Raw genomic sequence first — 57,671 nt, forward strand, 5'->3', positions numbered from 1 at the left:
GCCGGTCGTCGCCCGCTGGACGTCTACGGCTCCGAAGGCGGGGGCGGTCGAGGTGGGACGGCCGGAACCGCCCGCCGCCCTGCGGGAGCCGGTGGTGGCGGTCGTGCCGGAGGGGGAGGTACGGGCTGTGCTCGGCGTGGCGCCGCCCGTGCCGGATGCCTCGGCCGGGGTGTGGCCGCGTCCTGCCACGGGCTGTCGGGCATGGCCGGGAGCAGGGGCAGTGCTCGTGCTCGCGTGCGGGGCGGCCGGTGGGGTGGCGGTCACGCCGGGGTGGGCGGGCGTACCGCTGGACGCCGTCGCCGCGCGCTGGACGGTGTCGGCGGTGGTGGGTCCGGGGGCGGCAGAGGCGCCGTGCGGGCTGGTGCCCGTACCGGCTGAGCGGGTTGTCGGCGTGGCAGGGGCCGTGCTGCGGGTGTCCGCCGCCGTACGGCCCGGGTGGGCCGCCGCCCGCTGGACGGTGCCTTCGGTGCCTTCGGTGCGTCCAGGTGCGGCGGGGGTGCCCGCGCCGATCGCTGGCGCCGGGGTTGCGCTACTGCCGGAGTGCGCTGCCGTACGGCCGGGGTGGGTCGCCGTCGGCCGGACGGTGGCCTCGGCGTGTCCGGGGGTGGGCGGGGGGCCCTGGGGGTTGGTTGGCGTGGGGCTGGGGTTTGCCGGCGTGCGCCCCGGGTGGGCTGTCGCCCGCTGGACGGCGCCTTGGGTGTGTCCGGGGGCGGAGTGGGGGCGTTGCGGGCTCGTGCTCGCGCTGCCCGAGTCGGTCGTCGTCTGCCGGACGGTGGCCTCGGACTGTCCAGGGGTGGCGGGGAGGCCCTGGGGGTTGGTCGGCGTGGGGCTGGGGTTCGCTGCTGTGCGGCCCGGGTGGGCCGTCGCCCGCTGAACGGTGTCTTCGATGCGTCCCGGGGAGATGGGGGTGTGTGGCGGGTTCGTGCCAGCGCTGCCCGAGTCGGTCGCCCTCGGCTGGGCGGTGACCTCGGAACGTCCCGTGACCCGGGGCGATCCGGAGGACGCGGGGGAACCCTGGGGGGAGCCCACCGCCGTACGGCCCGCAGGGGACGCAGGGGTCACAGGCGATGCAGGCGATGCGGGGGTCGCGGGGGTCGCAGAGGACGCATGGGTCGCCGCACGCTGGATGTCGAGCCCCGCGCGACCGACGTCGGGCGCCGTGTCGGCGGAGCCGCTGGACGTGTCGTCGATGCTGCCCACGGGGGTGTCGCTGCCGACTGCCGCCGCCGGCCGGACCGTTGCCGCCAGAGGGGCACCGGAGGCGTCGCCCTGACCCACACCCGAGGCCCCCGGCCCCGAGGCCCCCGGCCCCGAGGCCCCCGGCCCCGAGGCCCCCGGCCCCGAGGGCGCCGACCCCGACGCGCCGGGCCCCGACGCCGCACGCCTCGACGTCGTACCCCTCGGTGCGGCGTCGCCCGGCACCGACCGTTGCAACGAGACATCGCCGGAGGCGGCCCTGGGCCCGGACGAGGCAGCACCAGGGCTCTTGTGGCCGGACGGGGCCGCCGCATGGACGGCGGGGCGGCCGGACGGCTCGGCACCGACGACCGGGCGGCCGGACGGCGCCCCAGCGACCACCGCGTGCCCGGACGAGGCGGCACTACCGACCGTGGGCCCGGACGTCGCGCCGTCGGTGATGGCCGCGTGGCCGCCCGTGGTGCCGCCCGTTGCCGTCGGCCCACCGGTGGATCGGCCCGGGGCACTGCTCGGCGCCGCGGGCCCACTCGGAGCGTCGCCCGGCGTCCCGCTCGGTACCACCGGCCCGGACGACACAAGGCCCGCTGCCGTAGGCGCTGTTGAGCCACCCCCCGTGGCCCCGCCCCCCATGTCCCCGGCAGCCTGCGGCCGTACCGTCGGCAGCACGCGGCGCTGGACGGCCGGTGAGGCGGTGGGAACCTTGGTCAAGGGGGCCCGGCGGGTGGTGTGGGGCGGTACGGGAGTCACCCGGGGGCCGGCCGGCCGGGACGGCGTGACCTGGTACGGCGCGCGCTGCACCGGCCGTACGTCGCCGGGCGCGTCGGGCTGGGGCGCGGGCTCGTCGAGCGCCACCGGGAGGGTGCGTACGGGCAGTTCGAGGCCGGCCACCGGTGCGGCCGAAGTGGTGAGGACGTCCTTGACCAGCCCGCCCGGCGCTCCGGGCAGGACGGCGTGGGACAGGGTCCCGGTGAAGGAAGGGTTCTGCCAGGTGCTCAACCGCCCGCTGAACCCGGCGTCCGCGACAGCGGCCCGCCCTCCGAGGGCACGCTGGATCGGAGCGAGCCCCTCCCAGCCCCGCCCCGCGGCCGAGCCACCGCCCGCACCGGCGGCCGGAGCCGGACTCCCCTCCGAACTCGTGCCCGCGCCCGAACCCGCGCGCGAATCCGAACCCGAAGGCGACGGCGAACCCGACTCCGAGCCCGCACCCCCGGCCGCGGACGTCACCGAACCGACGGCACCGACCGCACCGACCCCACGTCCTGCCGCCCCCGCCGCGCCCGCGACACCCCGTAGCCGATCCAAGAACCCCACGTGTCAGCCCTCCGACCCGCCCCGTGTCACGAGGGACGCGATCTGTTCGGTGTAGCGGCGGCGGTCGTGGTGTTCGAGGTCGAGGATCTCCTCGAAGCCCCAGTGGAAGTGGTAGGCGACGTACGCGATCTCCTCGTGCAGCCGGTCGGTCGCGTACGTCACGATTCCCCCAGGCGGCTCCCGCCGAGTTCGACCTCGAACGGCTCGGAGCAGTGGGGGCACTCCACGGCCGCGCGGGTGTGGCCCTCCGCGTTGACCTGCCGGTAGAAGTCCTGGAGGAACGCGAGGTCGGACGCGAACATGTTCTCCACGATCCCGTCGTGGACCATCGGGAGGTTGCCCAGCCGGGTGATGACCCGGCCGAGCAGCACGACCGACAGATACGCCGGGTTCTCCTGGACGCGTACATCCCGCAGCGGGATCAGCTCGTCCCGGGCGGTGGCGAGACGCATCACGCCCTCCCGGTGGACGTTGCCCGCCTCGTCGACGTACCCGCGCGGCAGCTCGAACGGGAACTCCGTCCGCAGCCGCTGCGCCACCGGCGCGACCGCCGGGGCGGCGGCGGGAGGCACGGCGGTGGTGGGAAAGGGGGACGCGACCGAAGCCGCCTCGTCCCCGGCCCCCGCCACCGCACCCACCGCACCCGGACCCGCACCGGGGACGTCCACGATCGAGCCCGCGCCCGCGCCGGCCCTGCCAGCCGTGCGCCGCATTACTCGATGACCAGTTCTTCGAAGACGATGGTCACCGTCTCGGTGAGCGCGGACGCCTCGCCGGCCTTCAGGGTGCTGGCGTCGATCTTGCTGCACCAGGCGTTGCGCATGTTGTAGCGCTTCACCGGATTGTTCTGGTAATCCATCATGATGATCGACGCGTTCTTGCGCGCCGAGCTCATCTGGCCGTTGATGGAGTCGTTGATCCACGTGTTGAACGCGGCCGACTGGGTCATACCGCGGACCACGGTGCACTGACCGTTCTTCTGCACACCCGGCAGCAGGTTGACCTCGGGCCGGCCCTGCGCGGAGTTCTGCTGGTACGTGATGACGTCCTGTTCGAGGGTGAGGCCGCTGACCTCCGCGAGGTACTCGACCATCACCCCGTCGATCTGCAGGCCGAAATTGTGTGAGGTAAGGGCGTCACCCGGCGCGAGACTCATCTGTTCTGTGTCCTTCTAGGGGGTCGGGCAGGGGGGTGGGGCTGGAGAACTGGCTCGGTACGCGAACGCTGGTGGGCGCGGGCCGGCGAGGGCCTACTCCTCCAGCTCCCCGCTGCCGCTGGAGAACTGTGCCAGCCGGAAGATCACGAACTCGGCGGGCTTGACCGGCGCGATGCCGATCTCGCAGATGACCCGGCCGAGGTCGACCGACTCCGGCGGATTGGTCTCCTCGTCGCACTTGACGTAGTACGCGTCCTCGGGCCGCTGGCCGAAGAGGGCGCCGCTGCGCCACTCGTTGACCAGGAACGCGGAGACGTTGCGCCGGATCCGGGCCCACAGGGCGTGGTCGTTCGGCTCGAACACCACCCACTGGGTGCCGATCAGGATCGACTCCTCCAGGTAGTTGAAGTACCGGCGGATGTTGAGGTAGCGCCAGGCCGGGTCGGACGACATGGTGCGGGCGCCCCAGACGCGGATGCCGCGGCCGGGGAAGGCACGGATGCAGTTGACGCCGATGGGGTTGAGCAGGTCCTGCTCGCCGCGGGTGATCTGGAGTTCGAGATCCACCGCACCGCGTACGACCTCGTTGGCGGGCGCCTTGTGGACACCGCGCTCGAAGTCGTTGCGGGCCCAGACGCCGGCGACGTGACCGCTCGGCGGGATGACGCGGGACTGGCCGCTGGCCGGGTCGAAGACCTTGATCCAGGGGTAGTAGAGCGCCGCGTACTTGGAGTCGTACCCGGCGGTCTCCTGGCGCCAGACCCGGATCTGCCGGGCGTTGAGGCCGGGCGGCGGGTCGATGACGGCGACCCGGTCGCCCATCAGCTCACAGTGGGCGATCAGACCGAGCTGGACCGCCTTGACGGCCTCCAGGTCGATCGCGCCGCGCTGGTAGGCGGCCATCAGGTCGGGCACGGCGACCATGGAGATCTCGTCCACGGCCTCCAGCCCGCCGAAGCCGGTGCGGTCGGCGGAGTCGCCGAGGTACTGGGCCGGGCCGGGGTGGCCGTCGTCCGCCGCGACCGGCGTGACGGGCGCGGGCGCGGCGGGGGCCGCCAGTGCCACGGTCTGGTTGTCGGGGCGCGCGAGCTGCGCGGCCGGTGCCGTCTCCTGGACCGTGATGAGCTTGGAGCGCTCCTTGACCTGCGTGACGACGTAGTTGCGGCCGCCCTTCTTGGCGGTCACGTCGAAGGTCTCGACCGGCTTGTCACCGTCCTTGACGATCAGCCGGAACCGCTCGGCCGGGCCCTCGCCCTCGGGGTCGGCGACCTCGACGCTCAGCGAACCGCCCGCGATGGCGGTCACACTGAAGGTGCCCAGCTGCTTCGGCTCGCCCGGCGGCAGCGCGGCCGGCGCGGCGGTACCCGTCACCGCGGCCGGACCGCCCGCGGACGCGCCGCCCTGGTCGGTGCCGCCGACCCGGACGACGTACGCGGCGCTGCCGCCGTTGTTGAAGAACCCGTACACCGAGTGCGCGAGGTAGTAGCCGTCGGTGAACTCGCCGAAGGCCGCGACGTACTGGGACCAGTTGGTCACCAGGGTCGGCTCGTTCAGCGGTCCGGTCGGGGCCAGGCCGACGAAGGCGGCCACCGAGGTGCCCACACCCTCGATGGGACGCGAGCCGCTGGCCACCTCCTCGACGTAGACGCCCGGCGACAGGTAGGACGGCATGCTCTGCTCTCCTTGGGGTACGAGACAGGTCGCCTCTCACCCTCACGCGCGAAGCGCGTCCGTCGAAACGTCCTCGGGGACCTGATCGGGGGCATGTCCGTTGCCCCGAGGGGCAGTCGGGCCGATCGGCGCGGACACACCCGGGCCACCCCCCGGCGCCGGCCCGGCGGCAGCGCCCCCGTGAGCGCCCCCGAGCCCGCGCGCGCTGCCCTTTCGGGCACCGCGACCGTGCACCTTCTCCTCCTGACCCGGCTCCCGCGCTCCCGGTAGCGTCCTGACGTGAGCCTGTGGACTTCCCTCGAACCCGCCTCCGCGACTGTGGACCCCGGGAGCAGTACGACGGTGCGGTTGCGTCTGCGCAACACCGGTGACGTCGTGGACGAATACCGTTTCGAGCCGGTGGGTGACATCGCGCCGTGGACGACCGTGGAGCCGCAGACGCTGCGGCTGTACCCGGGGACGACGGGGTCGGTGGATCTGACGTTCGCCCCGCCCCGCACCCCGGACGCGGTGGCCGGCCCGAACGCCTACGCGGTGCGGATCACGCCGACCGAGCATCCGGAGGCGACGACGGTTCCCGAGGGGAACCTGACGATCACCCCGTTCACGGAGGTGCGGACGGAACTCGTCCCGCCCACCGTGAAGGGACGTTTTCGGGGGCGGCCGAAGCTGGCCATCGACAATGTGGGCAACACCAAGGTCACCGCGTCGGTCAGCGGCAGTGACAACGGCGACCAGCTGTCGTACGACATCCATCCGAGCAACGTGCAGATCGAGCCCGGCCGCGCCGCGTTCGTGAAGGCCACGCTGAAGCCGCGCCAGATCACCTGGTTCGGGTCGAAGGAGGAGCGGCCGTACACCCTCGCGGTGAAGCGGTCGGGGGTCACGCCGCTCGACGTCGAGGGCACCTATGTACAGCGGAGTTTCCTGCCCGGCTGGCTCGCCACCTGTCTCGCGATCTGCCTGGCCCTCGCGATCACCTTCGTGACCCTCTGGCTCGCCTACCGGCCGAGGGTCGTCAGCGCCGCCACCGAGCTGCAGAAGACCGGGGTCAGCACGCTGGCGCCCAGCCCCTCGGCATCCGCGCCGGCCCCTCCGCCGCCCACGCCCTCCGCCCCGCCCGCCTCCTCGCCACCCCCGCAGGTGACGGAGACGGAGGCGGCCGGTGACACGACGGGCGGGAGCGGCGACGGCAGCGGCGGCGGGTCCGGCGGTGGCGGCGAGGAGAAGAAGAAGAAGCGCGCGCCCACGGCGGCGACCGCCGTACGGCGGCTGGCCGCGGCGGACCCGGGCGGCCGGCACATCTGCTACCGCGCCTTCGTGACCGGCAAGGGCTGGACGGCCCCGGAGTGCGACGGTGACACGGCCGGCACGGTGGGCCAGGGCCGGTCGCTCAAGGCCCTCAACATCGCGGTGTCCGGTGTCAACGGCACGGCCAGCGCCGCGTTCGTCCACAACCCCGACTCCACCAACGGTCAGGGCCACTACAACGGGAAGCCCTGGTCGAACGCGAAGGACGGCTTCGACAACTACTTCGGCAGCTCCAAGGCGGGCGCCCCGGACATGCTGGGCTTCACCATCAACGTCGACAACGGCGGCCGGGGGGTCTGTCAGTCGGTCCACCAGAAGGACCGCGGCTGGCAGAACCTGGCCTGCGACAAACCCGGCGAGGGTGAGCACTACATCTTCGGCGGCACCCTCGACAACGGCATCTGGCTCGAAGCGGTCAAGTTCACCGTGTGACAAGGCCGCCCGGGCGGGATCCGGTGGCCGTCGGGGCAGCCGGGCCTGCCCCGACGGCTCCTGACCGGACGCCGTCCGCCGCGTAGCGTCCTGACGTGAGCCTGTGGACTTCCCTCGAACCCGCCTCCGCGACAGTGGACCCCGGGAGCAGTACGACGGTGCGGCTGCGTCTGCGCAACACCGGTGACGTCGTCGACGAGTACCGCTTCGAGCCGGTGGGTGACATCGCGCCCTGGACCAGGGTGGAGCCCCAGACGCTGCGGCTCTATCCGGGGACGACGGGCACGGTGGAGCTGACGTTCGCCCCGCCCCGCACCCCCGACGCGACGGCCGGCCCGAACCCGTACGCGGTACGGATCACCCCGACCCAGCACCCCGAGGCGACGACCGTCCCCGAGGGGAACCTGACGATCACGCCGTTCACCGAGATGCGGGCGGAACTCGTCCCGCCGACCGTGAAGGGACGCTTCCGGGGGCGGCCGAGGCTGGCCATCGACAACCTCGGCAACACCAAGGTCACCGCCGCCGTCAGCGGCAGTGACAACGGCGACCAGCTGTCGTACGACATCCATCCGAGCAACGTCCAGATCGAGCCCGGCCGCGCCGCGTTCGTGAAGGCCACGCTGAAGCCGCGCCAGATCATCTGGTTCGGGTCCAGGGAGGAGAGACCGTACGCGCTCGCCGTCCAGCGGGCGGGCGTCGCCCCGCACGCCGTCGACGGCACCTACGTCCAGCGGGGGTTCCTGCCGGGCTGGCTCGCCACCTGCCTCGGGGTGGCCGTGGCCCTGGCGATCACTTTCGCGACGCTGTGGTTCGCGTACCAGCCCAAGGTCACCAGCGCCGCGACCGATCTCCGGCAGGCCGGTACGACGGCCCTGCCGAGCGGCAGCCCGTCCGCGATGGCGCCGGCGCCTAGCATCTCGGCGGCGCCGCTCCCGTCGGAGACGCCCGAGGCTCCCCCGGAGGAGAAGCAGGAGCAGCAGGAGGAGCAGCCGGAGAACCCGGGTTCGGGGGCGGGCTCGGGCTCAGGGGGTTCCGGGTCGGGGTCGGAGAAGGAACCGGACACGAAGCCCACGGCGAAGAAGCCCGCCGCCAAGGGGTTCGCCATCATCGGCCGGGGCTCGAACCGCTGCGTCGACGTCATGGACGCCAAGAACGGCAAGGGCAAGGACGGCACCCCCCTCCGGATCTGGGAGTGCGCCGGCACCGCCAACCAGAAGTGGGACTTCCGGGGCGACGGCACCGTCCGCTCCGTCGGGATGTGCATGGACGTCGCGTGGGGCTCGCGGGACGACGGCGCCGTCATCCAGCTGGCCAGGTGCAGCGGCAACCCCGCCCAGCAGTTCGTGCTGAGCACCGAGGGCGACCTGGTCAACCCGCAGGCCGACAAGTGCGTCGACGTGAAGGACAACGCCACCGGCGACGGCGCCAGGCTCCAGCTGTGGACGTGCGCGGGCACGCCCAACCAGAAGTGGCGCGTGAAGTAGCCCCGCCCCGGCGGGGGCCGCGCCCCCGCCGGAGTGCACTGCCCGGCGGCGGCAACCACCGTACGTCCGCTACCAGTTGCCCTCGCCCGGCACCAGCCGCCCGGCCTTGCGGTACTCGCGCTCGGCGCCCTCCCGCAGGTCGGCCGAGGTGACCGCCCCGCCCCGCCCGGCGGCGGCGTAGGCGGCGGTGACGACCGCGCTGCGGATGGAACCGCCGGCCAGCTCGAAGTCGCGGGCGACCGCCGCCGGATCGGTGTCGTCCGCGCGGGGCACCGCGGCGAGGCTGTGCCGCCACAGGGCCAGCCGCTGGGCGGTGTCCGGGAACGGGAAGTCGACCACCAGATCCAGCCGCCGCGTGAACGCCTCGTCGATGTTGGCCCGCAGATTGGTGGTCAGCAGGGCGATGCCGTCGAAGGACTCCAGGCGCTGGAGGAGATAGGCGCTCTCCATGTTGGCGTACTTGTCGTGGGAGTCCTTGACCTCGGAGCGCTTGCCGAACACGGCGTCCGCCTCGTCGAACAGCAGCACGGCGTCCGTGCGGTCCGCCTCGGTGAAGATCCGTTCGAGGTTCTTCTCGGTCTCGCCCACGAACTTGTCGACGATCGAGGAGAGTTGCACGACGTAGAGGTCCAGGCCCAGTTCGGCGGCCACGACCTCCGCCGACAGTGTCTTGCCGGTGCCCGACTCGCCCGCGAAGAGCCCGAGGACCCCGCGGCCCCGGCCGCCCCCGGCGCTCAGCCGCCAGTCGCCGAGGACCCGGTCGCGATGGCGGGCGCGCAACGCCAGTTCCCGCAGCTCGGCGAGGGGTTTGTCCGGCAGGACGAGGTCGTCCCAGCCGACGTCCGGGCGGATCCGGCGGGCGTGCCGTTCCAGACCGGAGGCCGACTGCAGCCGCGCGGCCAGCCGCAGATGGGCGGCGGTCACCTCGCTGCCGTCGAACGCCGCGAGGTCCACGGCCGCGCGGGCCGCCCGCTCGATCCGGTCACCGCCGAGCCGGTACGGGGCGACCGTGGCCGCCAGGTCGAACCCCGGCCCGTCCGCACCGGCACCGAGCGCCGCCGCCCAGACCTCCACGGCACCCGAGGACTGCCGGGGCACGTCGAGGACCAGCGGATCACGGTCGCACCACTGCGGGTCGTACGGCTGCGGGCCGGTGAACAGCACGGACACGTCGGCCGTCGTCAGCGCCCGGAACAGCGGCCCCGGGTGCTCCGGCAGCGGCGCCACCACGACCGCGCACCCGCGCAGCCGGGCCTCACGCAGCAGCGGGGGAAGCAGCTTGGCCGCCTCGTCCTCGGCCGCCGGGGGCGTGAAGTGCAGGGCCTCCACCCCCGCCGCGCGCAGGGCGGCCGAGGCCCGCGCCAGCCCGTCACCCTCCCGCCGCTCCCGCAGATGCACGGTGACCGGTGCGGCGGCCAGCCGGCCGGCCAGCCGGTCGGTGAACCCACCGTCCTCCGCGGACGCGGACGCTGACGCGGACATGGAGGCCGACGTGGACATGGAGGCCGACGTGGACGCGGACGGCGCCGGGAGCGACGGCGACGACGCGAGCGGACGCACGTGACCGGCCAGCGCCGCGTCCATCGTGTCGTCGCCGAGCAGATGCGCGACCAGCCGGTCGGGCACCCTCAACTCCCGTCCGAGGAAGGGTCGTTCGGGTTCCTCGACGGTCAGCAGGCCGAGCGCGCTCAGCGGCGCCGAGGGCAGGAACCGGGCCCGCGCCCGAGCCAGCTGCACGGGCAGCCCGCACAGATCGAGCGCGAGTCCGACGGTGGCCCGGCGCCGGCTGACGTCGTCGTTGAGATACCCGTACAGCTGCTCGTAGGAGCGGTCCAGATCGGGGGCCAGGGCGATCAGCAGGATGCGCGTGTCCAGCTCGGTCAGCCCGAGCCGCCCCGCGAGCCGCTCCAGCGGACCGCCAGGGGCCGCGCCCGCGCCGTCGGCGTCCTCGGCACCCTCGCCGTGCTCGGCGTCCTCGAACACGGGGGCATGCGACCCCGCAGACCCCTCCAGCAGATGCCGTACGCCCTCCTCGGACACGTACAGCCCCCGCAGCGGATCACCGGCCGTCGGATCACCGGCGCCGCGCTCCGCCACCAACTCGGCGACCCGGTCGCGCAGTCGGGCGAGCCGGAGGAGGAGCGCGTCGGTGCCGGAGGTGCCGGAGGTGCCGGGAGAGCCGGGCGAGCCGGAGGTCGCGGGGGCGGTGTGGGTGCTCAACGTCGCCCCTCCCCGGTGTCCGGCGCGGACGCCAACCGGCCCGGCCGGTGCGCGCGTTCCTCCGAGCCCTCCAGGGAGCCGTCCATGCCGCGTACGCGGATCGCCGCGCCCTCGGTGACCGGGGGACCGGCGTCGTACTCGGGGAAGGCCGGGAACGGGACGGTGACGACCAGGTCGAGGGACGGCTTCAGCTCGCCGCCCAGCGCGGACCAGATCTCCGCGAGGGACCGTGACTCGGAGTGCAGCCCCGCCACGGACAGCGGCACGGTCAGGCCCAGCGCCCCGAGCGCCCCCGGGAGTCTCTCGGCGGGCAGCAACTCGTGCGGCAGCAGCGTGGCCAGCACCGCCGAGAGCAGCCGGTGTTCGTCCTCGGGCCGCTTCGTCCAGGCGGTGACCAGGTACGACAGCCGGAACCAGCGGGGCGGCTGCCGGCGCCGCACGACGATGTCCCGGCTGTCACGGACCGGCATGTGGCCGCGCTGGCGACGGGAGACGTCCTCACGGATGTCGTACAGATAGGCGTTGACGGCGGGCGCGTTGCGCCGGGCCGCCCAGTCGCGGGTCGGCGCCTCGAAGGCGACGTCGATGCCGGAGCCGGCCAGGGCACCACCGCCGATCAGTCCCTTGAGGACCTCGTCCACCTCGTGGATCACGGTCGTGCTCCTGCTGTGTCGTGTGCCTGTCCCTCGATCCTGTCCGCCCGGAGGCATCCCTTCCAGACGCGCCGGGGACGACGAGGGGGCACGGTGCGCTGCCCAACGGGCCCGTTCCGTCTGCCCGTTCGATCAGATGTAGCCTTCCCGGAGGGCATAGGCCACCGCGTGCGCCCGGTTGCGCAGATGCAGCCGGGTGGTGAGCCCGTGCATCACGTTCTTGACGGTGCGTTCGGAGTAGGAGAGCTTGCTCGCGATCTCACCGGTGTCCATCCCCTCGGCGACGAGCCGGAGGACGTCGATCTCACGCGGCACCAGGCCGGACAGCGGCGCCCCGGTGCGGCCGGCCACGGAACGCTGCAACGTGCCCACCTGGTTGATCAGCCGCCCGAGCAGATCGGCGGGCAGGTCGCCGTCCCCGCGCGAGGCCGCGAGCACGGCCTGCGCCAGCCGGTGCGGGGTGGCCTCGTGGCGCCACACGATGGCCCCGACCCCGCACTCGATGACCTCCAGCAGCTCGGTCTCGCGGATCAGGCTCACCACCAGGACGGCCCTCGCCCCCTCGCTGCGCACCATCCGGCGCAGCGTGGACAGCAGCGACTCGTCCGGTGTCTCCCCGACCAGTACGGCCACGGTGCCCGGCCGTACCACGGCGTCGTCCTTCAGGTCGATCACCGGGTGCCCGCGCAGCTGGCTGAGCACGCCGGCCCGGGAGAGCGGGTCGAGGGTGTGGACCACGACCGGGATACGGCGCCGCGGTTCCTGGGACTCGGCCATGGCGGTGGCCGTGCCGGTGACCATGGCCGTGGCCGCCGGTGTGTCCGCGGTCCGGAATGTGCTGCGCAACCGTTTCTCCCGTATGCACGAAATCGCCGCTCCTGTGAGGGGAGTGGCCGAGGGGCTCGATTCACCCTTCTGTGTGGCGTGTGCGCCGCGCAATCGTGGAGGACCACGAGACACACCACGAGATCCACCCCGGGCCCGGCCACGGCGCTTTCCCGCCGACCTTCCGCGAGCGGTGCACCCGGACGGACCGTGCCCCGTCTACCGAAGCGGAAAACGACAGTCCACGACAGCCACCACCACGACGGTCACGACAGCCACCACCACGACGGTCACGACAGGAGACAGCGATGTGCGCGCCGGAACCGCTTCTCGAACGCCGTGAGCCCCTGGAGCTGCTGACCGCCGAGGCCGCCCGCGCCCGGACCGGCTCCGGCCGCCTCGTCCTGCTCCGGGGCGCCACCGGCACCGGCCGCACCGCGCTCCTGGAGGCCGCGGCCGACCGGGCGGCGGCGAACGGCATGCGGGTCCTGCGGGCCCGCTGCTCACCCGAGCACCGCTCCGTACCCTTCGACACCGTCTTCCAGCTCCTCGCCCACGGACCGGAGTTCGACCAGGCGGCGGGCGAGGCGCCGGACCCGCCGGGCACCCAGCCGCACCGGGGCATGCCCGCACGTCTGTGGCGGCTGCTGTGCTCCTACGCGGCCGAGTCCCCGCTGCTCGTAGCCGTGGACGACGCCCACCTCGCCGACGCCCCGTCCCGCCGCTGGCTCGTCGAGGCCGTCCGCCGCATCGACCGCCTGCCGGTGCTCCTGGTGGTCACCGAGCGCAGCCAGTACGACCTCGACCCCCCGGCGGACGGCTTCGCGCACGCCCTCTCCCCTGCCCTCGTGCACACCCGCACCCTGGCCCCGCTGAGCCCGGACGCCGGTGCGCGGCTGGTCCGTTCGGTCCACGGCGACGCCCCGCCGGACTGGGTCGACGCCTGCTTACGGGCGGGTGCGGGCAGCCCCCTGCTGCTGCGCGCCCTGCTGGCAGACCTCCGCGACGTCACCCCGGGGGCCCTCCCGGCTGCCCTTCCGGACACCTGCGCGGCGCTCTATCCGGGCACCTACGCCGCTGCCGTGGCCTGGTGGCTGGACAGCGCCGGGCCCGCCACCACCACCCTCGCCCGCGCGCTCGCCGCGCTGGACGACGAGGACACCCCGGTCCCGGCCGACGCCGACCTGCTCGCCCGGACGGCCGGGGTCGACCCCGCCCGCGTACCCGGCTGGCTCACCGCGACGACCCGCCTCGGCCTGCTGCGCCCCGACCCCGAAGGACGCCCCCGGTACGCCCACCCGCTGCTGCGGGACGCCGTGCTCGGCGGCTGGGCCGGCGCCGACCGGCAGGCCGCGCACCGCCGGGCGGCCGAGGCGATGCTGCACCGCGGCGACCACGCCGAGGCCGTCGCCGGCCAACTGCTGCGCTCCGGCCCCGTCGGCGAGGCCTGGGCGACCGGCGCCCTGCTCGACGCCGCCGACCTGGCCGTCCGCGACGACCGCAGCGACGACGCCCTCGCCCACCTCCGCCGCGCCCTCGACGAACCGATGCCGGCCGCCCGCCGGACCATGGTCCTCACCGAACTGGGCTCCCTGGAGTACGCCACCGTACGGTCCACCGCCGGCATCCCCCGGCTCGCCGAGGCCGTGCGCCTGCCCGGACCGCCCCGGGAACGCGTCCACGCGGCGGTCGCCCTCGGCACGGCCCTGGCCCGGCGCGGTGAGGCCCGGGCCGCCGTCGAGGTGCTGCGCGGGCTGCGCGACGAGCACCTGACGGGGCACCCGGACCTGATCCGCACCGTCCAGACGGCCTCCGCGCTGCTCTCCGACCACGACCAGGGCGTACGGCAGGAGGTGTACCGGTGGCTGCGGGAGACCGCCGAGCGCTCGCCCCACCAGGTCGGCACCGCCGGACAGGCCCTTCTCGTGCGCTACGAGGCCACCGCGGGCCTGACCTCGGCGGCCTCGGCGATGCACCGCGTGCGGGCCCTGCTCGCCCAGCCGGCCGATCCCCTGTCCGAGATCTTCCTGCTGGGCACCGCCGCCGCCGTCGCCCAGTGGGCCGACCAGCTCGACGAGGCCGAACGCCTCGTCCGGCGCGGCCTCGACGGCCGGCGCACCTCCCTGCTCCACCCCGCGCACCAGGCCCTCCTCGACGTCCGCATCGACATCGCCGCCGCCCGGGGCGCCCACGAGGAGGTCCTCGCCGACCCCGAGGTCGCCCGCGCGCTCACCGGCGGCCCCGCGTCCGCCAACGCGCTGGCCCACGCGGTCGTCGCCCTCGTGGAGACCGGCCGTACGGAGGAGGCCGCCCGCCTCGCCGACGGCTTCGACGTCCGGCACGCCCACGACTCCTGGGAGTTGAACCGCTTCCTCCACGCCCGCGGCCATCTCCGCGCCGCCACCGGCGACCCGGCCGCCGCGCTCGACGACTTCCTGGAGTGCGGCCGCCGCCAGTCCGCCCGGGACGTCGCCAGCCCCGTCGTCACCCCCTGGCGCTCCGCGGCCGCCACCTGCCACCTCGCCCTCGGCCGCACCAGGGAGGCCCTCGCCCTCGCCGAACGCGAACTCCGTCTCGCCACCGTCTGGAACACCCCCCGCGTCCTCGGCCGGGCCCTGTCCGTCCTCGGCACGGCGACGGGCGGCCGCCGGGGCCTGGAACTGGGGGACCGGGCGGTACGGACACTGCGGCAGGGGGTCGACGGGGCGACGGAGGAGGCCGCCGGGGCCGTCGGGGCCGCTGTCGTGGCCCTGGAGAGCGCCGCTTCGGCGGGCGGGGGCCGGCTGTCGGCCAGGGGCCCCGTGACCGCCAAGGGCGGCTGGAAGCAGGGCGGAGCACGCGTGAGCGCGACCGCCGCGCACGGCTGGGCGCCGGGCGGGGCCCTGGCACGGGCCGTGGGCGGCTGGTCCGCCGCGGTGCCGTCGACCGGCGGCTGGGCGGCGGACGACGCGCCGGACGGCCGGCGGACCGGGGCGCCGGGCGGATCACCGGTGACGAGGGAGCTGATACCGGCCCTCATGGCGCAGGGACGGGCGCTCGCCGCCGCCGGGGACCGGGCGCGGGCCCGCGACGCCTTCCGGGAGGCGGCCGAACACGCCGAACGCCTCGGCGCGCTCCGCCTGCGCGCCGTCGCGGAGGAAGCCCTGCGCGACGGCGGCGCCCGCCGCGCGGCGACGGCCCTGACCGGCCCGTCCGCGCTCACGGCGGCCGAGCGCCGGATCGCCGAACTCGCCGCGCAGGGGCACACGAACAGGGAGATGGCCCAGCTCCTCCACCTCGCCCGCCGCACCGTCGAGACCCATCTGACCAGCACCTACCGCAAGCTCGGCATCCGCCGCAGAGCGGAACTCGGCGCGGCCCTCGCGCACACCGGGGAGACCACGTGACCCGGCCGTCCGGCTCGGACCCCACTGCCCGAGGAGGCACCCGATGGGCGGACCGGGAGAACACCCCCTCCCAGCTGCTCGCCCCCCCCCGGAGCCGCCCAGGGCCGCACCCTGCTCCGCCACCGGGATGACGCGCCGGAGGCCTATCGTTACGACTACCACGGCGAGGAGACCGGCACCCACACCGCGCTGCGGATGCCGGCCGGCGCGGGCCGCTTCGCCCCCGCCGACGCCGAGTCCCCGGTCCTGTACCGGGGCGGCGACGTCGACCCCGCCGCGACCACCGCCCACGGAGCCGACGACGAGCACCCCGGCCACATGACGGACCTGCTCGATCCCGTCCTGCGCGCGAACCAGCGGGCCGTCCCGCCGAAGGACCCGCTCAGCACTCGATGATGTTCACCGCCAGCCCGCCCCGGGCCGTCTCCTTGTACTTGACGGACATGTCGGCGCCGGTCTCCTTCATGGTCTTGATGACCTTGTCGAGGGACACCTTGTGGGTGCCGTCGCCGCGCATGGCCATGCGGGCGGCGGTGACCGCCTTCACCGCGGCCATGCCGTTGCGCTCGATGCAGGGGATCTGGACGAGGCCGCCGACGGGGTCGCAGGTGAGGCCGAGGTTGTGTTCCATGCCGATCTCGGCCGCGTTCTCGACCTGCTCGGGGGAGCCGCCCAGCACCTCGGCCAGCGCTCCGGCCGCCATGGAGCAGGCGGAACCGACCTCGCCCTGGCAGCCGACCTCGGCGCCGGAGATGGAGGCGTTCTCCTTGAAGAGCATGCCGATGGCGCCGGCGGCCAGCAGGAACCGGACGACCCCGTCCTCGTCCGCGCCCGGCACGAAGTTGATGTAGTAGTGCAGGACGGCGGGGATGATGCCGGCCGCGCCGTTCGTCGGGGCCGTGACCACCCGGCCGCCGGCCGCGTTCTCCTCGTTCACCGCCATCGCGTAGAGCGTGATCCACTCCATGGAGCGGGCCAGCGGATCGCCCTCCGCCCGGAGTTGACGGGCCGACATGGACGCGCGACGCCGTACGCGCAGACCGCCGGGCAGGATGCCCTCGCGGGACATCCCGCGCGAGACGCATGCCTGCATCACACCCCAGATGTCCAGGAGCCCGGAGCGGATCTCGTCCTCGGTGCGCCAGGCCCGCTCGTTCTCCAGCATCAGCGCGGAGATCGACAGGCCCGTCTCCTTCGCCACCCGGAGCAGCTCGTCGCCCGTGCGGAAGGGGTACTTGAGGGGGGTGTCGTCGAGCTTGATGCGGTCCGCGCCGACCGCGTCCTCGTCGACGACGAAGCCGCCGCCGACGGAGTAGTACGTCTTCGACAGCACTTCCGTGCCCGCCGCGTCATGGGCCCAGATGGTCATGCCGTTGGCGTGGTAGGGCAGCGCCTTGCGGCGGTGCAGGACCAGGTCCTTGTCGAAGGAGAAGGGGATCTCGTGGTCGTCGAGGAGACGGATGCGGCCCGAGGTCCTGATCGCCTCCACGCGGTCGTCGGCCGACTCCACGTCCACGCTGCGCGGCGAGGCGCCCTCCAGCCCCAGGAGCACGGCCTTGGGGGTGCCGTGGCCGTGGCCGGTCGCGCCCAGCGAGCCGTACAGCTCGACGCGGACCGAGGCCACGTTCGCGAGCAGCTCCTCGTTGCGCAGTCGGCGTGCGAACATCCGGGCGGCTCGCATCGGGCCGACCGTGTGGGAGCTGGACGGGCCGATGCCGATCGAGAACAGGTCGAAGACCGAGATGGCCACGGTGACTCCTCAGAACGGGGGAGGGTGGTGCGGGGAGTGGGGCACCGCGCTCACTCCCCAGTGTGCGCGGTGCCCCGGAAAAGCGGGGTGTACGGCGATGAAGCCCGGGTTACTTCCCGAGCGTCGGGTAGAGCGGGTGCTTGTCGGCGAGGGCCTTGACCCGGGCCTTGAGTGTGTCGGTGTCGGGGTCGGGCTTGAGGGCCTGGGCGATGACGTCGGCGACCTCGGTGAAGTCCTCGGCGGTGAAGCCGCGGGTGGCGAGGGCGGGGGTGCCGATGCGCAGGCCGGAGGTGACCATCGGGGGGCGGGGGTCGTTGGGGACGGCGTTGCGGTTGACGGTGATGCCGACCTGGTGGAGGCGGTCCTCGGCCTGCTGCCCGTCGAGTGCGGAGTTGCGCAGGTCGACCAGGATCAGGTGGACGTCGGTGCCGCCGGACAGCACGTCGATGCCGGCTTCGCGGGCGTCGGGGGCGGTCAGCCGCTCGGCGAGGATCTTCGCGCCCTGGACCGTGCGCCGCTGGCGCTCCTTGAACTCCTCGCCGGCGGCGACCTTGAAGGAGACGGCCTTGGCCGCGATGACGTGCTCCAGCGGGCCGCCCTGGAAGCCGGGGAAGACGGAGGAGTTGAGCTTCTTGGCGAACTCCTTGCCGCGGGCGAGGATGATGCCGCCGCGGGGGCCGCCGAGGGTCTTGTGGGTGGTGGAGGTGACCACGTCCGCGTACGGGACCGGGTTGGGGTGCAGCCCGGCCGCCACCAGTCCGGCGAAGTGGGCCATGTCGACCCACAGGTATGCGCCGGTCTCGTCGGCGATGCGGCGGAAGGCGGCGAAGTCGAGCTGCCGGGGGTAGGCGGACCAGCCGGCGATGATGACCTTCGGGCGGTGTTCCTTGGCGAGGCGTTCGACTTCGGCCATGTCGACGACTCCGGCGTCGTCGACGTGGTAGGCGACGACGTCGAACTGTTTGCCGGAGAAGTTCAGGCGCATGCCGTGGGTGAGGTGGCCGCCGTGGGCGAGGTCGAGGCCGAGGATGGTGTCGCCGGGCTGGGCGAGGGCGAAGAGGGCGGCCTGGTTGGCGGAGGCGCCGGAGTGGGGCTGGACGTTGGCGTACTCGGCGCCGAAGAGGTCCTTGAGGCGGTCGATGGCGATCTGTTCGGTGACGTCGACGTGTTCGCAGCCGCCGTAGTAGCGGCGGCCGGGGTAGCCCTCGGCGTATTTGTTGGTGAGGACGGTGCCCTGGGCCTGCATGACGGCGAGGGGGGCGAAGTTCTCGGAGGCGATCATCTCCAGGGTGGACTGCTGGCGGTGCAGCTCGGCGTCGACGGCGGCGGCGACCTCGGGGTCCAGCTCGTGCAGGGGAGTGTTCAGCAGCGACATGCGTACGACCTCGTCTTCTCAGCCGGCGGTGTGGGCGGCGTACTCGTCGGCGGAGAGCAGGTCGTCCGGCTCCTGCGCGACACGTACCTTGAACAGCCAGCCGCCCTCGAACGGGGCGGTGTTCACCAGCGACGGGTCGTTGACGACGTCCTCGTTGATCTCGGTGATCTCACCGGACACCGGCGAGTACAGGTCGCTCACCGACTTGGTGGACTCCAGTTCGCCGCAGGTCTCGCCCGCGGCCACCGTGGAGCCCACGTCGGGAAGCTGGGCGTAGACGACATCGCCGAGCGCGTTCGCCGCGAACTCCGTGATGCCGACCGTCGAGACGCCGTCCTCGGCGACCGACAGCCACTCGTGCTCCTTGCTGTAACGCAGCTGCTGGGGGTTGCTCATGGCCTGAATTCTCCTGTACGCGGGGGAGTGGTGATGAAGGGGGGACGGCTGAAACCGCTGTTGAGCAGCGCGGATGTGCCGAGGGTCACGCTCGGTACGACTACGGGCGAACGCTACGAAGGTGTCACTTCTGCCGCTTGTAGAAGGGCAGCGCCACGACCTCGTACGGCTCGTGGCTGCCCCGGATGTCCACGCCCACACCGGCGGTGCCCGGCGCGGAGTGCGTGGCGTCGACGTACGCCATGGCGATCGGCCTGCCCAGCGTCGGGGAGGGCGCTCCGGAGGTGACCTCGCCGATCACCTGGCCGTCGGCGACGACCTGGTAGCCGGCGCGCGGCACCCGGCGGCCCTCGGCGACCAGGCCCACGAGGACGCGCGGCGGGGCCGAGGCGGCACGCTCGGCGGCTGCCGCCAGCGCCGTGCGCCCGACGAAGTCGCCGTCCTTCTCGAACTTCACGACCCGCCCGAGCCCGGCGTCGAACGGCGTCAACGCGGTGGACAGCTCGTGCCCGTACAGCGGCATGCCCGCCTCCAGGCGGAGCGTGTCCCGGCAGGACAGCCCGCAGGGCACGAGACCGACGCCCTCGCCCGCCTTGGTCAGCGCCTGCCACAGCTCGACGGCGTGCTCCGGCTTCACGAACAGCTCGAAGCCGTCCTCGCCGGTGTAGCCGGTGCGCGCGATCAGCGCGGGGACCCCGGCGACCGTGCCCGGAAGGCCCGCGTAGTACTTCAGACCGTCGAGGTCGGCGTCGGTGAGGGCCGCCAGGATGCCGGGCGACTCGGGCCCCTGGACGGCGAGCAGCGCGTACGCGTCCCGGTCGTCCCGCACCTCGGCGTCGAACCCGGCGGCACGCTCGACGAGCGCGTCCAGCACCACCTGGGCGTTGGAGGCGTTCGCGACGACGAGGTACTCCGTGTCCGCGAGCCGGTAGACGATCAGGTCGTCGAGGATGCCGCCGTCCTCGCGGCAGATCATGGTGTAGCGGGCGCGGCCGGGCTTCACACCGCCGATGTTGCCGACCAGCGCGTGGTCGAGCAGCGCGGCGGCGCCGGGACCGGAGACGGTGATCTCGCCCATGTGGGAGAGGTCGAAGAGACCGGCCTTCGTGCGGACGGCGAGGTGCTCGTCGCGCTCGGAGCCGTAGCGCAGGGGCATGTCCCAGCCTGCGAAGTCGGTCATCGTCGCACCGAGGGCACGATGCAGGGCATCGAGCGCGGTACGGCGCGATCCAGCGGTGGGGCTACTGCTCATCGGTTCTGCTCCCAGGGCATGACAGGCGAGGGCGATCCTCCCCTTCTGTCATCGGAACCTGAGAGGTTCACCGCGACCGCGCGTACCGGTGGTCGTGGTTTGCACCTTGGGTGGAGCCGGCCCCTACGGAAGAGGCGCGGCCCGCTTTTCAGATGTGCCTCGCCCGCGCGGTATCTGGGCCTGAGAGATTCAAGGGAGGGACTTGCTCCTTCGGCGCCCCAGCGAGACTGCTGGGAGCTCTCCCGCGCGGATTCAAGCGGCCGGTATGCAGTTGGCGCGCACATCATTGCACGCATCGACGCGGCGCGGCAGGGGGACCTTTCACAGGTAGGGGACGACGAGGGGAAGCGGACACAGTGGTTCGTAGCACTCTTGTGGCAGGACGAGGACCGAACCAGGAGGGATCGGGCATTACCTTTTCTTTACAATCTGTGGGGATGGGTCTCCATACCCCTGGGGAGGACGATCACGGTGAACAGGACCACGGCGTACGCGACCACTTCGGGCATCGCCATGCCCAAGCAGCCCGTCGTACCGGCCGGTGAGGCGTGCGGCCCGTTCCCGAGGGCGGTCGTCCGCGACCTCAGGGAGCGTGCCGGGCGCAGCCCGCACGGACTGTCCTTCGGCCCGCAGGACCTGGTGGTGGTGACCGGGCTCCCCGGCAGCGGCAAGTCGACACTGATGCGGCGGAGCGTGCCGGGCGTGCGGATCGACTCCCAGGACACCCGCGACCGGTTCGACGCGCGCTTCGCCCGCCACCTGCCGTACGCGGCCTACCGGCCCTTCGTGCGCCTCGCCCACTACGCGGGGCTGCGGCGCGCCCTGCGCTCGGGGGAGGGCGTCGTCGTGCACGACTGCGGGGCGCAGGCATGGGTACGAAGCTGGCTCGCCCGGGAGGCCAGGAGGCGGGGCGGCACCCTGCATCTGCTGCTGCTCGACGTGACACCCGGCGAGGCGCGGGACGGGCAGCGGGAGCGGGGGCGAGGGGTGTCGCGGTACGCGTTCGCGCGGCACCGGGGTGCCATGACCAGACTGCTGCGGGGGGTCGAGGAGGGACGGCTGCCGCAGGGGTGCGGGGCGGCGGTGCTCCTCGACCGGGCGGCGGCGGACGTCCTGAAGCGGATCGACTTCGTGGGGTAGCGGGGCGCCCCGGAGGGGCGCGCCCCCGGCCCGGAAGCAATTAAGGTGCAGGGACAACAGCATCACGGAGCAAAGCGGTAGGCAGCAGATGGACTTCCCGGCGGACTTTCCGGCACAGGCGCATCCCCACGGGCACGGCGGGTGGCCCGGCAACGAGCTGGAGGAGGTGCTGTCCGCGTCGCTCGGCGTGCCCCAGGCCGGGGCGCGGATCGTGGAGGTGCTGGCCCGCAGCTTCGTCTGGGTGCCGCTGCCGGAGGGCGGCGGCCCGCAGAGCGGTCAGCTCGATCTGCCCACGATGGAGTTCGACGGCCAGGCGTACGTGCCGGTCTTCACCTCCGAGGAGCAGTTCCGCCAGGTCGTCGGCCACCACATGTCGTTCACGATCGCCCCGGCCGTCGAGTTCGCGCGCGGTCTGCCTCCGCAGATCGGCCTCGCCCTGAACCCGGACGGCGTCGTGGGCATGCCCTTGCCGCCGCCCGCCGTGGCCGAGCTGTGCCGGGCCGGACGGACCCCGCTGGACGGCACGGCGAACGGTGCCCGCGTCCGTCTCTTCGAACCGGACTGGCAGGACGACCCCGTGGACTTCCTCGCGGCCGCCTCCGCCGAGTTCGCCGCGACCGGGGTGGTCCTCTCCGCCCGCCGCTGCCTCGCCACCATCGAGACCGCCGCCCCCGTCATGTTCATCGGCGTCGAACTGGCTTCCTGGGAGGCCGACCGCGGCCTCCCCCTGGCCGCCCTCGGCAGGGCCCTGGCCAGGACGCCGGTTCCCTGGCCGGTCAACATGGTCTTCCTGGACGTCGCCCAGGACCCGGTGGGGGACTGGCTCCGCGAGAAGGTACGGCCGTTCTACCAACAGGGCTACTGATCAGTGCTTCTCGAAGGGGCGCGGGGCAGTGACATCACGCGGCTCCGCCGCGTGGGCGCGACCAGCCACGACGCGCCCGCCCTCCGTGACGCACGACAACCCCCGAGCCCTGACCGGCTCAACCCGCACACCACCTAAGCTGTTTCCCACCACCAGGGTCCACCACCCATCACGGTCCACATCGAAGGGCGGCCAACGTGAGCGCGAGCGGCAGCCGCATCGCCACCGGGCAGGTCGAGCACATGCTGCGGCAGGTGACGCCCGGGCGTTACGACGCCTACGAGGCGCTGCTGCGTGCCCTCGCCACCCCGTCCTCCGGCCAGATCTGGATGCTGCTCTGGCACGGCCAGGGCGGCTCCCCGGACGCGCAGTACGGGAACATGGAGGTCGAAGGGTTCAACTACGCCCCGTGCGTGACCTCCGCCCAGGAGCTCTCCGCCAGTGGCTGGAACCGCAGTTACGAGGTGGTCGACGGCCTCGACGTGGCCCGCACCCTCTACCCCGACCACTACGGCCTCTGGCTGAACCCGCACGCCCCGGGCGGCGGCGTCGGCATCCCCTGGCTCGACCTGCGCCGGATCGCCACGGGCCTGGAGCGGCAGCCCGCCGGCCCGCTCCGGCTGTCCGAGCCGGCCATCGAGATCCCCCAGTTCTACGGCCTGCTGACCCAGAACGCGCACCGCACGCCCGCCGTGCGCTCGCTGCGCCGCGCCTGGGTGCAGCCCGCGCTCGGCGCGCCGTACCTGGCCATCGGCCTCGACGTGTACGACACCTCGCCGCCGGCCGTCGACTCGGTGCGCGCGATGATGCAGCAGTCCATCGGCGCCGTCCCGGACGGTCTGCCCGTCTCCACCGTCGCGATGTCCGACGAGTACGACCCGGTCGCCATGTGGCTGCGCGCCGGCGCCCGCCCGTTCTACGACCGCGAGGCCCACGCGGCCCCGGCACAGGCCCCGGCGGCGGGCGGCTACGGCTATCCGAGCCGGTACTGAACCGCCGCGCCCACGACTCTCCACCGCACCCACCGCTCAACAGAGCGTCACGTCCGGATAGCGGAACCCCGCTGGCCACATCACGGTTGCGCATACATTCGCCGTCGGGTCTGGTGCCTGATCGCGCGGCCGTTGAAGACTCCCCCAGAGCGATGGGGGGATCCGGCGAACGCGCTGTTCACGCGGTGAAGTTCGATGCCGTACCTCTCCCTCGTACCCAGCAGTAGTCACAGAGCAGACGAAAGAGCAGTGGTGACGGACCGCACCGCAGACCCGGGCGGCCGCCAGGCACAGTCGGCAACCACCGGCACGGGCAAGCACGAGGGACGATGACCGCACCCATTGAGACGACCGGATCGCAGGCCGAGGCACAGCCCGAAGCCGTGCTGGAAGGCGTCGAGGCCAAGAAGATCGAGGGCCGTTCGCTCGGCCAGATCGCCTGGACCCGCTTCAAGCGCGACAAGGTGGCGGTCGCCGGCGGTCTCATCGTCGTCCTGCTGATCCTGATCGCGGTCCTCTCCCGGCCGCTGCAGTCGCTGCTGGGGCTCGACCCCAACGCGTTCAACCAGGACCTGATCGATCCCAACACCTCGCTCCCCCAGGGCGATTTCGGCGGGATGAGCTGGGACCACCCGCTCGGTGTCGAGCCGAAGTTCGGCCGCGACATCCTCGCCCGCATCCTGGAGGGCTCCTGGGTCTCCCTGGTCGTGGCCTTCGGCGCGACGATCCTGTCGAACGCCATCGGCGTGGTGCTGGGCCTGGTCGCCGGCTACTACGGCGGCCGGGTCGACACGGTCGTGAGCCGGCTGATGGACACCTTCCTGGCGTTCCCCCTGCTGCTCTTCGCGATCGCCATCTCCGCGACGCTGCAGGGCGGCGCCTTCGGTCTCGAAGGACTGCCGCTGCACATCTCGGTGCTGATCTTCGTCATCGGTTTCTTCAACTGGCCGTACATGGGGCGCATCGTGCGCGGTCAGACCCTGGCGCTGCGCGAGAGGGAGTTCATCGACGCCTCGCGCGGGATGGGCGCAGGCGGCCCGTACGTCCTGTTCAAGGAACTGCTGCCCAACCTCGTCGCGCCGATCATCGTCTACTCGACCCTGCTCATCCCGACGAACATCATCTTCGAGGCGTCGCTCAGCTTCCTCGGTGTCGGGATCCAGCCGCCGCAGGCCTCCTGGGGCGGCATGCTCAACCAGGCTGTCGACTTCTTCGAGGTCGACCCGCAGTACATGATCGTTCCCGGCCTCGCGATCTTCATCACGGTGCTGGCCTTCAACCTCCTCGGTGACGGCCTCCGGGACGCCCTCGACCCCCGCAGCCGCTGACGTCTGCGACCGCGGCCCGGTTGTGGCCCTAAGTCCCACTCAACTGTCCAACTACGAAGGGGAAACCGACCATCATGCGAAGGTCAGCAATGGCCGCTGTCGCGGTTGTGAGCAGCGCCGGCCTGCTTCTGTCCGCCTGCAGCAAGGCGGACGACGGCACGGATGACGCCCCCAAGGGAGCCGGCGCCAACGCCGCGACCAAGGGTGTCGTGAACGAGTCCACGGCGAAGGGCGGCACGGTCACCTACGCCAGCTCCGACGCCCCCGAGTCCCTCGACCCGGGCAACATGTACTACGCGTACGGCTTCAACTTCAGCCGCCTCTACGCGCGTCCGCTGATGACCTTCAAGCCCGGCCCGGGTGAGAAGGGCAACGAGCTGGTCCCGGACCTCGCCGAGAGCGCGGGCACGCCCAGCGACGGCGGCAAGACCTGGACGTACAAGATCCGCCAGGGCGTCAAATTCGAGGACGGCACCGTCGTCACCTCGAAGGACGTCAAGTACGCGGTCGAGCGCTCGAACTTCGCGCGTGACGTGCTCTCCTCGGGCCCCAACTACTTCCAGCAGCTGCTTGACGGCGGGGACAAGTACAAGGGCCCGTACAAGGACAAGAACGAGGCGGGCATCTCGTCCCTGGAGACGCCGGACGACAACACCATCGTCTTCAAGCTCAACAAGCCCTTCGCCGACTTCGACTACCTGGCGAGCATGCCGCAGACGGCCCCGGTGCCGAAGGCCAAGGACACCGGTGTCGACTACACCAAGAAGGTCGTCTCCACCGGCTCGTACAAGTTCCAGAAGTACGACGAGGGCAAGCAGATAGTCCTGGTGCGCAACCCGGAGTGGGACGCCAAGACGGACCCGCTGCGCAAGCAGTACCCGGAAAAGATCGTGGTGAACCTGAAGGTCAACAAGGCCACCATCGACAAGGACGTCATGTCCGGCGACACCATGATCGACATCCAGGGCACCGGTGTCGACGCCCAGACCCAGGCCCAGGTCCTCAAGGACAAGGACCAGCTGGCCAACACGGACAACGCGCTCGGCGGCCGTCTCGTCTACACGGCGATCAACACCAAGGTGGCGCCGTTCGACAACGTCGAGTGCCGCAAGGCCGTGCAGTACGCGATCGACAAGACCGCCGTGCAGACCGCCATGGGCGGCCCGATCCGCGGTGACATCGCCTCCACCGTCCTGCCCACCGACGTCTCGGGCTACGAGAAGGCCGACACGTACGCCACCCCGGACAACAAGGGTGACGTCGCCAAGGCCAAGGAGAGCCTGAAGGCCTGCGGCAAGGAGGGCGGCTTCAAGACCTCCATCTCCGCCCGCACCGACCGTCAGGGCGAGGTCGACGCGGCCACCGCGATCGTCGAGGCGCTGAAGAAGGTCGGCATCGAGGCCGACATCAAGCAGTACCCGTCGGGCAAGTACTTCTCCGACTACGCGGGCGTGCCGAAGTTCAACAAGAAGAACAACATCGGCCTCATCATGATGCAGTGGGGTGCCGACTGGCCGACCGGCTACGGCTTCCTGCAGCAGATCGTGCACGGCAAGGCCATCGGCGAGTCCGGTAACACCAACCTCTCCGAGCTGGACGACCCGGCGATCAACAAGCTGCTGGACGACGCGATCGGCAACACGGACGAGGCCGCCCGCACCGCCGCGTACACCGAGGTCGACAAGAAGGTCATGGAGCAGGCCGCCATCGTGCCCCTGACCTACTTCAAGGTCCTGCTGTACCGCTCGCCGTACGCCACCAACCTGGTGTCGTCCTCGGCCTTCAGCGGTCAGTACGACTACCTCAACATCGGTGTCAAGGAAAAGAAGTAGCCCCGGAAGGCAGGTGAAGGCATTGGCGCCCGCGGGTGAGCACACCCGCGGGCGCCGGCGCCGGTCCTCGTGATCTCGTACATCATCCGCCGGACGATCGCGGCGGTGATCCTGCTGCTCGTCGTCACCGCGGTCACCTTCGGCATCTTCTTCATCCTGCCGAAACTCGCCGGGCAGACCGCCGACCAGCTGGCACAGCAGTACATCGGCAAGAACCCCTCGCCCGCGGACATCGCGGCGGTCAAGCGGAACCTCGGCCTGGACCAGCCGGTCTACGAGCAGTACTGGAACTTCATCAAGGGCATTGTCTCCGGTGCCACGTACGACCTGGGGCCCACCACGGTCCGCTGTGACGCCCCCTGCTTCGGCTACTCCTTCAAGGACCACCTGGAGGTCTGGCCGCAGCTCACCAGCCGGCTGCCGGTGACCATCTCGCTCGCCTCCGGCGCCGCGGTGCTGTGGCTGCTGGGCGGTATCACGGCCGGTGTCATCTCGGCCCTGAAGCCCGGCTCGTTCTTCGACCGGGCCGCCATGGGCGTGGCGCTCGCGGGCGTCTCCCTGCCGATGTTCTTCACCGGCCAGCTCGCCCTGCTGCTGTTCAGCTACCAGCTGGAGATCTTCGGCCGGACGTACGTCCCCTTCACCGAGAACCCCTCGCAGTGGGCCAACACCCTCTTCCTGCCGTGGTGCTCGCTCGCGCTCCTCTATTCGGCCATCTACGCCCGGCTCACCCGCTCGGGCATGCTGGAGACGATGAACGAGGACTACATCCGCACCGCGCGGGCCAAGGGTCTGCGCGAGGGCAAGGTGGTCGTCAAGCACGGTCTGCGCGCCGCGCTGACCCCGCTGGTGACGGTCTTCGGCATGGACGTCGGTCTGCTCCTCGGCGGCGCCCTCATCACCGAGACCGTGTTCTCCCTGCACGGCATCGGCGAGTACGCGGTCCAGTCGATCAGCGCCAACGACCTGCCCCCGATCCTCGGGGTGACCCTGCTCGCGGCGTTCTTCGTCGTCTTCATGAACCTTGTGGTGGACCTGCTGTACGCCACGATCGACCCGCGGGTGAGGCTCTCGTGACCGAACTGTCCAAGACCGGGGCCGCCGTGGGCGAGCCCGCACGTGCCGGGGACGCCCCCACGGCGTTCCTCGAAGTGCGCGACCTCAAGGTGCACTTCCCCACCGACGACGGCCTGGTCAAGTCCGTCGACGGCCTCTCCTTCCAGCTGGAGAAGGGCAAGACCCTCGGCATCGTGGGCGAGTCCGGCTCCGGCAAGTCGGTGACCTCGCTGGCGATCATGGGCCTGCACCGGCTCGGCGCGCGCGGCAAGAACGTGCAGATGTCCGGCGAGATCTGGCTCGACGGCAAGGAACTCGTCGGGGCGAGCCCCGACGAGGTGCGCCGGCTGCGCGGCCGCGACATGGCGATGATCTTCCAGGACCCGCTGTCCGCGATGCACCCGTACTACAGGGTCGGCAGCCAGATCGTCGAGGCGTACCGGGTCCACCACGACGTCAGCAAGAAGGTCGCGCGCAAGCGCGCCATCGAACTCCTCGACCGCGTCGGCATCCCGGAGCCCCACAAGCGGGTCGACGGCTACCCGCACGAGTTCTCCGGCGGTATGCGCCAGCGCGCCATGATCGCCATGGCCCTGGTCAACAACCCCGAACTGCTGATCGCCGACGAGCCCACGACCGCCCTGGACGTCACCGTCCAGGCGCAGATCCTGGACCTCATCCGCGACCTGCAGAAGGAGTTCGGCTCCGCGGTCATCATCATCACGCACGATCTCGGCGTGGTCGCCGAGATCGCCGACGACATCCTCGTGATGTACGGCGGCCGCTGCGTGGAGCGCGGCCCGGTCGACGACATCTTCTACGGACCGCAGCACCCCTACACCTGGGGCCTGCTCGGCTCGATGCCGCGCATCGACCGCGCCCAGACCGACCGGCTCATCCCGGTCAAGGGCCAGCCGCCGAGCCTCATCAACGTCCCCTCGGGCTGCGCCTTCAACCCGCGCTGCCCGTACGCGGACCTCCCCAAGGACAACATCACCCGCACCGAGCGCCCCGAGTTGCGCGAGGTCGGCGGCCGGCACTTCACCGCCTGCCACCTGTCGCAGGAGGACCGTACGCGGATCTGGACCGAAGAGATTGCGCCGAAGCTGTGAGCGAGACTGAGACCCGGGCCGCCGTGCCGGCCCCGCGCACCGATGCCGACGCCGACGAGAAACCGCTGCTCAGGGTCGAGGGCCTGGTCAAGCACTTCCCCATCAAGAAGGGCCTGCTCCAGCGGCAGGTCGGGGCGGTCAAGGCCGTCGACGGCATCGACTTCGAGGTGCGCCGGGGCGAGACCCTGGGCGTGGTCGGGGAGTCCGGCTGCGGCAAGTCGACCATGGGCCGGCTCATCACCCGCCTGCTGGAACCGTCCGGCGGCAAGGTCGAGTTCGACGGCACGGACATCACGCACCTCAAGACGGCCGGGATGCGTCCGCTGCGCCGCGACATCCAGATGATCTTCCAGGACCCGTACGGCTCGCTGAACCCCCGCCACACCATCGGCACCATCGTCTCGGCGCCGTTCAAGCTCCAGGGCGTCGCGCCCGAGGGCGGGGTGAAGAAGGAGGTCCAGCGTCTCCTGGAGCTGGTGGGCCTGAGCCCCGAGCACTACAATCGCTACCCGCACGAATTCTCCGGCGGCCAGCGCCAGCGCATCGGCATCGCCCGCGCGCTCGCCCTCAAGCCCCGGATGGTCGTCGCGGACGAGCCGGTCTCCGCGCTCGACGTGTCCATCCAGGCGCAGGTCGTCAACCTCATGGACGACCTGCAGGACGAGCTCGGCCTGACGTACGTGATCATCGCGCACGACCTCTCCGTCGTCCGTCACGTCTCCGACCGCATCGCCGTGATGTACCTCGGCAAGATCGTGGAGCTGGCCGACCGGGACTCCCTGTACGCGGCGCCGATGCACCCGTACACCAAGGCGCTGCTCTCGGCCGTGCCCATCCCGGACCCGGCGCGCCGCAGCGCCAAGAGCGAGCGCATCCTGCTCAAGGGCGACGTGCCCTCGCCGATCGCGCCGCCGAGCGGCTGCCGCTTCCACACCCGGTGCTGGAAGGCCACGCAGGTCTGCACGACCACCGAGCCGCCGCTGGCCGAGCTGAAGCCGGGGCAGCGGGTCGCCTGTCACCACCCCGAGAACTTCGAGGACCAGCAGCCCCAGGACGTGGTCCTGTTGACGGCCGCGAAGGAGGCGGCCGAGCTGGTACCGGACGCGGTGAAGAAGACGGAGGCGCCCGCGGTGTCGGAGGTTCCCGCGGAGCCGGAGGTTCCCGCGGTGTCGGAGACGTCCGGCGATCCCGAGCCGCCGGTCGCGACGCAACCGCCTGCGGAGACCAAGGTCGCCAAGGAACCGGAAGCCGCCGAGACACCGGAAGCCGCCAAGGAACCGGAAGCCGCCAAGGAATCCGACGACAAGTAAGTGAAATCGAGCCCCCGCCTTGCAATGTAAGGCGGGGGCTCGTCGTTGCGTCACAATATAGGGGTGTCTCCCTATCCGCTCGATCTGATCGGCATCTTCGTCTTCGCGATCTCCGGCGCCCTGCTGGCCGTCCGCAAGAACTTCGACGTGTTCGGCATCGCCGTCCTCGCCGAGGTGACCGCTCTCGGCGGCGGGCTGTTCCGGGACCTGGTCATCGGCGCCGTACCGCCGGCCGCCTTCACCGATCTCGGCTACTTCTTCACCCCGCTGCTCGCCGCCCTCCTCGTCTTCTTCCTCCACCCGCACGTGGAGCGCATCCAGTCCGGGGTCAACGTCTTCGACGCGGCCGGCCTCGGCCTGTTCTGCGTCGCGGGCACGACGAAGGCGCACGCGTACGGACTCGGGCTCACCGCCTCCGTGGTCCTCGGCCTCGCCACCGCGGTCGGCGGCGGTGTGCTGAGGGACGTCCTCGCCAACGAGGTGCCCTCGCTGCTGCGCTGGGACCGGGACCTGTACGCCGTCCCCGCGATGGTCGGCGCCGGGATGGTCGTCCTGTGCATCAGCCTGGACGCCCTGAACCCCTTCACCTCGGCCCTCGCCGCGATCACGGCCTTCGTGCTGCGACTGCTGGCGATGCGGTACCACTGGCGGGCCCCGCGCGCGTGGAACCGGCGGTCGGCGGCCGTCGAGGAGGCGTGAGGTTCTGTGGGCTGAGGGTCTGAGGGGCTGCGGGGCCGAGGCATAAAGCTACCGCTTAGTAATCGCCTGTTGTACGGTTCATCCATGCCCGAAGCAGCTTCCGTACAGGCCACCATCGGCGACAGCGAGTTCGACCGGGACACCGCGGTCACCCGGCGGTCGCCCGGCGTCTACGACGTCGACCTCTCCGCCGGCTGGACGATCATCGGCGCCGTCAACGGCGGCTATCTCCTCGCCGTCCTCGGCCGCGCCCTCGCCGAGGCACTGCCGCACGGCGACCCGTTCACGATCTCCGCGCACTACCTGACCGCCTCCCAACCGGGACCGGCGGTCGTCCGCACGGACGTCGTACGCACCGGCCGGACCCTGTCGACCGGCCAGGCCTCCCTCTTCCAGTACGACCCCGAGGGCCGCGAGGTCGAGCGGATCCGCGTCCTCGCCTCCTACGGCGACCTGGACGCCCTCCCGGACGACGTCCGTACGACGGCGAAGCCGCCCGCGATCCCGCCGATCGAGGAGTGCTTCGGCCCGCAGGACGCGCCCGGTCCCGTCCCCGGCGGCTCCGCGATCGCCGATCGGCTGTTCCTGAAGCTGGACCCCGCGACCCTCGGCTGGGCGCTCGGCGCGCCCTCCGGCAAGGGGGAGATGCGGTCGTGGTTCGGGCTCGCCGACGGCCGTGATCCCGACCCGTTCTCCCTGCTCCTCGCGGTGGACGCGCTGCCGCCGACCGCGTTCGAGATGGGGCTCAAGGGCTGGGTCCCGACGGTCGAACTGACCGTCCACGTCCGGTGCCGCCCGGCGCCGGGCCCGCTCCGCGTCGCCATCTCCACCCGCAACCTCGCCGGCGGCTTCCTGGAGGAGGATGCCGAGGTCTGGGACAGCGCGGACCGGCTGGTCGCGCAGTCCCGTCAACTGGCGCGCGCCAGGCTGACGGACTGACGGACCGAGACCCGTGCCGCGGCCTGGACGCGGTGGTCGGCCGAGCCGGGAGGCGTCGGTCCCGGCGTCGGCGTCCCGGGGCAGGTGACAGACAGCAGGCGGACAGAGGGGCGCGCCCCTCTGTCCGCCTGCCGTGGAGAATCAGTCCAGCCAGTGGCGACAGCCGATGCTGATCAGCCGCATACGGCGGCTCGCCAGCCGGGTCACCCGGGCGCGCTCCTCCTCCGGCTGGTCCCGGGCCGCCAGGAACAGCGAGGCGGTCACCAGCATCTGATCGACGTACAGGCCCGCGAGCATCAGCCGGTCGTCGTCGGTCCACCCCTCGGTCTCCGGCCGCTTGGCCAGCTCGGTCCGTACCTCTTCGGCGAACCGGGCCAGTTGCCCCTGGATGGCGTCCCGCACCGGCTGGACCCCGCTGTGCCGTTCGCGCGCGATGAATCTGACGTGTGCGGGGTACGCGTCCACATGGCGGGCGATCAGATCGACGGCCCTCTCGATGAGTTCGTCGCTGTCGCCCACCGCCGACATCAGGTCACCGAGCACAGGGTGCAGACTGCCGAGCACCTCCTCGACCAGCGCGACACCGAGGTCCGCGGTCGAGCGGAAGTGCCGGTAGAACGCGGTGGGTGCGACGCCCACGGCCCGGGTGACCTCGCGCAGTCCGAGGCTGCTGAGGCTCTGTTCCTCCAGCAGACCGAGCGCGGCGTCCATGAGCGCCTGCCGGGTCCTCTGCTTCTGGACCTGCCGGATGCCGAGCGTGTGACTCATGCCATGCAGTCAACAACTGTTCTCCGTAAATGCAAAGCCGGGCGACGCGCTAGACTTGGTAGTCAGTGAACAGTTGTAACCACAACCGTTCACCTGGGTGTCACCGAAACGTCCGGACCGACGAACCGAAACGAGAGGCGGATCCGCCATGTTGTTCCTGGTCGCCGCACTACTGCTGCTGGGTGTCGTCCTCGGCACCGTCGCCCATGTGCCGATGGCCGTCTCGTCCGCCCTGGCCGCCGGCATCGCCCTGTGGCTGGCGGTGTTCGCGTACCGCGAGCGCCACGCCCGCCGCGACCGCGCCACCGACTGACCGTTCGCCATCGCTCGACCGTCGCCACCGGACGGCCACGCATCACTCGCGACCGTCCCCGAGAGCCGTAGGGAGCAGACCGACCATGCAACTCACCGCCGCGCGACCGCAGACCGGATCGACCACCACCCGTACCCGTACCCGGGGCCGGGACGCCGACGGCATGGCCGTCGCCTCCTTCGTGCTGGGCCTGTTGGGCCTGCTGGTCCTCAACCTCTTCCTCGGCCCCATCGCCATCGTCCTGGCGGCCGTCGCCCTGAGGCGCGGCACGACCCGACGGGGCCGCGCCTTCCTGGGCCTGGGGCTGGGTGTCGCCGACCTCGTGGTCCTGGCCGCGCTGATGCAGAGCACGGACACGGTGTCCTGGAGCTTCTGAGGCGCGGCCGAGTGCCTTGTCGGCCATGATCCGAGACGCCCCGAGGGCACCCGCACGGAGCCCCGTAGAATCGGCTCACCATGGCTTACCTCGACCACGCGGCGACCACCCCGATGCTCCCCGAGGCGGCAGAGGCCCTGACCGCCCAGCTGAGCGTCACCGGCAACGCCTCCTCGCTGCACGCCTCCGGCCGCCGAGCGCGGCGCACCGTCGAGGAGGCCCGTGAGACCCTCGCCGAAGCCCTCGGAGCCCGCCCGAGCGAGGTGGTCCTCACCTCCGGCGGCACCGAGGCCGACAACCTCGCCGTGAAGGGCCTGTACTGGTCCCGCCGCGCCGCCGACCCGGCCCGCACCCGTGTCCTGGCCAGCCCCGTCGAGCACCACGCGGTCCTCGACGCCGTCCACTGGCTCGGCGAACACGAGGGCGCCACCGTCGAGTACCTCCCGGTCGACACCTACGGCAGGGTCCACCCGGACGCCCTGCGCGAGGCCGTCGCCCGCAACCCCGACGACGTCGCCCTCGCCACCGTCATGTGGGCCAACAACGAGATCGGGACGATCCTGCCGGTCCGTGAACTCGCCGACGTGGCACAGGAGTTCGGCGTCCCGTTGCACGCCGACGCGGTCCAGGCCTTCGGTCAGATTCCGGTCGACTTCGACGCCTCCGGCCTCGCCGCCATGACCGTCTCCGGCCACAAGATCGGCGGCCCGTACGGCATCGGCGCGCTGCTGCTGGGCCGCGAGTACAGCCCCGTACCCGTCCTGCACGGCGGCGGCCAGGAGCGCCACGTCCGCTCCGGCACGCTCGACGTCCCGGCCATCGCCTCCTTCGCTGTCGCCGGCCGGCTCGCCGCCGAGCAGCACGAGTGGTTCGCCCGCGAGATCGGCGTCCTGCGCGACGCCCTGGTCGACGCGGTCCGTGCGGCGGTGCCGGACGCGATCCTGGGCGGCGACCCGGCCCCGGGGGGCCGCCTCCCGGCCAACGCGCACTTCACCTTCCCCGGATGCGAGGGCGACTCCCTGCTCCTGCTGCTCGACGCCCAGGGCATCGAGTGCTCCACCGGCTCCGCCTGCACCGCAGGCGTCGCCCAGCCGAGCCATGTCCTCCTCGCCACCGGCACCGACCCCGACCTGGCCCGCGGCACCCTCCGCTTCTCCCTCGGCCACACCTCCACGGAGGCGGACGTCGAGGCGGTCGCCAAGGCCATCGGTCCGGTGGTGGAACGCGCCCGCACCGCGGGCCTGAGCTGAGCGGGCGCGCCCGGTCCGGGCCCAGCTCTCCCCGGGCCCAGCTCTTCCCGGGCCCAGCTCTCCATCACCATGAGGCCGGCCGTCATGCCCTCGTCCTCGTGCTGCCGCTGTCCCGGCCCACTCGCCCCCCGTGGCCCCTGTCGGGTGCGGCCCGGTGCCCCCGGGTCAGGCGGACGTCGACGACTGTGCGGCCGCCGCCGCCCGGACCAGCTTCATGTAGCGGTCCCAGTCCCAGCCCTCGCCGGGGTCGGTGTGGTCCGTCCCCGGCACCTCGACGTGGCCGAGGATGTGCTCGCGGTCCACGGGGATGTCGTACCGCGCGCAGACACGGGCCGTGAGCCGCGCCGAGGCCTCGTACATCTCGGTGGTGAAGTCCTCGGGCTTCTCCACGAAGCCCTCGTGCTCGATGCCGACACTGCGCTCGTTGTAGTCGCGGTTGCCCGCGTGGTAGGCCACGTCCAGCTCGCGGATCATCTGGGTGACGTGGCCGTCCTTGCGGACGATGTAGTGCGCGGCCGCGCCGTGCTCCGGGTCCTGGAAGACCTTCACGGCGCTGGCGAAACTGCCCTGGGTGACATGGATGATCACCATGTCTATGCCGAAGTCGTCCGGCCGGTCCGCCATCCGCCAGTTCGCGTCCGACGCCGAGACCCACTTCGCGCCCGTGTAGTCGACCTCGCCCTCCTTGCGCGGCTTCCTGACACCGGGCACCCGCCACCACGCGCGCTTCAGCTCGTCCTTGGCCACGACGGCCGTACCGACGGCGGCCACGGCCGTGCCGATGATCAGCGCCCGGCGTCCGACGCGCCGGCCCGTGTCCCCGCCGCCGGCGGCGCTCGCGCCGCCGGTCCCGGAACCGCTCTTCGAAGCCCGTCTCGTTCCCACGAGATCGTCAACGGATACTCGCGGGCTCCGGTTCCCGGCGACCCGTACCCTTGAAGGGTTATGACTGAGATCTCGCAGCGCTCCCACCCCCTCCGTGTCCTCGCCGCCATGTCCGGCGGGGTCGACTCCGCCGTGGCCGCCGCCCGCGCGGCGGAAGCCGGGCACGACGTGACGGGCGTCCATCTGGCGCTGTCCGCCAACCCGCAGTCGTTCCGGACCGGGGCGCGCGGCTGCTGCACGATCGAGGACTCCCGGGACGCCCGCCGCGCCGCCGACGTCATCGGCATTCCCTTCTACGTGTGGGACCTCGCCGAGCGCTTCCGCGAGGACGTCGTCGAGGACTTCGTCGCCGAGTACGAGGCCGGACGCACCCCGAACCCCTGTCTGCGCTGCAACGAGAAGATCAAGTTCGCGGCCCTGCTCGACAAGGCCCTCGCCCTGGGCTTCGACGCCGTCTGCACCGGCCACTACGCCCAGGTGCTCGTGCGCGAGGACGGCACCCGGGAGCTGCACCGCGCCTCCGACATGGCCAAGGACCAGTCGTACGTCCTCGGCGTGCTCGACGACAGGCAGCTCGCCCACGCGATGTTCCCGCTCGGCGACACCGTGACGACGAAGGACGAGATCCGCGCCGAGGCCGAGCGCAGGGGCCTCGCCGTCGCGAAGAAGCCCGACTCCCACGACATCTGCTTCATCGCCGACGGCGACACCCAGGGCTTCCTGGCGAACAGGCTGGGCAAGGCCGAGGGCGACATCGTCGACGAGTCCGGCACCGTCCTCGGCACCCACGAGGGCGCGTACGGCTACACCATCGGCCAGCGCAAGGGGCTGCGCATCGGCACCCCGGCCGCTGACGGCAAGCCGCGCTACGTCCTCGACATCTCCCCGGTCGACAACACGGTGACGGTCGGCCCGGCCGCCGCCCTCGACGTCGAGGCCCTCACCGCGATCAGGCCCCGCTGGTGCGGCGCGGCCCCCACGGGCCCCGGCACCTACACGGCCCAGCTGCGCGCCCACGGCGGCGAGACGGAGGTCCGCGCGGAGCTGGTCGACGGCACCCTGGAGGTCTCCTTCACGGAGCCCGTCCGCGGTGTCGCCCCCGGACAGGCGATCGTGCTGTACGACGGCACGCGCGTCGTGGGGTCGGCGACGATCGCCTCCACCACGCGCGCGCGGGCGGGTGCCGCGTAGCACCGCGGCCACGATCGTCCCTCCCCGGGTAGCCGTCCTCGTGCGCGCGGCGCAGGCTGCTTGGTGAGCTTCGAGCTCTTCCAGGAGGCCCGGGCGGGCCGCAGGGGGACGTAGGAGGTCGCCATGACAGCCACAGATCCGGCAGGGCAGGCGGGAAACCCGTCCCGGGGCCCGTCCCCGGACCCGTCGCGCGATCCGGATCCGCCACGGGACGCGGGCCGGGACGCTTCACGGGACGGGCCTCGGGATCCGTCACGCGACGCGGCGATGGATCCGTCCCGTGACCCGTCCCGTGACCCGTCCCGTGACCCGTCCCGTGACCCGTTCCGCGCCCCGGCGAGGAACCGCCGGAGTCTCAGCCACCGGATGAGGTACGCCCTGCGCCACCCCCGGCGCGTGCCCGCGCACGCCCACCGGGTGGCGCGGGACACCTGGCTGCGGCTGAAACACCGCGACCACATCGCCTACTACCGTGCCGTCATGGCCGCCGACACGGCACGCAGTCCCGAGGCCGCCGTCGGGCACAACCCGTCCGTCGAGAAGTGGGAACGCATCGGCCGGATGCAGTTCGACTACCTCCTGCGGCACGGCCTGGAGCCCCGGCACCGGATGCTGGAGATCGGCTGCGGGAACCTGCGGGCCGGGCGGCTGTTCATCGACCACCTGGACACCGGGAACTACTACGGGATCGACATCTCGCCCGCCATCCTCATGGAGGCCCAGCGCACCCTCGCGCGAGAGGGTCTGCAATCCAAACTGCCCCACCTGGCGCTCGTCGCCGACCTCACGTTCGCCTTCCTGCCCGCCGGTCACTTCGACGTCGTCCACGCGCACAGCGTGTTCTCCCACTCGCCGCCGCACGTCATAGAGCAGTGCCTCGCGCACGTCGGCCGCGTCCTCGCCCCCGGCGGCTACTTCGACTTCACCTTCGGCCGCACCGAGGGCGACGAACACCAGGTGCTCCACGAGGACTTCTATTACCGCACCGACACCCTCGTCGAACTCGCCCGGCGGTACGGCCTGTCCGCCCGGCTCATGGACGACTGGGAGGACCTGCCCCATCGCCAGTCGAAGATCCGCGCGACCCTGGCGGAGGAAGCCGGCGGGCGCGGGGGACCGGATGCCGGTGCCGCACCCTAACGTGGACGCATGAACATCTGTGTCTTCCTCTCCGCCGCAGACCTCGCCGACCGGTACACCCACCCCGCGAAGGAATTCGCCAGGCTGATCGGCAAGGGCGGGCACACCCTGGTGTGGGGCGGCTCGGACGTCGGGCTGATGAAGGTGGTCGCCGACGGCGTGCGGGAGGCGGGCGGCAGACTGCTGGGCGTCTCGGTCGAGTTCCTGGCGGCCAAGGCGCGGCCGGACACCGACGAGATGGTGGTCGCGCGGGACCTCGCCGAGAGGAAGCGGCTGCTCCTGGAGAAGGCCGACGCGGTCGTCGTCATGGTCGGCGGGACCGGCACGCTCGACGAGGCGACCGAGATCCTGGAGCTGAAGAAGCACGGTCACACCGAGATGCCGGTCGTCCTCCTCAACACCGCGGGCTTCTACGACGGTCTGAAGGAGCAGTTCCGGCGCATGGAGGACGAGGGGTTCCTGCCCCGCCCGCTCACCGACCTGGTCTTCTTCGCGGAGGAGCCGGTGGGGGCGCTGGCGTACCTGGAGGAGAGCCGGGGCGTCGCCTGAGGGGCGTTCTCCGTCCCGCTCCGGTGATGCGAGCATGACCGCATGGCTACTCATGTGATCACCGGGGCGGGTTCCGGCATCGGCGCGGCCGTCGCCCGACAGCTGCACGAGCGCGGGGACGACCTCGTGCTGCACGCGCGCGACGCGGGACGGGCGAAGGAACTGGCCGCGGAGTTCCCCGGGGCGAGGACGCTGGTCGGCGATCTGGCGGACCCGGACAAGATCTCCTGGGCCTTCTCCCATCAGAGCCTGCCGGACCGCGTGGACTCGCTGCTGCACATCGCGGGCGTGGTCGACCTCGGCCCGGTCGGCGAGCTGACCCCCAAGACCTGGCGCCACCAGCTCAACGTCAACCTCATCGCCCCCGCCGAACTGACCCGCCACTTCCTGCCCCAACTCCGGGCCGCCCGTGGACACGTGCTGTTCGTCAACTCCGGCGCGGGCCTCAACGCGCACGCCGACTGGTCCGCGTACGCCGCCTCCAAGCACGGGCTCAAGGCGTTGGCGGACTCCCTGCGGTGGGAGGAGCATGGCAACGGGGTCCGGGTGACGACGGTGTACCCCGGGCGCACCGCCAGCCCCATGCAGGCGAAGGTGCACCAGCAGGAGGGCAAGGAGTACGACCCCGCGCGCTGGATCGCCCCCGAGTCGGTCGCCACGACGATTCTCATGGCGCTGGACCTGCCCCGCGACGCGGAGGTGAACGACCTGACGGTGCGCCCGGGCGCGTGAGGGCTCTGCCGGACGGGGTGCGTTGTCGGGTGCGGGTGCGGGTGCGGGTGCGGGTGCGGGCGCGGGTGAGTGGGGGCTGGTCGCGCAGTTCCCCGCGCCCTTGAAAAGCAGGGGCTGCGCCCCGAGCTTTCCAGGCCGGCAGGGCCGTGGCTTTCAGGGCCGCTGGGCCTGGGCTTTCAGGGGCGCGGGGAACTGCGCGAGAAGCCCCACCGGACCCGCACCCGACAACGCACCCCCGGCGGAGCCGTACGCTTCGGGGCGTGAGCGACGACTTCAGTTTCGGCCCTGCCACCGGCGTGGGGTCCATGCCGGGCGGCGACGCCCGAGAAGCCGCCAAGACCGTCACCGGCACCTTCGAGTGGCCGGAGACAGGCATGGCGCACCTCCCCGAACTCCCCGCCAGAGGCCCCGGCGCCGACATGATCGGCAGAACCGCGGGGATGCTGGTCGAGATGTACGCGCGCGTCGAGCCCAGCGGCTGGCGCGTCGGCGACCGACCGGGTCGGGACACCAAGCGGGCCCGTTCGTGGCTGCGCGAGGACCTCGACGCGCTGGAGGAGTTCACCCAGGGATACGAGGGCCCCCTGAAGGTCCAGGCCGTCGGGCCCTGGACCCTCGCCGCCGCGCTGGAGCTGAGGAACGGCGAGGCAGCCCTCTCCGACCCCGGCGCCTGCCGTGACCTCGCCGGCTCGCTCGCCGAGGGCCTGCGCGAGCACCTCGCCGAGGCCCGCCGACGTGCGCCGCGAGCCCAACTCGTCCTCCAGCTCGACGAACCCTCCCTCATCGCCGTCCTGCGCGGACAGGTCAAGAGCGCCAGCGGCTACCGCACGCACCGCGCCGTCGACCGCCAACTCGTCGAAGCCACACTGCGGAACGTCATCGACGCCGCACAGGGCGCGGTGATCGTGCACTCGTGCGCCCCCGACGTGCCCTTCGCGCTCCTGCGCCGGACCGGTGCCACCGGGATCTCCTTCGACTTCACCCTGCTCACCGAGCGTGACGACGACGCCATCGGGGAAGCGGTCGAGGGGGGCACCAAGCTGCTGGCCGGTGTCGTGCCGACCACCGAGGGGGCATTGTCGGACCCTGCCGGTAGCGTCATGGGTGTCAGGACGCTGTGGCGCAGGCTGGGGCTGCATCCGGGGCTTCTCGCGGAGGCGGTCACGGTCACTCCGACGTGCGGGCTCGCGGGGGTCTCCCCGGCCTACGCGCGCACGGCACTCGCGCATTGCGTCAAGGCGGCGAGATCCCTCGCGGACAACCCAGAGTAACGGGAGGACAACACGGTGGCCGGCGACCAGGACGCACAGCCCACATCGGTACCCGCCGAGGCGACGGTGCCCCCCGAGGCACGCGAGAAGCACGCGCGGCTCGCCGAGGAGATCGAGGCGCACCGCGCCCGGTACTACGGGCAGGACGCTCCCGTCATCAGCGACGCGGAGTTCGACGAACTCCTGCGCACTTTGGAGGCGTTGGAGGACGAGTACGGCGAACTGCGCACCCCGGACTCACCGACGCAGAAGGTCGCCGCCGAGTACAAGACCGATCTCGCCGAGGTCGAGCACCGCGAGCGCATGCTCTCCCTCGACAACGTCTTCGACGACGAGGGCCTCGCCGCCTGGGCCGAGCGCGTGGCCAAGGACGTCGGCACCACCGACTACCACCTGTTGTGCGAGCTGAAGATCGACGGCCTCGCGGTGAACCTGACGTACGAGGACGGCAGACTGACCCGGGCCGCCACCCGCGGCACCGGCGAGGTCGGCGAGGACATCACCCCGAACGTCATGACGATCGCCGAGATCCCGCACCGGCTGAAGGGCGACCGCGTCCCCCGGCTCGTCGAGATCCGCGGCGAGGTCTACTTCCCGATGGAAGCCTTCCAGGGCCTCAACGAACGCCGGGTCGCGGCCGGCGAGAAGCCGTACGCCAACCCCCGCAACTCCGCCTCGGGTTCGCTGCGCCAGAAGGACCCCAAGGTCACGGCCACCCTGCCCCTGCACATGGTGGTCCACGGCATCGGCGCCCTGGAGGGTTTCGACGGCGGCTTCACGCGCCTCTCGGAGGCCTACGACCTCCTCAAGTCCTGGGGCCTGCCCACCGCCGAGCACAACCGGGTGGTCGACGACCTCGACGGCGTACGGGAGTTCATCGCCCACTACGGCGAGCACCGCCATTCCGTGGCGCACGAGATCGACGGCGCGGTCGTCAAGCTCGACGAGATCCGGCTGCAGGGACGTCTCGGGTCGACGGCGCGCGCACCCCGCTGGGCCATCGCGTACAAGTACGCGCCGGAGGAGGTCAACACCAAGCTCCTCGACATCAAGGTGGGTGTCGGCCGCACCGGTCGGGTCACGCCGTACGCCCAGGTCGAGCCGGTGACCGTGGCCGGCTCGGAGGTCGAGTTCGCCACCCTGCACAACCAGGAGGTCGTCAAGGCCAAGAACGTCCTCATCGGGGACACGGTCGTCATCCGCAAGGCCGGTGACGTCATCCCCGAGATCCTCGGCCCGGTCGTGGACCTGCGCGACGAGAACGAGACGCGCCCGTTCGTGATGCCGACCGAGTGCCCGGAGTGCGGGACCCCGCTGCGCGCGATGAAGGAGGGGGACATCGACCTGCGGTGCCCCAACGCCCGTAGCTGTCCGGCCCAGTTGCGGGAGCGCGTCGCGTATCTGGCGGGCCGGGAGTGCCTGGACATCGAGCACTTCGGCGGGGTCGCCGCCGCCGCGCTCACCCGGCCCCTGGAGCCGGCCGACCCGCCCCTGGTCGACGAGGGCGACCTCTTCGGCCTCACCGTGGAGAAGCTGCTCCCCATCAAGGCGTACGTGCTGGACGCGGACAGCGGTCTGCCCAAGCACGATCCCGGGACGGGCGAGCCGAAGGTGGTCACGGTCTTCGCCAACAAGGAGGGCGGGCCGAAGAAGAACACCCTCGCCCTGCTCCAGAAGATCGAGGAGGCCAAGAGCCGTCCGCTCGCCCGCTTCCTCAACGGGCTCTCCATCCGCCACGTCGGACCGGTCGCCGCCCAGGCCCTCGCCCGCGAGTTCCGCTCGATCGACCGGATCGAGCAGGCCACGCAGGAGGAACTCACGGCGGTCGACGGCGTGGGCGCCATCGTCGCGAAGGCCCTGGAGGAGTGGTTCGCCGAAGAATGGCACCGGGAGATCATCCGTAAGTGGAAGGCGGCCGGTGTCCCGCTGGAGGACAAGGGCGCCGGTGAGGACGAGGGACCCAGGCCCCTCGAAGGGCTGACGGTCGTGGTGACCGGCACACTCGAACACCACACGCGGGACGGGGCGAAGGAGGCGCTGCAGAGCCGGGGCGCCAAGGTGACCGGCTCGGTGTCCAAGAAGACCTCCTTCGTCGTGGTGGGCGAGAATCCGGGCTCCAAGCACGACAAGGCGATGCAGCTCAAGGTGCCCGTCCTGGACGAGGACGGCTTCGCCGTCCTGCTCGAACAGGGACCGGACGCGGCGGCGGAAGTCGCGCTCCCGATCGAGGAGTAGGGGTTGAAGGCCACCCGTTCGGCGCATACCAGATGCATACGGGTGGCCGGTCGCATTCGGGCAACCGCCGGCGACCGCCGCCCGTGGAAGCCTTGTGCGGCCTACTGTTGAGGTGTGCGCCTGCCGTGCCCGGACGCGTGGTGGGTTGCCGGACGCGGTGCCGTCGAGGTCGTGAGACGAGCGACGGGCCGCGTGGCGTGGGCACCGCCGGCTGTGAGAGGGACGGGAATGGAACCGACCGAGAGCGTCGCCCCGGGCTCGCGGCTGCGCCTGCGCCGGGTGTCCGGGGCCTGGCGACGGGGACGCTCCCTGCTCATGGGAGGACGCCCGTTCGAGGGAAGCCGGGAGGACGCCCCCGGGCGGGCGACGGCGGCGGAGTCCAGGACCGGTACGGCACGGCCGCCGGGCCGTGCGAGCGCGAGCGCACCCCGCCCTCTCGTACCCGGCCCGGCCCAGCTCGGCTCCGGCACCGCGGCCGCCATGGCCGGGGCGCCCGTCGTCACCGGCGCGCTCGGCGAGGGCCGCGGACACGAACTGCCCGGTCACGACGCCGATCGGCACCTGTCCTGGCCTGCGCTGCCCGGCGTGATCGTGGGCCTCGCCGGTGCCATCCTCGGCGCCGGCTTCTACCGGGCCTTCGTCGGGCCGCACGCGCTCTTCCCGGCCGGCACGGTCGGCTGGTCCCTCGCCCTCCTGACCGGCATCATCGTCGGCCATCTCGTCGCCATGGGCCGCGCGCGCTGGTGGGGCGGCACCGGCTCCGGCGCCGCTCTCACCCTCGCCGTCCTGCTGCTGTACGGCTGGGTGGCCGCCGGGATGGTCAGCCTCACCGTCGTCGTGCTCGTCGGCGTCGCCCGCCGGGGCCGCTGGCGCCAGGGCGTCCTGCACGGCGCGGTGGACATCCTCGGCATCGGTGCCGCCGCGCTCGTCCTGCGGGTCTTCGGCCGCGTCCCCTCGGTGGAGCGGCCCTGGGACCCGGACAGCTGGAATCTCTACTCGGCCCCGCAGGTGGCCCTGGTCGCCGTCGCCTATCTCGTGGTCAGCCGGATGTTGCTCTGGCATCTGGCCGCACCGCGCGGCGGACTGCCCACCGTCGCCCGTACGGCCCTGGTCAGACAGGGGCTCGTCGCCGTCGCGCTGCTCGGTATCGCGCCGCTCGTCTGCGTCGTCGCCATGGCCCAGCCCCTGCTGCTGCCGCTCTTCGCCATCCCCCTCATCGCGCTCGACTCCACCCTGTGGATAGCCCGCGCCCGTGCGGAGGAACAACTGCGCGACCCGCTCACCGGCCTGCCGAACCGGCAGTGGCTGCTGGAGCGGACCTGGACCGCGCTGGACGACGCCGAACGCATCGGGGCGCGGTCGGCGCTGCTGCTGATCGACCTAGACCGCTTCAGGTCCGTCAACGACACGCTCGGCCATCTCGCGGGCGACCGGTTGCTGTTGCAGATAGCGGATCGGCTGCGGGTCGCCCTGCCGCGCGGAGCGGAGGCCGCGCGGCTGGGCGGTGACGAGTTCGCCGTCCTGCTGCCCGTCGCCGACTCCACGACGTCCGCGTCGCGGGTCGCCCGCAACCTCGTCGCCGCGCTCGGCTCGCCGCTCGACCTCGACGGGCTCACCCTCGTGCTGGAGGCCAGTGCCGGGCTCGCCGTCTTCCCCGACCACGCGCTCGACGCGGAGGGGCTGCTGCGGCGGGCGGACGTGGCGATGTACCAGGCGAAGCGCGACCGTACGGGCGTGGAGGTCTACGAGTCCAAGCGGGACTCCAACACCCCCGACCGGCTCGGTCTGCTGGGTGACCTGCGGCGCGCGCTCGACGCGCACGAGGTCGAACTGCACTACCAGCCGAAGGTCCGCTTCGACGGTCAGGTCGCCGGTCTGGAGGCGCTGGTGCGGTGGGTGCACCCCGAACGGGGGAAGGTGCCGCCGGACGAGTTCATAGCGATCGCCGAGTCCTCCGGACTGATGCCGCACCTGACGGAGTACGTCCTGGACACCGCGCTCGGGCAGGTGGCGCGGTGGCGGGCGCAGGGGCTGCACGTGCCGGTGGCGGTGAACGTGTCCCCGCGCGACGTCCACACCCCCGGCTTCGCCGGCGCGGTGGCCGCGCGGCTCGCCCGCCACGGGGTTCCCGCCGGGGCGTTGCAGCTGGAGATAACGGAACATGTGCTGCTCGAAGACCCGCAGCGGGCCGCGGACACCCTCGCCGGGCTGACCGGGCACGGGGTGAAGATGTCGCTGGACGACTTCGGGACGGGGTATTCGTCGCTGGTGCATCTGCGGCGGCTGCCGGTGAGCGAGCTGAAGATCGACCGGTCGTTCGTGGCCCGGCTGGCGATCGACAGCGAGGACGCGGCGATCGTGCGCTGCACGGTCGATCTCGCGCATTCGCTGGGGCTGCTCGTCGTCGCGGAGGGCGTCGAGGACGACGAGACGTGGGAGCGGCTGAGGGACCTCGGGTGCGACGCGGTCCAGGGGTGGCTGGTCGCCGCCGCGATGCCGGCGGAGGAGGCGACCGCGTGGTTGCGGGCGCGGGGTTCGCGGGGCTGGCAGCGGCGCCCGCGCGCGGCGCTGCCGGCGGCTACGGCGGAGGAGTGACGAGGGGGCGGGCGGGGGCGCCTCATAGCTCGGGGGTTCCGGTGCGTCGGCGGGTGCGGCTCCGGTGGGGGTTTCTCGCGCAGTTCCCCGCGCCCCTGAAAAGCAGGGGCTACGCCCCACGCTTTTCATCCCACAGCCCCGTCTGCCCTTGATCCCGCAGCCTCGCCGCCCTTCATGGTGCGGTCCCGTCGCGCCGCATCCCGCAGCCTCGTCGCCATGCCGCGCAGGCCGGCCGCCATGCCTGCCACGGGCCCGTCGCCGCGCAACGCGCAGGCCGGTCGCCATGCATCGCGCAGGCCCGTCACCATCCATCCCGCAGCCCCGTCGTCACGCGCCGCGCAGCCCCGTCGCCGTCCATCCGCAGTCTCGGCGCCATGCATCGCGCAGCCCTGTACGCCATCCATCCCGCGGACTCGTCACTTTCCAGGTCCGCGAGCCGTTGCTCCACAGGCCGCAGCCCCGTCGCTTTCCAGCCCCGCAGGGCCTGGGCTTTCAGGGGCGCGGGGAACTGCGCGAGAAGCCCCACGCGCCCGCACCCGCCCGATTACAGTGCCCCCGAGCTACTGGGCGTCCGGCCCAGCGGCGCGGTCAAGCCGTCGCGCCCCATAGGATTGGCGCCAAACCACTCGCACTCACCCCAGAGGATCGCTGCATGCCTGGCATTACGCGCGAGGAGGTCGCCCACCTCGCCCGGCTGGCGCGTCTGGAGCTGAAGCCCGAAGAGCTCGAACACTTCGCGGGTCAGCTGGACGACATCATCGGCGCGGTCGCCCGCGTCAGCGAGGTCGCCGACCAAGATGTACCACCGACCTCGCACCCGCTGCCGCTGACGAACGTCATGCGCGCGGACGAGGTCCGTCCGTCGCTCACCCCCGAGCAGGCGCTTTCCGCCGCCCCGGCCCAGGAGCAGCAGCGTTTCAAGGTGCCGCAGATCCTGGGGGAGGACTGATCACGTCATGACCGACAGCATCATCAAGCTCACCGCGGCCCAGATCGCCGCGAAGATCGCCTCCGGCGAACTCACCGCCGTGCAGGTCACCGAGGCCCACCTGGCCCGGATCGAGGCCGTCGACGAGAAGGTGCACGCCTTCCTGCACGTCGACCGTGAGGGCGCCCTCGCCCAGGCCCGCGCCGTCGACGAGAAGAAGGCCAGGGGCGAGAAGCTCGGCCCGCTCGCCGGCGTCCCACTCGCGCTCAAGGACATCTTCACGACGGTCGGAATTCCGACCACCGTCGGTTCGAAGATCCTTGAGGGCTGGATCCCGCCGTACGACGCCACGCTCACCAAGCGGCTCAAGGACGCCGACGTCGTCATCCTCGGCAAGACCAACATGGACGAGTTCGCCATGGGGTCCTCGACGGAGAACAGCGCGTACGGCCCGACCGGCAATCCCTGGGACCTCACCCGCATCCCCGGCGGTTCCGGCGGCGGTTCCTCCGCCTCCCTCGCCTCCTACCAGGCCCCCCTCGCCATCGGCACCGACACCGGCGGCTCCATCCGCCAGCCGGCCGCCGTCACCGGCACGGTGGGCGTGAAGCCGACGTACGGCGCGGTCTCCCGCTACGGCATGGTCGCCTTCTCCTCCTCCCTCGACCAGGGCGGCCCCTGCGCCCGTACGGTCCTGGACGCGGCGCTCCTGCACGAGGTCATCGCCGGTCACGACCCGCTCGACTCCACCTCCATCGACGCTCCGGTCCCCCCGGTCGTCGAGGCCGCCCGCAACGGCAGCGTCGCCGGGATGCGCGTGGGTGTCGTCAAGCAGTTCCGCGGCGAGGGCTACCAGGCCGGCGTCGTCCAGCGCTTCGACGAGTCCGTCGAGCTGCTGAAGGAGCTGGGCGCCGAGATCGTCGAGCTGGACTGCCCGTCGTTCGACCTGGCGCTGGCCGCGTACTACCTGATCGCACCGAGCGAGTGTTCGAGCAACCTCGCCCGCTTCGACGGACTGCGCTACGGCCTGCGGACCGGCGACGACGGCACGAACTCCGCCGAGACGGTCACCTCCCTCACCCGTGAGGCGGGCTTCGGCCCCGAGGTGAAGCGCCGCATCATGCTCGGCACGTACGCGCTCAGCTCCGGCTACTACGACGCGTACTACGGCAGCGCCCAGAAGGTCCGTACGCTCATCACGCGGGACTTCGAGAAGTCGTTCGAGCAGGTCGACGTCATCGTCTCGCCGACCACGCCCACCACCGCCTTCCCGATCGGCGAGCGCGCCGACGACCCGATGGCGATGTACCTGGCGGACCTCTGCACCATCCCGACCAACCTCGCGGGCAACTCCGCGATGTCCCTGCCCTGCGGCCTCGCGCCGGAGGACGGCCTCCCGGTCGGACTGCAGATCATCGCCCCGGCGCTGAAGGACGACCGTCTTTACAAGGTCGGCGCCGCCGTCGAGGCCGCCTTCGTGGAAAAGTGGGGGCACCCGCTTCTCGAGGAGGCTCCGTCGCTGTGAGCAACGCACTGTCCAAGGCCAAGGACTTCCAGAAGTCCAAGTCCGGTACGTACGTGTCCATCGCCACCACCGCCTTCGGCGCGTGGGGCATCGCCAAGCGGATCAAGAAGGCCCGCGTCGAGCAGGACACGCTCCGGCTGATCGACGCGTCCGTGGCCGCCGTCGGCATCGTCACCGGTCTCGCCATCCTGTACCGCGAACTGAAGCGGCTGGGCGACGACGACGTCCTGCTGGGCTGAGAGGGAACCAAGACCGTGACCACCACGACCGACCTGGTGTCGTACGAGGACGCGCTGGCGTCGTACGACCCCGTCATGGGCCTTGAGGTCCATGTCGAACTCGGCACCAAGACGAAGATGTTCTGCGGCTGTTCCACCGAACTCGGTCAGGACGCCAACACGCAGACCTGCCCCACCTGCCTCGGCCTGCCCGGCGCGCTCCCGGTCGTCAACGCGATCGGCGTCGAGTCGGCGATCAGGATCGGTCTCGCGCTGAACTGCGAGATCGCCGAGTGGTGCCGCTTCGCCCGGAAGAACTACTTCTATCCGGACATGCCGAAGAACTTCCAGACCTCCCAGTACGACGAGCCGATCGCCTTCAACGGCTACCTCGACGTACAGCTGGAGGACGGCGAGACCTTCCGCGTGGAGATCGAGCGCGCCCACATGGAGGAGGACACCGGCAAGTCGACGCACGTCGGTGGCGCGACCGGCCGCATCCACGGCGCCTCGCACTCGCTGCTCGACTACAACCGCGCGGGCATCCCGCTCATCGAGATCGTCACCAAGCCGATCGAGGGCGCCGGCGAGCGCGCTCCCGAGGTCGCCAAGGCGTACGTGCGTGAGCTGCGCGAGGTCATCAAGGCGCTCGGCGTCTCGGAGGCCCGTATGGAGATGGGCCAGATGCGCTGCGACGTGAACCTGTCGCTGCGCCCGCACGGCCGTGAGAAGTTCGGCACGCGCTCCGAGACGAAGAACGTGAACTCGCTGCGCAGCGTCGAGCGCGCCGCCCGCTTCGAGATCCAGCGGCACGCCGCCGTCCTGAACGGCGGCGGGACGATCATCCAGGAGACCCGGCACTTCCACGAGGACACGGGGTCCACGACCTCGGGCCGGGTGAAGGAGGAGGCCGAGGACTACCGGTACTTCCCCGAGCCGGACCTCGTGCCGGTGGCCCCCTCGCGCGAGTGGGTCGAGGAGATCCGGGCCGCGCTGCCCGAGCTGCCGCTGGTGCGCCGCAACCGGCTCCTCGGGGAGTGGGGCATCTCGGGCACCGAGATGCAGGCGATCCTCAACGCCGGCGCGCTGGATCTGATCGTCGCCACCATCGACGCCGGGGCGGACGCCGCCTCCGCCCGCAAGTGGTGGATGGGCGAGCTGGCCCGCAGCGCCAACGAGTCGGGTGTCCCGCTCGACGAGCTGGCGATCACGCCGGAGCAGGTCGCCCGCGTCACCGAGCTGGTCTCGAAGGGCGATCTGAACGACAAGCTGGCACGCCAGGTCATCGAGGGCGTCCTCGCGGGCGAAGGCACCCCGGACGAGGTCGTCGACAAGCGCGGTCTGAAGGTCGTCTCCGACGAGGGCGCCCTGACGACGGCCGTCGAGGAGGCCATCGCCGGCAACCCGGGCATCGCCGACAAGATCCGCGGCGGCAAGGTCGCCGCGGCCGGAGCCCTGGTCGGCGCGGTCATGAAGGCCACCCGCGGCCAGGCGGACGCGGCCCGCGTCAAGGAGCTGATCCTGGAGAAGCTGGGCGTCTCCGAGGGCTGAGTCGAGGGCTGGGCCGCGGGTGAACGGACCCCCGGCTCCCCGCGCATTCCTGAGGGCGGCACATCACTGCGATGGGCCGCCCTCAGGCGTGCGCACGGCGGTGACCCGGGGTGACAGAGTGCCGCGATCTGTCCTGTGAGGTGGCTCCCATCCCATGTGAGGAGACCCTCAAAGGGGCCAAACGATCACATTGTGGTGCAACAGTTGCCAGGAATTGCTCAGTCTCCCCCCTCAGGAGAACGATCCGTGGCCGCTCTTGCGCGTTGGTGTGTCCGGCACCGCCTTGTCGCCGTCCTGCTGTGGCTTGTCGCCTTCGCGGGCACGGCCGCCGGAGCCGCCGTGGCGGGAGGCGCGTACTCCAACGACTACAAGACCCCCGGAACCGAGTCCAGCCGCGCCACCGAACTCCTGAGCGAGGGCTTCCCGGGCGTCGGCGGCGACAGTGCCACCGTCGTCTGGCACACGAGCGACGGGACCGCGAGCGTGCGGGCCGCCGCTGTCGAGCAGACCATGACGAAGACCCTCGACACGATCGCCGACCTGCCGGGCGTCGTCGGCGTCACCGACCCGTACGACGGCGCCGACGGCGGCCGGATCAGCGAGGACGGCCGTACGGCGTACGCCACCGTCACCTTCGACCGGCCGGCCGAGGACGTGACCGAGGCGCAGGCCGAGGCCGTCGTCGACACCGCGAAGGGCGCCGAGGGGGCCGGGCTCCAGGTGGAACTGGGCGGCACCTCGATCGGCCTCACCGAGGCCTCCGGCGGACATCTCGCCGAGATCGTCGGCGTACTCGTCGCCGCCGTGGTCCTCTTCCTGGCGTTCGGCTCGCTCGCCGCCAGCCTGCTGCCGATCGCGACCGCCCTGGTCAGTGTCGGTACCGCCTACGCGGGGATCACGCTGCTCGGGCACGCGATGACGGTGGCCGACTTCGCGCCCATGCTGGGCACCCTGATCGGCCTCGGCGTCGGCATCGACTACGCGCTGTTCATCGTGACCCGGCACCGCCGGGGGCTGAAACGGGGCCTGTCCGTCGAGGAGGCCGCGCGGAACGCGGTCGCGACGACCGGGCGGGCCGTCGTCTTCGCGGGCGCCACCGTCTGCATAGCCCTGCTGGGCATGCTGATCCTGCGGCTCGGCTTCCTCAACGGCGTCGCGATCGCCGCCTCCCTCACCGTCGTCCTCACCGTCGCCGCCTCCGTGACGCTGCTGCCGGCCCTGCTGTCGTTCATCGGCATGCGCGCGCTCAGCCGCCGCGAGCGCCGCCGCCTCGCCGAGCACGGCCCCGAACCCGAGCTGCCCACCGGCTTCGCCGCCCGCTGGTCCGCCTTCGTGGAGCGGCACCCCAAGAAGCTCGGCGCGATCGCCCTCGTCGTCATGACCCTGCTCGCCCTGCCCACGCTCGGACTGCGCCTCGGCACCTCCGACCAGGGCAACGACCCGGCGGCGACCACCACCCGCCAGGCCTACGACCTCCTGGCCGACGGCTTCGGCCCGGGCGTGAACGGACCGCTCACCCTCGTCACCGAGGTCGACGGCGCGGCCGACAAGCTCGCGCTCGGCAACCTCGACACCACGCTCAGGACCACCGAGGGTGTCTCCGCGGTGACCCCGGTGACGTACAACGCCGGCGGTGACACCGCGTACCTCACCGTCGTACCGACGTCCTCCCCGCAGTCGGCGAAGACCAGCGACCTCGTCGAACGGCTGCGCGACGAGGTGCTGCCGAGGGCCGAGACCGGCACCACGCTCGATCTGCACGTCGGCGGGGTGACCGCCGGGTACGACGACTTCGCGGACGTCATCGTCGGCAAGCTGCCCCTGTTCGTGGGCGTCGTCATCGGCCTCGGCTGCCTGCTGCTCCTGCTCGCCTTCCGGTCCGTCGGGATACCGCTCAAGGCCGCCGCGATGAACGTCGCCGCCGTCGCCGCCGCCTTCGGTGTGGTCGTCGCGATCTTCCAGTGGGGCTGGGGGAGCGAACTGCTGGGCCTCGGCCGCGCCGGGCCGATCGAGCCCTTCCTCCCCGTGATCATGGTCTCGGTCCTCTTCGGGCTCTCCATGGACTACCAGGTGTTCCTGGTCAGCCGGATGTACGAGGAGTGGCTGGAGACCGGCGACAACCGGCGCGCGGTGCGGGTCGGCCTCGCCGAGACCAGCCGGGTGATCAACTCCGCGGCGGTCATCATGATCTCCGTCTTCCTCGCCTTCGTCCTCAGCGGCGACCGCGTGATCGCGATGTTCGGCATCGCGCTCGCCGCCGCCGTCGCCCTGGACGCCTTCGTCCTGCGCACGCTCCTCGTCCCCGCCCTCATGCACCTGCTCGGCGGCGCCAACTGGTGGCTGCCCCGCTGGCTCGACCGGCGCATGCCCCGCATCAGCATCGAGCCGCCCGAGTCCCGCGCCGCCCATGAGAGGCTGGCCGCCGCGACGGACGCCGAGGCGGCGGACGTACTGGCGGGGGACGTACCGGCGGGGGACGCCGACGCGACGGACGTACGGGCGAAGGAGCGGCAGCCGGATGTACGCGATATCCCTGGGTGACGACGGGGCCGAACTGCGGCCCCTGGAACCCTGGCACGCCGAGGAGTTCCTCACGCACCTGGAACGGGGGCGGGACTTCATCAACACCTACGTCCCCTTCGGCCAGAGCGCCACGGACACCGACGGCGCGCGTGCCGTCCTCCAGCGGTACGCCGACATGCGCGCCGCCGACACCGGCTCCCTGCACGGCATCTGGCTCGACGGCGCGCTCGTCGGCGGGGTCCTCTTCCACAACTTCGACGCGCCGAACGCCAACTGCGAGGTCGGCTGCTGGCTGGAGCCCGCGGGCACCGGACGGGGGCTCGTCACCCGCGCGATGCGGATCCTCATCGACTGGGCCGTCGACGTCCGCGCGATCCACCGCGTCGAATGGATCGCGTCCTCCGGCAACACACCGAGCCTGAACGTGGCACGGCGGCTCGGCATGGTCAGGGACGGTGTGCAGCGGGAGCGGTATCCCCATCGAGGTGTCCGCCACGACCTGGAGATATGGTCCGTCCTGGCGCCCGAATGGCGCGGGGCACGTGATCGCGGCACTCACAGCGATCATTAAGAGACCTCTCAGACAACATTCGTACGGTGCGAGGTATGGGAACCACAACAACTGACGAGACCGGCGCCGACACGGGCGCCGAGGCCAGGAACGACGACGAGTCGGTGAAGGCCGACGTCACCAAGGGCGACGCGGCGAAGGAGGCGGACCACGCCGCCGCGACGGACACCGGCGACACGGCCGGGGCCGACGGCTCCGAGGAGGCCGCGGAGTTCGAGGACGAGTTCCCGCCGGCCGTCGCCAGGACGCCGGGTGTGGGACAGGGTGCCGCCGGCATCGTGTCCGTGGTGCTGGGCCTGGTGTCGCTGACCGGCGGCTGGGTCGGCACGGTCGCCTCCGCGCGCGAGGGGATCGCGGGCCAGCTGGAGATGCAGGCCGCGACGAACGCCGACGTCGCCACACAGCTCCAGGCGGTCTACGGCGACGCCTGGCAGGCCTCCGCGCTGTGGGGCGGCGTCTTCGCGCTGTTCGCGCTGCTCGTCGGCGTGGTCGTGCTGGTGCGGCCCGCGTTCGGTGACCCCGACCAGGTACAGGCACCGTGGATCAAGTCGGTGGCCTGGGCCGGCGTCTCGGTCGGCGTCATCGGGCTGGTGCTCGCCGCCCTGAAGTACTCCGACCTGCTGCTGGCGCTGCCGAGCACCTGACGCCCGCTCCGCCAGGCCGGCTTCTGAGGGGCCTTAGGTCCGTCGTAGGCATCCCTACGACGGACCTAAGGCCCCTCGCGCGTTCAAGATGCGGAACTCTCCCGATGTGGCCACCCCGCCTGGGAGACGAAGGTTGAGGCATCGCAGCAAGCGAGCCCACACCGACTCTTCACCAGGGGTACGAGATGTTCGAGTACGAACTCCAGCAGATCCGGTCCGCGGAGATGATCCGCGAGGCGGAGCACTACCGCCAGGTACGCGAGGCCCGCCGCGCCCGCCGCGAGGCCGCACACGACTCCGGGACGGCGGCGAGGTCCGCCTCCGGGGAGGGGGACACGGACGGCGAACGGCCGGTACTCGGAGAACGGATACGCCGACTCCGCTTCCCGCGCGCCGCGTGAGCGGGCCGCGGCGCCGCGAGGGCGGGAACGCCGGCGGGGACGAGGCCACCGGGCGCAGCGGCCCACAAGCCGGACAGGCGGCGGACGACCGCCGTCCGGCTCTCGGGGGCCTGCGGATAATCGGTGCCGGAGGGTCCGAGGGTCGTGCGATGCTCGGCGATGTGGAGACCAGGTCCGTCAGTCCCGTGTTCGTCGGTCGCGCCGACGAACTGGAGGTGTTGCGCGAGGCATTGACCCGCGCCGGGGAAGGCGCCGCGCGCGCGGCCGTGAGCGGGGGAGACGGGGGAGACGGGGGCGGGCCGCAGGCGCTGCTGCTCGGCGGTGAGGCCGGGGTGGGCAAGACCCGCCTGGTCGAGGAGTTCGCCGCCGAGGCCGCGCGCGGGGGCGCGGTCGTCGCGCCCGGCGGCTGCGTCGAGATCGGCGCCGACGGACTGCCCTTCGCCCCCTTCTCCACCGCGCTGCGTGCCCTGCGCCGCCGGCTGCCCGACGAACTCGCCGCCGCGGCCGCCGGACAGGAACAGGAACTGGCCCGGCTGCTGCCCGAGTTGGGCGAGACCCCGCGCACACGGCACGACGAGGAAGGCACCGCCCGCCTCTTCGAACTCACCGCCCGCCTCCTGGAACGCCTCGCCGCCGACCGCACGATCGTCCTCGTCCTGGAGGACCTGCACTGGGCCGACGCCTCCACCCGGCACCTCCTCTCCTACCTCTTGCGCACCCTGCGCACCGGCCGCCTCGTCGTCCTCGCCACCTATCGCTCGGACGACATCCACCGACGCCACCCGCTGCGCCCCCTCCTCGCCGAACTCGACCGCCTGCGCACGGTCCGCCGCATCGAACTGCCCCGCTTCAACCGCGCCGAGGTCGGCCACCAGCTCGCCGGCATCCTCGCCGCCGAACCCGACCCGGACCGCGCCGACGAGATCTTCGAACGCTCCGACGGCAACGCCTTCTTCGTCGAGGAACTCGCCGCGGCCGCCCACGACGGCGGCGGCTGCCCCGGCCTCACCGACACCTTGCGCGACCTGCTCCTCGTCCGCGTCGAACGCCTCCCCGAGGACGCCCAGCGGATCGCCCGCATCGTGGCCGAGGGCGGCTCCACGGTGGAGTACGCCCTGCTCGCGGCCGTCGCCCGGCTCCCCGAGGACGAACTCATCGAAGCCCTGCGGGCCTCCGTCGGCGCCAACATCCTGCTCGCCGCCCCCGGCGACGACGGCTACCGCTTCCGCCACTCCCTGGTCCGCGAGGCCGTCAGCGACGACCTGCTGCCCGGCGAACGCTCCCGCCTCAACCGCCGCTACGCCGAGGCCCTGGAAGCCGACCCCGCGCTCGTCCCCGCCGACGGCCGCGCCACCCGCCTGGCCAGCTACTGGTACCACGCCCACGACGCCGCCAAGGCCCTGCCCGCCGTCCTCGACGCCGCGGCCGAGGCCCGCTCCCGGCACGCCCACGCCGAGCAACTGCGCCTGTTGGAACGGGCGATGGAGCTGTGGGACGCCGCCCCCGACGCCGTACGGGCCGCACTGCGCCCCGCCGACCACACCGAGGTCTACCCGCCCTGCGGCTGCGCCCCGGGCACCCACCCCCTGCGCTACCTCGACCTGATGGCCGAGGCCGCCGTCGCCGGACGGCTGTGCGGAGAGCGCGAGCGGGCCCTGAGGATCACCCGGCGGGCACTCGACCGGCTGGCGGACACGGACAACCCCCTGCGCGCCGCCTGGTTCTGGGTGCAGCGCTCCATGCTGACCGAGGGCCTGGCCCGGGGCGACGGCTGGAAGGAACTCGCCACCGCCCAGGAACTGGTCCGCGGCCAGCCCCCGTCCGAGGTGCACGCCGAGGTCCTCTCCCGCGTCGCCTGCTGGTCCATGCTCCACGCCCCGGGACCCGAGGCGCTCTCCGACGCCCAGCGCGCCGTCGAGTACGCCCGCATGGTCGGCGCCGAGGACATCGAACTCAACGCCCGCCTCACCCTCGGCGGCCTGATGGCCGACGCCGGTCACATCGAGACCGGCATCGACGAGATGAAGGCCGTCCTCCAGCGCTCGATCGAACGCGGTCCCGCCGCCGTCGTGGGCCGCGCCCATGTGAACCTCCCGTCCTGTCTGGAAGGCGTCGGCCGCTCACAGGAGGCCGCGCACCTGCTGCGCTCCGGACTCGACGTCACCCGGCGCATGGGCCTGCGGGACTCCGAGGCATGGATCTGGGGCAACCTCTCCGAATCGCTGTTCTCCCTCGGCCAGTGGGACGAGGCCACGGAAGCCGCCGTGCAGGCCGGATGCGCCGGGAACAGCACCAAGAGCCGCGGCGGCAGCGCCCTCTCCCTCGCCGCCCTCGCCCTCGCCCGCGGCGACACCGCCGAGGCCCGGCGCCAACTGGCCGCCGCCCACAGCTCCTTCGGCACCCACAACCCCATGCCCCAGAACAACCTGCCGCTGTCCAGCCTCACCCTCGGCATCGCCGTCGCCGAAGGCCGCCTCCCGGACGCCCGCGCCGAACTGGCCCGCGTCCTCGACACCGGCTTCCCCGTCGGCACCCAGCGCTACGCCTGGCCCCTGCTGCTCACCGCCGCCACCGCCGAGGCCGATGCCCGCGCCCTGCCGGCCGCCGGACCCGGCCGCGCCGAGACACTCGACCGGATCCTCACCGTGGTCAGGAAGCTCACCACCGGCGCACCGATCTGGCACGCCCACGACCACTGGGTCCGCGCCGAACTCCAGCGCGCCGAGGGTCTGACGGACCCCGACACCTGGTCCGACGTCGTCACCGCCTTCGAGCCCCTGGAGCGGCCCTACGACCTCGCCCGCGTCCGGCACCGTCTCGCCGAGGCGCTGCTGGCCCACGGCACGGACGACGAGGCCCGGGACCGTGCGACGGAGTTGCTGCGGCTGGCCGCCGCCGTCGCCGACCACCTCGGCGCCCGCCCGCTCGCCGACGAGGTCGCCCTCCTCGCCCGCCGCGCCCGCCTCACCCTGAGCCGCGCCCCCGAACCGGCTCTCGCCCCCGCCGCCCCCGTCGCCGCGCTCGGCCTCACCGGCCGTGAACACGACGTCCTGTGCCTGGTGGCCGTCGGCCGCACCAACCGCCAGATCGCCGAGGAACTCTTCATCTCCCCGAAGACGGCCAGCGTCCACGTCTCCAACATCCTGGCCAAACTGGGCGTCTCGGGCCGTGGCGAGGCGGCGGCGGTGGCCCATCGGGTGGGGTTGTCCCCGGCGGGGTCCGGGGAACGGCTGGCAGCGGGATGATGGAAGGAAGGACCGCCGAGGCTCCGTCGTACGACAGGGGCCGACCGCCCGCCGCCTCGCGGCCCCCGGGGGAGGGAGCACCATGTTCAACGCCTTCGAGGAACTCTTCGCACCTGGCCGCAAGCACACGCGAGACGAGGAGAACCGGCTGGCACTGACCCGCGAGGACGTCGGGGACAACGACCCGGGACGCGGACCGATAGACCTCGCGTCCGGGAAGGTCGTCGTACGCCCGCCCGAGCCGGTCGAGGAGGAGGCCGGGGCGGACCGGGAGGCCGGGGAGTAGGCGGCGGGTCACTTCACCTGCAGCTCCAGGATCTTGTCGTCGCCGTCCTCCGGGGATCCCCGGCCGTCCGTCTCGCTGGTCACCAGCCACAGCCTGTCGCCACCGGCGGAGACGACCGTGCGGAGGCGTCCGTGGTCGCCCTCCAGGAAGGCATGGGGGGCGGCGGCCGTCTTCGTGCCGTCGAGGGGGACGCGCCACAGCCGCCGGCCCTTCAGCCCCGCCATCCAGACCGAGCCCTCCGCTATGGCGATACCGCTCGGGGATGCCTCGTCCGTACGCCACACGGCCACCGGGTCGACGTAACCGGACTTGCCGCCCTTGCCCTCCACCTCCGGCCAGCCGTAGTTCCCGCCCGGCCGGATCTGGTTCAGCTCGTCCCAGGTGTTCTGGCCGAACTCCGAGGCCCACAGGCGCTGCTTGGCGTCCCACGCCAGGCCCTGGACGTTGCGATGGCCGTACGAGTACACGACGGAGTCGTCGAAGGGGTTGCCCGGGGCCGGCCGGCCCTCCGGTGTCATGCGGAGGATCTTGCCGCCGAGGGAGTCCTTGTCCTGGGCCAGGGGGCCCTCGTACCGCTCGCCGGTGCTCGCGTAGAGCATCTGGTCCGGGCCGAAGGCGAGACGGCCGCCGTTGTGGTTCGTGCCCTTGGGGATGCCGCGGAGGATGGTGTCGGGGGCGCCGAGCTGCTCGCCCGCCGGCTTCTCGGGGTCGTACAGCATCCGCACGATCCTGTTGTCGGACTCCGAGGTGAAGTACGCGTAGATCATGTGGTCCGAGGC

48 protein-coding genes, 1 pseudogene and 2 riboswitches (1 of these 51 only partly in view) are annotated in these 57,671 nt (G+C 72.1%); of the genes and pseudogenes, 34 read left to right on the forward strand and 15 right to left on the reverse strand.

Annotation, left to right across the window (positions count from 1 at the left end):
* The 5 genes and pseudogenes from STRBO_RS44110 to STRBO_RS0108230 all read right to left on the reverse strand — a co-directional run.
* Positions 1-189, reverse strand: a pseudogene (locus STRBO_RS44110) (hypothetical protein); the annotation flags it as partial.
* A gap of 2,322 nt (positions 190-2,511) precedes the next feature.
* Positions 2,512-2,670: a DUF6760 family protein gene (locus STRBO_RS43690; protein WP_005480066.1), complete on the reverse strand. Its 159-nt coding sequence runs from the start codon at positions 2,668-2,670 to the stop codon at positions 2,512-2,514.
* Positions 2,667-3,221, reverse strand: coding sequence for a hypothetical protein (locus STRBO_RS0108220; RefSeq protein WP_005480065.1), 555 nt, complete (start codon positions 3,219-3,221; stop codon positions 2,667-2,669). The genes STRBO_RS43690 and STRBO_RS0108220 overlap by 4 nt, the downstream gene beginning before the upstream one ends.
* Positions 3,221-3,664, reverse strand: coding sequence for a phage tail protein (locus STRBO_RS0108225; protein WP_005480063.1), 444 nt, complete (start codon positions 3,662-3,664; stop codon positions 3,221-3,223). Before STRBO_RS0108225 ends, STRBO_RS0108220 begins: the two co-directional genes overlap by 1 nt.
* A gap of 93 nt (positions 3,665-3,757) precedes the next feature.
* Positions 3,758-5,335, reverse strand: coding sequence for a phage tail sheath family protein (locus STRBO_RS0108230; protein ID WP_005480061.1), 1,578 nt, complete (start codon positions 5,333-5,335; stop codon positions 3,758-3,760).
* A gap of 279 nt (positions 5,336-5,614) precedes the next feature.
* Between STRBO_RS0108230 and STRBO_RS0108235 the strand changes: the two genes are divergently transcribed.
* Positions 5,615-7,078, forward strand: a complete 1,464-nt coding sequence (locus STRBO_RS0108235) for a hydrolase (RefSeq protein ID WP_005480057.1) — start codon at positions 5,615-5,617, stop codon at positions 7,076-7,078.
* A 95-nt stretch (positions 7,079-7,173) separates the two neighbouring features.
* Positions 7,174-8,565: an RICIN domain-containing protein gene (locus STRBO_RS0108240; RefSeq protein ID WP_005480055.1), complete on the forward strand. Its 1,392-nt coding sequence runs from the start codon at positions 7,174-7,176 to the stop codon at positions 8,563-8,565.
* Between the two features lie 69 nt (positions 8,566-8,634).
* On the opposite strand, the gene STRBO_RS0108245 is transcribed toward STRBO_RS0108240, so the two are convergent.
* The 3 genes from STRBO_RS0108245 to STRBO_RS0108255 all read right to left on the reverse strand — a co-directional run bounded on the left by STRBO_RS0108245 (position 8,635) and on the right by STRBO_RS0108255 (position 12,239).
* Positions 8,635-10,785: an ATP-binding protein gene (locus STRBO_RS0108245; protein WP_020114049.1), complete on the reverse strand. Its 2,151-nt coding sequence runs from the start codon at positions 10,783-10,785 to the stop codon at positions 8,635-8,637.
* Entirely contained in the window at positions 10,782-11,438 is a 657-nt protein-coding gene (locus tag STRBO_RS0108250; protein ID WP_005480053.1) for a Pvc16 family protein, read from the reverse strand. Before STRBO_RS0108250 ends, STRBO_RS0108245 begins: the two co-directional genes overlap by 4 nt.
* A gap of 132 nt (positions 11,439-11,570) precedes the next feature.
* Positions 11,571-12,239 carry a helix-turn-helix transcriptional regulator gene (locus STRBO_RS0108255; RefSeq protein WP_005480051.1) on the reverse strand — a complete coding sequence of 223 codons (669 nt, stop codon included), beginning with the start codon at positions 12,237-12,239 and terminating at the stop codon, positions 11,571-11,573.
* 332 nt (positions 12,240-12,571) lie between these two features.
* On the opposite strand from STRBO_RS0108255, the gene STRBO_RS0108260 reads away from it, so the two are divergent.
* Together STRBO_RS0108260 and STRBO_RS0108265 are read left to right on the forward strand one after the other, a co-directional pair.
* A complete protein-coding gene (locus STRBO_RS0108260; RefSeq protein WP_020114051.1) occupies positions 12,572-15,649 on the forward strand; it encodes a LuxR family transcriptional regulator in 3,078 nt (1,025 codons plus the stop codon).
* Positions 15,650-15,844: 195 nt separating this feature from the next.
* Positions 15,845-16,045, forward strand: a complete 201-nt coding sequence (locus STRBO_RS0108265; protein ID WP_005480047.1) for a hypothetical protein — start codon at positions 15,845-15,847, stop codon at positions 16,043-16,045.
* Here STRBO_RS0108265 and STRBO_RS0108270 read toward each other — a convergent pair.
* From STRBO_RS0108270 to gcvT, 4 genes are all read right to left on the reverse strand, one after another.
* On the reverse strand, positions 16,032-17,399 hold the full coding sequence (locus STRBO_RS0108270) for an L-serine ammonia-lyase (protein WP_005480045.1): 1,368 nt from the start codon (positions 17,397-17,399) through the stop codon (positions 16,032-16,034). The genes STRBO_RS0108265 and STRBO_RS0108270 overlap by 14 nt on opposite strands.
* 109 nt (positions 17,400-17,508) lie before the next feature.
* Entirely contained in the window at positions 17,509-18,774 is a 1,266-nt protein-coding gene (glyA, locus tag STRBO_RS0108275) for a serine hydroxymethyltransferase (protein WP_005480044.1), read from the reverse strand.
* 18 nt (positions 18,775-18,792) lie between these two features.
* Positions 18,793-19,170, reverse strand: a complete 378-nt coding sequence (gcvH, locus tag STRBO_RS0108280) for a glycine cleavage system protein GcvH (protein ID WP_005480043.1) — start codon at positions 19,168-19,170, stop codon at positions 18,793-18,795.
* A 124-nt stretch (positions 19,171-19,294) separates the two neighbouring features.
* Positions 19,295-20,422: a glycine cleavage system aminomethyltransferase GcvT gene (gcvT, locus tag STRBO_RS0108285; RefSeq protein WP_028796541.1), complete on the reverse strand. Its 1,128-nt coding sequence runs from the start codon at positions 20,420-20,422 to the stop codon at positions 19,295-19,297.
* A 35-nt stretch (positions 20,423-20,457) separates the two neighbouring features.
* Positions 20,458-20,580, reverse strand: a riboswitch (glycine riboswitch).
* Positions 20,581-20,677, reverse strand: a riboswitch (glycine riboswitch). It abuts the riboswitch before it with no gap.
* Between the two features lie 216 nt (positions 20,678-20,893).
* On the opposite strand from gcvT, the gene STRBO_RS0108290 reads away from it, so the two are divergent.
* From STRBO_RS0108290 to STRBO_RS0108335, 10 genes are all read left to right on the forward strand, one after another.
* The gene (locus STRBO_RS0108290; protein ID WP_005480040.1) at positions 20,894-21,562 is read left to right on the forward strand and encodes an AAA family ATPase; all 669 of its coding nucleotides are present in this window, start codon (positions 20,894-20,896) and stop codon (positions 21,560-21,562) included.
* A gap of 88 nt (positions 21,563-21,650) precedes the next feature.
* Entirely contained in the window at positions 21,651-22,427 is a 777-nt protein-coding gene (locus STRBO_RS0108295; RefSeq protein WP_005480038.1) for an enhanced serine sensitivity protein SseB, read from the forward strand.
* Between the two features lie 197 nt (positions 22,428-22,624).
* Entirely contained in the window at positions 22,625-23,419 is a 795-nt protein-coding gene (locus STRBO_RS0108300; RefSeq protein WP_005480035.1) for an enhanced serine sensitivity protein SseB C-terminal domain-containing protein, read from the forward strand.
* A 329-nt stretch (positions 23,420-23,748) separates the two neighbouring features.
* Positions 23,749-24,747: an ABC transporter permease gene (locus tag STRBO_RS0108305; protein ID WP_005480031.1), complete on the forward strand. Its 999-nt coding sequence runs from the start codon at positions 23,749-23,751 to the stop codon at positions 24,745-24,747.
* A 74-nt stretch (positions 24,748-24,821) separates the two neighbouring features.
* Positions 24,822-26,579 (forward strand): ABC transporter substrate-binding protein, encoded by a 1,758-nt coding sequence (locus STRBO_RS0108310; protein ID WP_028796542.1) that lies wholly within the window; start codon positions 24,822-24,824, stop codon positions 26,577-26,579.
* A gap of 69 nt (positions 26,580-26,648) precedes the next feature.
* Complete coding sequence (locus tag STRBO_RS0108315; RefSeq protein ID WP_005480028.1) at positions 26,649-27,656, forward strand: ABC transporter permease; 1,008 nt, start codon at positions 26,649-26,651, stop codon at positions 27,654-27,656.
* Complete coding sequence (locus STRBO_RS0108320; protein ID WP_005480026.1) at positions 27,653-28,747, forward strand: ABC transporter ATP-binding protein; 1,095 nt, start codon at positions 27,653-27,655, stop codon at positions 28,745-28,747. Before STRBO_RS0108315 ends, STRBO_RS0108320 begins: the two co-directional genes overlap by 4 nt.
* Complete coding sequence (locus STRBO_RS0108325; protein WP_005480024.1) at positions 28,744-30,057, forward strand: ABC transporter ATP-binding protein; 1,314 nt, start codon at positions 28,744-28,746, stop codon at positions 30,055-30,057. Before STRBO_RS0108320 ends, STRBO_RS0108325 begins: the two co-directional genes overlap by 4 nt.
* Before the next feature lie 63 nt (positions 30,058-30,120).
* On the forward strand, positions 30,121-30,756 hold the full coding sequence (locus STRBO_RS0108330; protein ID WP_005480022.1) for a trimeric intracellular cation channel family protein: 636 nt from the start codon (positions 30,121-30,123) through the stop codon (positions 30,754-30,756).
* 84 nt (positions 30,757-30,840) lie between these two features.
* Positions 30,841-31,695 carry a thioesterase family protein gene (locus STRBO_RS0108335; RefSeq protein WP_005480020.1) on the forward strand — a complete coding sequence of 285 codons (855 nt, stop codon included), beginning with the start codon at positions 30,841-30,843 and terminating at the stop codon, positions 31,693-31,695.
* Positions 31,696-31,836: 141 nt separating this feature from the next.
* On the opposite strand, the gene STRBO_RS0108340 is transcribed toward STRBO_RS0108335, so the two are convergent.
* Positions 31,837-32,463, reverse strand: a complete 627-nt coding sequence (locus STRBO_RS0108340) for a TetR family transcriptional regulator (protein WP_005480019.1) — start codon at positions 32,461-32,463, stop codon at positions 31,837-31,839.
* Positions 32,464-32,611: 148 nt separating this feature from the next.
* Between STRBO_RS0108340 and STRBO_RS43695 the strand changes: the two genes are divergently transcribed.
* The 3 genes from STRBO_RS43695 to STRBO_RS0108355 all read left to right on the forward strand — a co-directional run bounded on the left by STRBO_RS43695 (position 32,612) and on the right by STRBO_RS0108355 (position 34,402).
* Complete coding sequence (locus STRBO_RS43695) at positions 32,612-32,776, forward strand: hypothetical protein (RefSeq protein ID WP_005480018.1); 165 nt, start codon at positions 32,612-32,614, stop codon at positions 32,774-32,776.
* 85 nt (positions 32,777-32,861) lie between these two features.
* Positions 32,862-33,152 (forward strand): hypothetical protein, encoded by a 291-nt coding sequence (locus STRBO_RS0108350; RefSeq protein ID WP_005480017.1) that lies wholly within the window; start codon positions 32,862-32,864, stop codon positions 33,150-33,152.
* A gap of 80 nt (positions 33,153-33,232) precedes the next feature.
* Complete coding sequence (locus STRBO_RS0108355) at positions 33,233-34,402, forward strand: cysteine desulfurase family protein (protein WP_005480016.1); 1,170 nt, start codon at positions 33,233-33,235, stop codon at positions 34,400-34,402.
* Between the two features lie 165 nt (positions 34,403-34,567).
* Here STRBO_RS0108355 and STRBO_RS0108360 read toward each other — a convergent pair whose 3' ends face one another.
* Complete coding sequence (locus STRBO_RS0108360; RefSeq protein ID WP_005480015.1) at positions 34,568-35,287, reverse strand: N-acetylmuramoyl-L-alanine amidase; 720 nt, start codon at positions 35,285-35,287, stop codon at positions 34,568-34,570.
* 60 nt (positions 35,288-35,347) lie between these two features.
* Between STRBO_RS0108360 and mnmA the strand changes: the two genes are divergently transcribed.
* The 17 genes from mnmA (at position 35,348) to STRBO_RS0108450 (ending at position 56,892) form a co-directional block, all read left to right on the forward strand.
* Positions 35,348-36,478, forward strand: a complete 1,131-nt coding sequence (gene mnmA / locus STRBO_RS0108365; RefSeq protein WP_005480014.1) for a tRNA 2-thiouridine(34) synthase MnmA — start codon at positions 35,348-35,350, stop codon at positions 36,476-36,478.
* 366 nt (positions 36,479-36,844) lie between these two features.
* Positions 36,845-37,618 (forward strand): class I SAM-dependent methyltransferase, encoded by a 774-nt coding sequence (locus STRBO_RS0108370; RefSeq protein WP_005480012.1) that lies wholly within the window; start codon positions 36,845-36,847, stop codon positions 37,616-37,618.
* Between the two features lie 9 nt (positions 37,619-37,627).
* Positions 37,628-38,167 carry an LOG family protein gene (locus STRBO_RS0108375; protein WP_005480011.1) on the forward strand — a complete coding sequence of 180 codons (540 nt, stop codon included), beginning with the start codon at positions 37,628-37,630 and terminating at the stop codon, positions 38,165-38,167.
* A gap of 42 nt (positions 38,168-38,209) precedes the next feature.
* On the forward strand, positions 38,210-38,899 hold the full coding sequence (locus tag STRBO_RS0108380) for an SDR family oxidoreductase (RefSeq protein WP_078531445.1): 690 nt from the start codon (positions 38,210-38,212) through the stop codon (positions 38,897-38,899).
* A 260-nt stretch (positions 38,900-39,159) separates the two neighbouring features.
* A complete protein-coding gene (locus tag STRBO_RS0108385) occupies positions 39,160-40,170 on the forward strand; it encodes a methionine synthase (protein WP_005480007.1) in 1,011 nt (336 codons plus the stop codon).
* Between the two features lie 15 nt (positions 40,171-40,185).
* A complete protein-coding gene (ligA, locus tag STRBO_RS0108390; RefSeq protein WP_005480005.1) occupies positions 40,186-42,405 on the forward strand; it encodes an NAD-dependent DNA ligase LigA in 2,220 nt (739 codons plus the stop codon).
* A 228-nt stretch (positions 42,406-42,633) separates the two neighbouring features.
* Complete coding sequence (locus STRBO_RS0108395; protein WP_005480003.1) at positions 42,634-45,000, forward strand: putative bifunctional diguanylate cyclase/phosphodiesterase; 2,367 nt, start codon at positions 42,634-42,636, stop codon at positions 44,998-45,000.
* A gap of 652 nt (positions 45,001-45,652) precedes the next feature.
* Positions 45,653-45,949, forward strand: coding sequence for an Asp-tRNA(Asn)/Glu-tRNA(Gln) amidotransferase subunit GatC (gene gatC, locus STRBO_RS0108405; protein ID WP_005480000.1), 297 nt, complete (start codon positions 45,653-45,655; stop codon positions 45,947-45,949).
* A gap of 7 nt (positions 45,950-45,956) precedes the next feature.
* Complete coding sequence (gatA, locus tag STRBO_RS0108410) at positions 45,957-47,453, forward strand: Asp-tRNA(Asn)/Glu-tRNA(Gln) amidotransferase subunit GatA (protein WP_005479999.1); 1,497 nt, start codon at positions 45,957-45,959, stop codon at positions 47,451-47,453.
* Positions 47,450-47,692: a hypothetical protein gene (locus STRBO_RS0108415; protein WP_005479998.1), complete on the forward strand. Its 243-nt coding sequence runs from the start codon at positions 47,450-47,452 to the stop codon at positions 47,690-47,692. Before gatA ends, STRBO_RS0108415 begins: the two co-directional genes overlap by 4 nt.
* Positions 47,693-47,707: 15 nt before the next feature.
* On the forward strand, positions 47,708-49,222 hold the full coding sequence (gene gatB / locus STRBO_RS0108420; RefSeq protein WP_005479997.1) for an Asp-tRNA(Asn)/Glu-tRNA(Gln) amidotransferase subunit GatB: 1,515 nt from the start codon (positions 47,708-47,710) through the stop codon (positions 49,220-49,222).
* 246 nt (positions 49,223-49,468) lie between these two features.
* A complete protein-coding gene (locus tag STRBO_RS0108425) occupies positions 49,469-51,763 on the forward strand; it encodes an MMPL family transporter (protein ID WP_020114055.1) in 2,295 nt (764 codons plus the stop codon).
* Positions 51,741-52,316, forward strand: coding sequence for a GNAT family N-acetyltransferase (locus tag STRBO_RS0108430; RefSeq protein WP_005479995.1), 576 nt, complete (start codon positions 51,741-51,743; stop codon positions 52,314-52,316). Before STRBO_RS0108425 ends, STRBO_RS0108430 begins: the two co-directional genes overlap by 23 nt.
* A gap of 35 nt (positions 52,317-52,351) precedes the next feature.
* The gene (locus tag STRBO_RS0108435) at positions 52,352-52,960 is read left to right on the forward strand and encodes a hypothetical protein (RefSeq protein ID WP_005479993.1); all 609 of its coding nucleotides are present in this window, start codon (positions 52,352-52,354) and stop codon (positions 52,958-52,960) included.
* Positions 52,961-53,145: 185 nt separating this feature from the next.
* Entirely contained in the window at positions 53,146-53,361 is a 216-nt protein-coding gene (locus STRBO_RS0108440; protein WP_005479991.1) for a hypothetical protein, read from the forward strand.
* Between the two features lie 149 nt (positions 53,362-53,510).
* On the forward strand, positions 53,511-56,606 hold the full coding sequence (locus STRBO_RS0108445; protein WP_020114056.1) for a helix-turn-helix transcriptional regulator: 3,096 nt from the start codon (positions 53,511-53,513) through the stop codon (positions 56,604-56,606).
* Between the two features lie 82 nt (positions 56,607-56,688).
* Positions 56,689-56,892 carry a DUF6191 domain-containing protein gene (locus tag STRBO_RS0108450; RefSeq protein WP_005479987.1) on the forward strand — a complete coding sequence of 68 codons (204 nt, stop codon included), beginning with the start codon at positions 56,689-56,691 and terminating at the stop codon, positions 56,890-56,892.
* A gap of 8 nt (positions 56,893-56,900) precedes the next feature.
* Here the strand turns inward: STRBO_RS0108450 and STRBO_RS0108455 are convergent, their stop codons facing one another.
* Positions 56,901-57,671 carry the 3' portion of a PQQ-dependent sugar dehydrogenase gene (locus STRBO_RS0108455; protein WP_020114057.1) on the reverse strand. It continues 378 nt past the right edge of the window, so only the last 771 of its 1,149 coding nucleotides appear in the window; the start codon falls outside the window, past its right edge; the stop codon is at positions 56,901-56,903.

The organism is Streptomyces bottropensis ATCC 25435 (assembly GCF_000383595.1).
Classification (GTDB): Bacteria; Actinomycetota; Actinomycetes; order Streptomycetales; family Streptomycetaceae; genus Streptomyces; species Streptomyces bottropensis.

What these genes read in the sequence shown, in the direction of transcription:
- STRBO_RS0108380 (WP_078531445.1), top strand. Translation starts at nt 38,210, where the DNA reads ATGGCTACTCATGTGATCACCGGGGCGGGTTCCGGCATCGGCGCGGCC.
- STRBO_RS0108445 (WP_020114056.1), top strand. Translation starts at nt 53,511, where the DNA reads ATGCTCGGCGATGTGGAGACCAGGTCCGTCAGTCCCGTGTTCGTCGGT.
- STRBO_RS0108260 (WP_020114051.1), top strand. Translation starts at nt 12,572, where the DNA reads ATGTGCGCGCCGGAACCGCTTCTCGAACGCCGTGAGCCCCTGGAGCTG.
- STRBO_RS0108310 (WP_028796542.1), top strand. Translation starts at nt 24,822, where the DNA reads ATGCGAAGGTCAGCAATGGCCGCTGTCGCGGTTGTGAGCAGCGCCGGC.
- STRBO_RS0108370 (WP_005480012.1), top strand. Translation starts at nt 36,845, where the DNA reads ATGAGGTACGCCCTGCGCCACCCCCGGCGCGTGCCCGCGCACGCCCAC.
- STRBO_RS0108265 (WP_005480047.1), top strand. Translation starts at nt 15,845, where the DNA reads ATGCCGGCCGGCGCGGGCCGCTTCGCCCCCGCCGACGCCGAGTCCCCG.
- STRBO_RS0108375 (WP_005480011.1), top strand. Translation starts at nt 37,628, where the DNA reads ATGAACATCTGTGTCTTCCTCTCCGCCGCAGACCTCGCCGACCGGTAC.
- glyA (WP_005480044.1), bottom strand. Translation starts at nt 18,774, where the DNA reads ATGTCGCTGCTGAACACTCCCCTGCACGAGCTGGACCCCGAGGTCGCC.
- STRBO_RS0108355 (WP_005480016.1), top strand. Translation starts at nt 33,233, where the DNA reads ATGGCTTACCTCGACCACGCGGCGACCACCCCGATGCTCCCCGAGGCG.
- gatA (WP_005479999.1), top strand. Translation starts at nt 45,957, where the DNA reads ATGACCGACAGCATCATCAAGCTCACCGCGGCCCAGATCGCCGCGAAG.
- STRBO_RS0108295 (WP_005480038.1), top strand. Translation starts at nt 21,651, where the DNA reads ATGGACTTCCCGGCGGACTTTCCGGCACAGGCGCATCCCCACGGGCAC.
- STRBO_RS0108335 (WP_005480020.1), top strand. Translation starts at nt 30,841, where the DNA reads ATGCCCGAAGCAGCTTCCGTACAGGCCACCATCGGCGACAGCGAGTTC.
- STRBO_RS0108435 (WP_005479993.1), top strand. Translation starts at nt 52,352, where the DNA reads ATGGGAACCACAACAACTGACGAGACCGGCGCCGACACGGGCGCCGAG.
- STRBO_RS0108450 (WP_005479987.1), top strand. Translation starts at nt 56,689, where the DNA reads ATGTTCAACGCCTTCGAGGAACTCTTCGCACCTGGCCGCAAGCACACG.
- STRBO_RS0108255 (WP_005480051.1), bottom strand. Translation starts at nt 12,239, where the DNA reads ATGGTCACCGGCACGGCCACCGCCATGGCCGAGTCCCAGGAACCGCGG.
- gatC (WP_005480000.1), top strand. Translation starts at nt 45,653, where the DNA reads ATGCCTGGCATTACGCGCGAGGAGGTCGCCCACCTCGCCCGGCTGGCG.
- STRBO_RS0108220 (WP_005480065.1), bottom strand. Translation starts at nt 3,221, where the DNA reads ATGCGGCGCACGGCTGGCAGGGCCGGCGCGGGCGCGGGCTCGATCGTG.
- STRBO_RS0108440 (WP_005479991.1), top strand. Translation starts at nt 53,146, where the DNA reads ATGTTCGAGTACGAACTCCAGCAGATCCGGTCCGCGGAGATGATCCGC.
- STRBO_RS0108395 (WP_005480003.1), top strand. Translation starts at nt 42,634, where the DNA reads ATGGAACCGACCGAGAGCGTCGCCCCGGGCTCGCGGCTGCGCCTGCGC.
- gcvT (WP_028796541.1), bottom strand. Translation starts at nt 20,422, where the DNA reads ATGAGCAGTAGCCCCACCGCTGGATCGCGCCGTACCGCGCTCGATGCC.
- mnmA (WP_005480014.1), top strand. Translation starts at nt 35,348, where the DNA reads ATGACTGAGATCTCGCAGCGCTCCCACCCCCTCCGTGTCCTCGCCGCC.
- STRBO_RS0108340 (WP_005480019.1), bottom strand. Translation starts at nt 32,463, where the DNA reads ATGAGTCACACGCTCGGCATCCGGCAGGTCCAGAAGCAGAGGACCCGG.
- STRBO_RS43695 (WP_005480018.1), top strand. Translation starts at nt 32,612, where the DNA reads ATGTTGTTCCTGGTCGCCGCACTACTGCTGCTGGGTGTCGTCCTCGGC.
- STRBO_RS0108230 (WP_005480061.1), bottom strand. Translation starts at nt 5,335, where the DNA reads ATGCCGTCCTACCTGTCGCCGGGCGTCTACGTCGAGGAGGTGGCCAGC.
- STRBO_RS0108350 (WP_005480017.1), top strand. Translation starts at nt 32,862, where the DNA reads ATGCAACTCACCGCCGCGCGACCGCAGACCGGATCGACCACCACCCGT.
- STRBO_RS0108225 (WP_005480063.1), bottom strand. Translation starts at nt 3,664, where the DNA reads ATGAGTCTCGCGCCGGGTGACGCCCTTACCTCACACAATTTCGGCCTG.
- STRBO_RS0108305 (WP_005480031.1), top strand. Translation starts at nt 23,749, where the DNA reads ATGACCGCACCCATTGAGACGACCGGATCGCAGGCCGAGGCACAGCCC.
- STRBO_RS0108430 (WP_005479995.1), top strand. Translation starts at nt 51,741, where the DNA reads ATGTACGCGATATCCCTGGGTGACGACGGGGCCGAACTGCGGCCCCTG.
- gcvH (WP_005480043.1), bottom strand. Translation starts at nt 19,170, where the DNA reads ATGAGCAACCCCCAGCAGCTGCGTTACAGCAAGGAGCACGAGTGGCTG.